This is a genomic window from Streptosporangium sp. NPDC002524, from assembly GCF_040295985.1.
In the GTDB taxonomy this organism is placed as follows: domain Bacteria; phylum Actinomycetota; class Actinomycetes; order Streptosporangiales; family Streptosporangiaceae; genus Streptosporangium.
This window is the reverse complement of record NZ_JBEOWK010000020.1, coordinates 112,264-165,061: the sequence shown is the minus strand read 5'-3', so window position 1 is coordinate 165,061 and position 52,798 is coordinate 112,264. Positions and strand designations below refer to the sequence as shown.

General features: G+C 72.1%; 43 protein-coding genes and 2 riboswitches (1 of these 45 cut by a window edge). Of the genes, 18 read left to right on the top strand and 25 right to left on the bottom strand.

Translation table 11 applies throughout. The features are described 5' to 3' along the window. Positions 1-65 precede the first annotated feature (65 nt). Complete coding sequence (locus tag ABT053_RS30825) at positions 66-512, top strand: hypothetical protein (protein ID WP_350973681.1); 447 nt, start codon at positions 66-68, stop codon at positions 510-512. A gap of 28 nt (positions 513-540) precedes the next feature. Beyond that, the gene (locus ABT053_RS30820; RefSeq protein WP_350973680.1) at positions 541-1,554 is read left to right on the top strand and encodes an SIS domain-containing protein; all 1,014 of its coding nucleotides are present in this window, start codon (positions 541-543) and stop codon (positions 1,552-1,554) included. Here ABT053_RS30820 and ABT053_RS30815 read toward each other — a convergent pair. Both ABT053_RS30815 and ABT053_RS30810 read right to left on the bottom strand, forming a co-directional pair. Next, entirely contained in the window at positions 1,544-2,146 is a 603-nt protein-coding gene (locus ABT053_RS30815; RefSeq protein WP_350973679.1) for a DUF742 domain-containing protein, read from the bottom strand. The two genes, ABT053_RS30820 and ABT053_RS30815, sit on opposite strands and share 11 nt — an antisense overlap. Before the next feature lies 1 nt (position 2,147). Next, complete coding sequence (locus ABT053_RS30810; protein WP_350973678.1) at positions 2,148-5,219, bottom strand: sensor histidine kinase; 3,072 nt, start codon at positions 5,217-5,219, stop codon at positions 2,148-2,150. Positions 5,220-5,727: 508 nt separating this feature from the next. On the opposite strand from ABT053_RS30810, the gene ABT053_RS30805 reads away from it, so the two are divergent. After that, positions 5,728-6,720 (top strand): ABC transporter substrate-binding protein, encoded by a 993-nt coding sequence (locus ABT053_RS30805; RefSeq protein ID WP_350973676.1) that lies wholly within the window; start codon positions 5,728-5,730, stop codon positions 6,718-6,720. Between the two features lie 217 nt (positions 6,721-6,937). Here ABT053_RS30805 and ABT053_RS30800 read toward each other — a convergent pair whose 3' ends face one another. From ABT053_RS30800 to ABT053_RS30765, 8 genes are all read right to left on the bottom strand, one after another. Further along, positions 6,938-7,525: a GTP-binding protein gene (locus ABT053_RS30800; RefSeq protein ID WP_350973675.1), complete on the bottom strand. Its 588-nt coding sequence runs from the start codon at positions 7,523-7,525 to the stop codon at positions 6,938-6,940. After that, positions 7,506-7,868, bottom strand: coding sequence for a DUF742 domain-containing protein (locus tag ABT053_RS30795; RefSeq protein ID WP_350973674.1), 363 nt, complete (start codon positions 7,866-7,868; stop codon positions 7,506-7,508). The genes ABT053_RS30800 and ABT053_RS30795 overlap by 20 nt, the downstream gene beginning before the upstream one ends. A gap of 39 nt (positions 7,869-7,907) precedes the next feature. Continuing rightward, entirely contained in the window at positions 7,908-8,330 is a 423-nt protein-coding gene (locus ABT053_RS30790) for a roadblock/LC7 domain-containing protein (RefSeq protein WP_386155655.1), read from the bottom strand. Next, positions 8,327-11,152 (bottom strand): nitrate- and nitrite sensing domain-containing protein, encoded by a 2,826-nt coding sequence (locus ABT053_RS30785; RefSeq protein WP_350973673.1) that lies wholly within the window; start codon positions 11,150-11,152, stop codon positions 8,327-8,329. Before ABT053_RS30785 ends, ABT053_RS30790 begins: the two co-directional genes overlap by 4 nt. 244 nt (positions 11,153-11,396) lie before the next feature. Further along, positions 11,397-13,673 carry a [protein-PII] uridylyltransferase gene (locus ABT053_RS30780; protein ID WP_350973672.1) on the bottom strand — a complete coding sequence of 759 codons (2,277 nt, stop codon included), beginning with the start codon at positions 13,671-13,673 and terminating at the stop codon, positions 11,397-11,399. A 3-nt stretch (positions 13,674-13,676) separates the two neighbouring features. Next, complete coding sequence (locus ABT053_RS30775; protein ID WP_329091194.1) at positions 13,677-14,015, bottom strand: P-II family nitrogen regulator; 339 nt, start codon at positions 14,013-14,015, stop codon at positions 13,677-13,679. Further along, entirely contained in the window at positions 14,012-15,325 is a 1,314-nt protein-coding gene (locus ABT053_RS30770) for an ammonium transporter (protein WP_350973670.1), read from the bottom strand. Before ABT053_RS30770 ends, ABT053_RS30775 begins: the two co-directional genes overlap by 4 nt. A gap of 776 nt (positions 15,326-16,101) precedes the next feature. Then, complete coding sequence (locus ABT053_RS30765) at positions 16,102-17,445, bottom strand: helix-turn-helix domain-containing protein (RefSeq protein ID WP_350973668.1); 1,344 nt, start codon at positions 17,443-17,445, stop codon at positions 16,102-16,104. A 240-nt stretch (positions 17,446-17,685) separates the two neighbouring features. Here ABT053_RS30765 and ABT053_RS30760 point away from each other — a divergent pair, with 240 nt between their 5' ends. Then, positions 17,686-18,177 (top strand): ATP-binding protein, encoded by a 492-nt coding sequence (locus ABT053_RS30760; protein WP_350973667.1) that lies wholly within the window; start codon positions 17,686-17,688, stop codon positions 18,175-18,177. A 541-nt stretch (positions 18,178-18,718) separates the two neighbouring features. Here ABT053_RS30760 and ABT053_RS30755 read toward each other — a convergent pair. The 5 genes from ABT053_RS30755 to ABT053_RS30735 form a co-directional block, all read right to left on the bottom strand. After that, positions 18,719-19,666, bottom strand: a complete 948-nt coding sequence (locus tag ABT053_RS30755) for a sigma-70 family RNA polymerase sigma factor (protein ID WP_350973665.1) — start codon at positions 19,664-19,666, stop codon at positions 18,719-18,721. 210 nt (positions 19,667-19,876) lie between these two features. Beyond that, entirely contained in the window at positions 19,877-21,049 is a 1,173-nt protein-coding gene (gene hutI / locus ABT053_RS30750; protein ID WP_350973663.1) for an imidazolonepropionase, read from the bottom strand. Positions 21,050-21,084: 35 nt separating this feature from the next. After that, positions 21,085-22,446, bottom strand: coding sequence for a formimidoylglutamate deiminase (locus tag ABT053_RS30745; protein ID WP_350973661.1), 1,362 nt, complete (start codon positions 22,444-22,446; stop codon positions 21,085-21,087). Further along, on the bottom strand, positions 22,434-23,729 hold the full coding sequence (locus ABT053_RS30740) for an allantoate amidohydrolase (RefSeq protein ID WP_350973695.1): 1,296 nt from the start codon (positions 23,727-23,729) through the stop codon (positions 22,434-22,436). Before ABT053_RS30740 ends, ABT053_RS30745 begins: the two co-directional genes overlap by 13 nt. A 216-nt stretch (positions 23,730-23,945) precedes the next feature. Beyond that, complete coding sequence (locus ABT053_RS30735; RefSeq protein ID WP_350973659.1) at positions 23,946-24,638, bottom strand: SDR family oxidoreductase; 693 nt, start codon at positions 24,636-24,638, stop codon at positions 23,946-23,948. 116 nt (positions 24,639-24,754) lie between these two features. Between ABT053_RS30735 and ABT053_RS30730 the strand changes: the two genes are divergently transcribed. From ABT053_RS30730 to ABT053_RS30720, 3 genes are all read left to right on the top strand, one after another. Continuing rightward, entirely contained in the window at positions 24,755-25,285 is a 531-nt protein-coding gene (locus tag ABT053_RS30730; RefSeq protein WP_350973657.1) for a PadR family transcriptional regulator, read from the top strand. 246 nt (positions 25,286-25,531) lie between these two features. Next, entirely contained in the window at positions 25,532-26,491 is a 960-nt protein-coding gene (locus ABT053_RS30725; RefSeq protein ID WP_350973655.1) for an ATP-binding cassette domain-containing protein, read from the top strand. Positions 26,492-26,539: 48 nt separating this feature from the next. Then, positions 26,540-27,289, top strand: coding sequence for an ABC transporter permease (locus ABT053_RS30720; protein WP_350973654.1), 750 nt, complete (start codon positions 26,540-26,542; stop codon positions 27,287-27,289). A 45-nt stretch (positions 27,290-27,334) separates the two neighbouring features. Here the strand turns inward: ABT053_RS30720 and ABT053_RS30715 are convergent, their stop codons facing one another. The 3 genes from ABT053_RS30715 to ABT053_RS30705 form a co-directional block, all read right to left on the bottom strand. Next, positions 27,335-28,159, bottom strand: a complete 825-nt coding sequence (locus ABT053_RS30715; protein WP_350973652.1) for a MurR/RpiR family transcriptional regulator — start codon at positions 28,157-28,159, stop codon at positions 27,335-27,337. A 370-nt stretch (positions 28,160-28,529) separates the two neighbouring features. Continuing rightward, positions 28,530-30,185, bottom strand: a complete 1,656-nt coding sequence (hutU, locus tag ABT053_RS30710) for a urocanate hydratase (protein WP_350973650.1) — start codon at positions 30,183-30,185, stop codon at positions 28,530-28,532. Positions 30,186-30,658: 473 nt separating this feature from the next. Further along, the gene (locus ABT053_RS30705; protein ID WP_350973648.1) at positions 30,659-32,470 is read right to left on the bottom strand and encodes an ABC transporter ATP-binding protein; all 1,812 of its coding nucleotides are present in this window, start codon (positions 32,468-32,470) and stop codon (positions 30,659-30,661) included. 363 nt (positions 32,471-32,833) lie between these two features. On the opposite strand from ABT053_RS30705, the gene ABT053_RS30700 reads away from it, so the two are divergent. The 3 genes from ABT053_RS30700 (at position 32,834) to ABT053_RS30690 (ending at position 37,459) form a co-directional block, all read left to right on the top strand. Continuing rightward, complete coding sequence (locus ABT053_RS30700) at positions 32,834-34,216, top strand: DUF4331 domain-containing protein (RefSeq protein ID WP_350973646.1); 1,383 nt, start codon at positions 32,834-32,836, stop codon at positions 34,214-34,216. 109 nt (positions 34,217-34,325) lie between these two features. Continuing rightward, positions 34,326-35,627, top strand: a complete 1,302-nt coding sequence (locus ABT053_RS30695; RefSeq protein WP_350973644.1) for a tetratricopeptide repeat protein — start codon at positions 34,326-34,328, stop codon at positions 35,625-35,627. A 92-nt stretch (positions 35,628-35,719) separates the two neighbouring features. Beyond that, the gene (locus ABT053_RS30690) at positions 35,720-37,459 is read left to right on the top strand and encodes a nickel/cobalt transporter (protein WP_350973643.1); all 1,740 of its coding nucleotides are present in this window, start codon (positions 35,720-35,722) and stop codon (positions 37,457-37,459) included. Between the two features lie 108 nt (positions 37,460-37,567). Here the strand turns inward: ABT053_RS30690 and ABT053_RS30685 are convergent, their stop codons facing one another. From ABT053_RS30685 to ABT053_RS30665, 5 genes are all read right to left on the bottom strand, one after another. Next, positions 37,568-37,756: a hypothetical protein gene (locus tag ABT053_RS30685; protein ID WP_350973641.1), complete on the bottom strand. Its 189-nt coding sequence runs from the start codon at positions 37,754-37,756 to the stop codon at positions 37,568-37,570. Positions 37,757-37,934: 178 nt separating this feature from the next. Beyond that, the gene (locus tag ABT053_RS30680) at positions 37,935-38,621 is read right to left on the bottom strand and encodes a nucleotidyl transferase AbiEii/AbiGii toxin family protein (RefSeq protein WP_350973639.1); all 687 of its coding nucleotides are present in this window, start codon (positions 38,619-38,621) and stop codon (positions 37,935-37,937) included. Next, a complete protein-coding gene (locus ABT053_RS30675; RefSeq protein ID WP_350973638.1) occupies positions 38,618-39,088 on the bottom strand; it encodes a hypothetical protein in 471 nt (156 codons plus the stop codon). Before ABT053_RS30675 ends, ABT053_RS30680 begins: the two co-directional genes overlap by 4 nt. 49 nt (positions 39,089-39,137) lie before the next feature. Continuing rightward, positions 39,138-39,890 (bottom strand): hypothetical protein, encoded by a 753-nt coding sequence (locus ABT053_RS30670; protein ID WP_350973636.1) that lies wholly within the window; start codon positions 39,888-39,890, stop codon positions 39,138-39,140. A 319-nt stretch (positions 39,891-40,209) separates the two neighbouring features. Then, a complete protein-coding gene (locus ABT053_RS30665) occupies positions 40,210-40,929 on the bottom strand; it encodes a FadR/GntR family transcriptional regulator (RefSeq protein WP_350973634.1) in 720 nt (239 codons plus the stop codon). A gap of 87 nt (positions 40,930-41,016) precedes the next feature. Here ABT053_RS30665 and ABT053_RS30660 point away from each other — a divergent pair, with 87 nt between their 5' ends. From ABT053_RS30660 to ABT053_RS30650, 3 genes are read left to right on the top strand one after another with little or no spacing between them, the layout of a single operon-like run. Beyond that, positions 41,017-42,360, top strand: coding sequence for a glutamine synthetase family protein (locus tag ABT053_RS30660; protein WP_350973632.1), 1,344 nt, complete (start codon positions 41,017-41,019; stop codon positions 42,358-42,360). A gap of 2 nt (positions 42,361-42,362) precedes the next feature. Continuing rightward, positions 42,363-43,709 (top strand): aldehyde dehydrogenase family protein, encoded by a 1,347-nt coding sequence (locus ABT053_RS30655; protein WP_350973631.1) that lies wholly within the window; start codon positions 42,363-42,365, stop codon positions 43,707-43,709. Positions 43,710-43,714: 5 nt separating this feature from the next. Then, positions 43,715-44,479, top strand: a complete 765-nt coding sequence (locus ABT053_RS30650) for a 3-oxoacyl-ACP reductase (protein ID WP_350973629.1) — start codon at positions 43,715-43,717, stop codon at positions 44,477-44,479. 166 nt (positions 44,480-44,645) lie between these two features. Here the strand turns inward: ABT053_RS30650 and ABT053_RS30645 are convergent, their stop codons facing one another. Further along, positions 44,646-45,662, bottom strand: coding sequence for a LacI family DNA-binding transcriptional regulator (locus tag ABT053_RS30645; protein WP_350973628.1), 1,017 nt, complete (start codon positions 45,660-45,662; stop codon positions 44,646-44,648). Between the two features lie 301 nt (positions 45,663-45,963). On the opposite strand from ABT053_RS30645, the gene ABT053_RS30640 reads away from it, so the two are divergent. The 5 genes from ABT053_RS30640 (at position 45,964) to ABT053_RS30620 (ending at position 52,386) form a co-directional block, all read left to right on the top strand. Then, entirely contained in the window at positions 45,964-46,791 is an 828-nt protein-coding gene (locus ABT053_RS30640) for a gamma-glutamyl-gamma-aminobutyrate hydrolase family protein (RefSeq protein WP_350973626.1), read from the top strand. 104 nt (positions 46,792-46,895) lie between these two features. After that, positions 46,896-46,994: riboswitch (glycine riboswitch) on the top strand. Beyond that, a riboswitch (glycine riboswitch) is annotated at positions 46,995-47,089 on the top strand. It abuts the riboswitch before it with no gap. 33 nt (positions 47,090-47,122) lie between these two features. Then, complete coding sequence (gene gcvT, locus ABT053_RS30635; RefSeq protein WP_350973624.1) at positions 47,123-48,214, top strand: glycine cleavage system aminomethyltransferase GcvT; 1,092 nt, start codon at positions 47,123-47,125, stop codon at positions 48,212-48,214. After that, positions 48,211-48,600: a glycine cleavage system protein GcvH gene (gene gcvH, locus ABT053_RS30630; RefSeq protein ID WP_350973622.1), complete on the top strand. Its 390-nt coding sequence runs from the start codon at positions 48,211-48,213 to the stop codon at positions 48,598-48,600. The genes gcvT and gcvH overlap by 4 nt, the downstream gene beginning before the upstream one ends. A gap of 72 nt (positions 48,601-48,672) precedes the next feature. Beyond that, entirely contained in the window at positions 48,673-50,049 is a 1,377-nt protein-coding gene (locus tag ABT053_RS30625; protein ID WP_350973621.1) for an L-serine ammonia-lyase, read from the top strand. Between the two features lie 240 nt (positions 50,050-50,289). Then, positions 50,290-52,386, top strand: a complete 2,097-nt coding sequence (locus ABT053_RS30620) for a hypothetical protein (protein WP_350973619.1) — start codon at positions 50,290-50,292, stop codon at positions 52,384-52,386. A 227-nt stretch (positions 52,387-52,613) separates the two neighbouring features. On the opposite strand, the gene ABT053_RS30615 is transcribed toward ABT053_RS30620, so the two are convergent. Then, positions 52,614-52,798 carry the 3' end of a DUF6286 domain-containing protein gene (locus ABT053_RS30615; RefSeq protein ID WP_350973618.1) on the bottom strand. The gene runs 475 nt beyond the window's last position, so only the last 185 of its 660 coding nucleotides appear in the window; its start codon lies off the right edge, out of view — the gene reads right to left on this strand; it ends in the stop codon at positions 52,614-52,616.

Genomic DNA, 52,798 nt, shown 5'->3' with positions numbered 1-52,798 from the left:
CCGGCTCGCCGAGGAGGCCATCTGGTCCCGGGTGCCGAAGGAGTCGTTCGACGAGGTCCACGTGGATGGCCCCCCTCGCCTCCGCGGGGGCCACCCCGCTGATCCGCATCCACGGCGACCTGCACGTCGGCCAGATCCTCCGCTGGCGGGACGGCTACGCGGTGATCGACTTCGACGGCAACCCGACCGTCGCGGGCGCCGACCCCTTCCAGCCCGCGGCCCGCGACCTCGCCCAGCTCACCACGAGCCTCGAACACGTCGCCCAGGTCGCGGTCAAACGCCGCGACGCGGACCCCGAGGTGATCGCCGGATGGTCCGCCACGGCTCGCGCCGCCCTGGAGTCGGCCTACCTCGGACGGCTGGCCGAGCTGGGCCACGCCGCGCTCCTGGACCGTTCCCTGCTGCGCCCGTTCGAGATCGAGCAGGAGTGCCGCGAGCTCGTCTACGCGGCCAGGCACCTGCCCCGCTGGCGCTACGCCCCGATGGGCGTGCTGCGCTCCCGATACCGCTGAACCCGACGCTTCCGACGAAGGAGAGACCGTGATCCCCGAGCTGTACCTCGCCGACCTGGAGGCCAAGCCCGCCGCGCTGGCCGCGCTGGCCGACGCCCTGGAGTCGGGCGACCCCTTCGCGGGCATCCCCCCGGGGATCCGGCGGGTGCTCCTCCTCGGCATGGGCAGCTCCCGGTACGCCGCCCGGGTGGCCGCGCTGCGCCTGCGGGCCGCCGGGGTGGACGCGGTGGCCGAGTACGCCTCCGCCGCCCTGTCCTACCCGCCGGCCCCGGACACCCTGGTGGTCGCCATCTCCGCCACCGGCGGCAGCCGGGAGACCCTGGACGCGGTCGCCCGCCACCGGGGCCGGTCCTTCGTCCTCGCGCTCACCAACGACCCGGACTCGGCCGTCACCGAGGGCGCCGACCTGGTGGTCCCGATGCTGGCGGGCGAGGAGCGCGGCGGCGTCTCCTGCCGGACCTTCCAGCACACCCTCGCCCTGCTCCTGGCACTCGGCGGCCATCTGACCGTCCCCGGCTGGGGCGGGCGCGTCCCGGCCCGCGACGAGCCCGGCGGTCTCGGCGGGGACGTGCCCGGGCTGCTCCGCCGTACGGCCGAGGCCACCGCCGACCTGCTCGACCGCCGCGACGAGTGGCTGGAACCGGCGGCGGCGCTGCTCGACGGCCCGCACGGCGTCTACACGATCGCCCCCGCCGAGCACCTGTCCTCGGCCGAGCAGTCGGCGCTGATGTTCCGGGAGGGCCCCCGCAGGGCGGCCGACGCGTGCGAGACCGGCGACTGGGCCCACGTCGACGTCTATCTCACCAAGACCCTCGACTACCGCGCCATCCTCTTCCCCGGCTCCCGCTACGACGAGCAGGCCATGGACTGGATCGGGCAACGCGGCTCCACCGTCCTGGCCGTCGGCGGCGACCTTCCCGGTGCCAGGGCCTCCGTCCGCTACCGCCACGACGACGACCCCGACGTGGCGCTCCTGACCGAGACCCTGGTGGCCGAGCTCGTCGCCGCCCGCTGGTGGCTCGCGGGAACCCCTACCCCCTGAGGTGGTTGAGGACGCGTTCGAGCAGGTCGGGCCCGGGACCGGCCGCGGTGACCCGGGGGTGGTGGATCCGCACCAGGCCCTCGGACTCCATGTCGGAGACCAGGACGCGGGTGACGCCGAGGGGGACGCTCAGGAGAGCGGATATCTCCGCGATCGAGCGGATGCTGCGGCACAGATCGCTGATGAAGCGGTACTCCCGGACGTAGGACAGGCCGAGCGGGGTCGTGGTCGTGGTCGAGACCAGCGCCTCCATGGCGAGCCTCGAACTCGGCACGACCCGTCCCCCGGTCACGGCGTACATCCGGACCAGCGCGCTCTCCTCCTCGGCCGGTTCGTCGTGCTCCGGTTCGTACCCGAGGCGCCCGTCCCGCCGCGCCCCGAACCCGGACGGCTCCTCCGGGGAGCCGTATCCCGGCGCCTCGGCCCCGGGAGCGCGCACGGGCGGCGCGGCCGGGGGCGGCGCCGCGGGCCAGCGGTGTCCCGCGGCCCCGGCCCGGAGGCCGTACCGGGGCGTGTCGTCCCACCCCTCCTCCCCGGGGGAGGCGTGATCGTCGCGAAACTCGCGCCCGTGGTCCCGGTTTCCGGCCCGCACGCTATCCCTCCCGCTTCGGGAGCTCGTTGCGCGCCTTGCGCACGCCCTCCTGGAAGCTCGTCATACGGCTGCGCACCCGCTCGGGCGAGAGGGCGGGCCTGCCCGGCACGGGGGCCGGGGACGACTCGGACGACTCAGACGGTACGGACGGCGTGACCGAGCCGGGAACCAGGTTGGCCCGGGGGGTACGCCTGGGCAGGCCGGCCTCGGTCGTACCGCCGAGCACGGGAGCGCTCGCCGCCTGCGCGGCCTGCCAGCCGAGGTCACCGGGCGAGGTCCACGCCTCCGGCTCGGGCCGGGCCTCCTCGGAAACGGGACCGCCTGAGGTGGAGCCCTCTGAAGTGGAGCCCTCGGAGCCCTCGGAAACGGAGGAGTCCTCGGAGGCGGGGTCACCGGTGACGGAACCGGAAACGGCATCCGCCTCGGGGCCGGTCGTCCGCGCGCCGGGGGCGCGGGAGAGGGCGGCGGTCCTGAACCAGGCGGACTCGACCGCGGCGAAGATCGGCAGGTAGTCGTCCTCCCGCTCCCCCGAGGTCCCCGCACCGGTCTCGTCCACCGGGGGAAGGCCGTCGAGGAAACCCGGCGAGCCGTCGAGCGGCCCCGGGGAACGGCCAAAGGAACCCGGCGAGCCGTCCAGCGGCCCTGGAAGACGATCGGGGAAACCCTGCGAGCCGTCGAACGGGCCGGGCGGGAACTCCCCCCGCTTCCCCGGCGGGCGGATCCGCTCCGCGGGCGGGCTCCACACGCTCCGCGCGGCCGCGTCCGTCCTGACCCGCGAGGGCAGCGGCGCCCGCGTCGCGGGAGGTGCCTGCGCGGCCGTGGGCGCGGCGAGCAGCGGGACCCGCGACGGCCGGCCCGCGACACCGGGAACCTCCGGGAACGGCACGGCCGGACCGTCCTCGCCCTCGGCCCCCTCCCCGTCCTCGGCTCCGTCCTCCTCCTCGTCGTCCACGGTGTGCGGGAACGGCGGGACGGGCGGGACGGGCGGACCACCCGCGTCACCGGGGAACGGGGAGTCGCCCGCCCCCGCGGGGAAGCCGACCACCCCCGCGGGAAGACCGGCCACGCCCGCCCGCGTACCCGGGAAGACGGGCTGCGGGTAGCCGGACGGACGGCCCACGATGGGCGGCAGGACGAGGAGCGACTCGGGAATCATGATCATCGCGGTCAGGCCGGAGTCCTGGGGGCGGAGCTGGACGCGAATGCCGTGCTTGAGCGCGAGGCGGCTGACGACGAACAGGCCCATGTGGCGGGCGATCGAGGCGTCGGCGGCCTGCGGGTTGGCCAGCCGCCAGTTGACCTGGGAGAGCTCGTCGAGCGTCATGCCGATGCCCTTGTCGGTCACCGAGACCATCACCCCGCCGTCGTCGACCCGGCTGCTGGACACCGTGACCCTGGTGTCCGGCTGGGAGAACGAGACGGCGTTCTCGACCAGCTCGGCGAGCAGGTGGACCACGTCGCTCACCGCGGGGCCCGCGACGGCGACCTCCGACTGGACCCGGTTCGTCACCCGCTCGTAGTTCTCCACCTCCGACAGCGCGGCCCTGACCACGTCCATCAGCTCGACCGGCTGCCTCCAGCGCCGCGCCACCTCCTGCCCGGCGAGGACGAGCAGGTTCTCGCTGTTGCGGCGCATGCGGGTGGCGAGGTGGTCGAGTTTGAACAGGTCCGCCAGCCGCTGGTCGTCGCGCTCGCCGCGCTCCAGCCGCTCGACCAGGGTGAGCTGGCGTTCCACCAGGCCCTGGCTCCGCCGCGAGAGGTTGACGAACATCGCGTTCACCGTGGCGCGCAGCCTGGCCTCCTCGCCCGCCAGCCGCACGGCCTCCCGGTGGACCTCGTCGAACGCCCTGGCGACCTCGCCGATCTCGTCGCGCGACAACACCCCGATCGGCGGCACGTCGGCGGCGATCTCCCCTTCGTGCGAGTCGCGGACCCGCTGGACGTACGCGGGCAGCCGTTCCCCCGCGACCTCCAGCGCCTCCCTGCGCAGCCGTCTCAGCGGCCTGACCAGCGAGCGCGCCACCCCGACGGTGATCGCCAGCACGAACGCCAGCAGGGCGGCGACGGCGACCGCGACCGTCAGGGCGCGGCTCTGCTCGGCGTCGCCGAGCTGCTGGCTGCGCGCGACGATGTCCTGGGCGTGCCGCTCCTCGACCTCGCGCATGTCGCCGATGATGACGGTGGCCGCGTCGTACCACTCCCCGGCGTCGTCCTTCCGTTCCAGGTCCAGGCCCCTCAGCGAGACGCCGGAGGCCGCGCGGAGCAGGACCAGCTCGCGGAGGAGTTCGGCGCGTTCGGCGGTGCGGCCGTTGACGGTCTCGTCGAAGAGGCGGCGCTCCCGGTTCCCGGCCTCGGCGGCGAAGGTCCTGCGCTCGTTGCGCTCGGTGGAGAGCGCGCCGAGGAACCGCTCCATCTGCCCCTGCTCGAACCGTCCCGCCACGAGCACCACCGTCAGCAGCGCCCGCTGGAAGGAGAGGGCCTCCTTGGCGCGGGCGAGCGCGTCCAGGGTGATCGCCTGGCCGAACAGGACGTCGTCGGCGCTGCCCTTGCCGAGCTCGTCGTACAGGGAGAGCAGGTCGGCGATGACGAGGGAGTAGGCGGCGATGGCCGCGTCGGGCAGCAGCGCCGACCTCAGGGCCTGCTCGCGCAGCGGGCGGAGGTCGTCCAGGCGGGTGATCGCGGTCTCGACCTCGTCCCGGGTGCGGCCGCTCACCTCCTCGCCGAGCAGGGAACCGCTCTCGCGGACGCGGGCCGCGAAGCCGTCGACCAGGTCCATCTGGGCCCGTACGTCCTTCACGCCGTTCTCCGGCCGGCCGAGGGCGATGAACCAGGCGGTGCGGTCGCGCTCCTCGGCCAGCTCGTGGGTGAGCGTGCCGATGCGGGCGGAGAGCCGGGCGAGGTCGTTGACCCGCTGGTAGTCTCCGGCGGCGCGCGTCGAGGCGAACACCTGGACACCGCCGAGCAGCACCGCGGCGATCGTGGGCACCAGGACGAGCGCGACAAGGCGCCGGCGTACTCGCCAGTTCCGCGGGCGCAGGCCGCTGCCCGCGTCGTGGATCTCCTGTGGACTCACCGAACGCTGCCCTCTCGGTGGATGAACCCTTCGGTCGAATTTCCCATGGTTCCTGGCAATTCGAGCACATATCAACCTGTGGGGCCAAGCGAACGCAGCTCGGTAAATGGGTATTCCTGGTGAGGCAGGGACTCGACCCGGGGCTCCAGCTATGACTGGAACCCCGGTTCCGGTCCGCTGAATACCCTTATTAGGGACTTTCCGACCTGTATGACCGTTTAAATCGTTACATTCCACGGTCGCGGAGGCCCGCGGCGGAAGCGGACCGGCCCCGGCGGATCACGAAATTGTGGTCCGCGATATGTACGCATATCTTGACCCCCTACATCCGTAGCCCGCACCGCGTCCCCGGCCCGCCGAATCCGGGCGGCGAACCCTGGAGGAGACCGTGGCCACACCCGGCGACGCCGCGAGCCCGGTTCGCGGCTCCCGCCCGCCCGTCCGCGCCCTCCGTCTCCGTCTCCGTGTCCGTCTCCGTCTGCTGACGCGTCTTCCGGTGGCCCGCGCGGTGACCGCGCCGCCCCTCCGGCCACGTCGCCCCCGGCGCCCCCGGCGACTCCTGGCGCTCGGCGCGGTCGCCGCGCTGCTCCTCCCCCTCGCCGCGTGCACCGGCCAGGACGCGCGGGAGACGTCCGCACCCGCTCCCCCGGCCTCCGGCGGGACGGTGCGGATCGCCCTCAACGAGTGGGCGGGCTACGAGGCCGGAGCCGCCGTCATCGGCCGCCTGCTGACCCAGGAGCTCGGCTACCGGGTGCAGACGGTGAGACTCACCCCGGCCGAGTCCTGGGAGGGCCTCGAGAAGGGCACGGTGGACGTGATCGTGGAGAACTGGGGGCGGGAGGCGCTGAAGCGGACCTACATCGAGGAGAAGAAGGTCGCGGTCTCCGCGGGAAAGAGCGGCACCAGGGGGGTCGTCGGCTGGTACGTCCCGCAGTGGATGGCGGACAAGTATCCAGGGATCACCGACTGGCGGCGGCTCAACACGTACGCCCGCCTCTTCAGAACGGATAAATCCGGAAACCTGGGTCAGCTTCTCAGCGGGGACTCCTCGCGTGTCACCAACGACGAGGCCCTGGTCCGCAATCTCGGCCTCGACTACCGGGTCGTCCGCGCGGGCGGCGAGCGGGCGCTGGTCGACGCCGCCAAACGGGCGACCCGCGACCGGACCCCGCTGCTGATGTACTTCTACGAACCGCAGTGGCTCTTCACCCGGCTCAAACTGGCGAAGGTGAACCTCCCGCCGTACGCGATCGGCTGCGACGCCGACCCCGCCAGGGTGAGGTGCGACTACCCGCCCTACCTGCCCGACAAGATCGTGAGCAGGCGGTTCGCCGACACCGGCGGCAGGGCCTACGAGCTGGTACGGAACTTCTCCTGGACGAACGAGCAGCAGAACGCGGTGGCGAGCGACATGGCCGACGGCGACCTCGACGCCGCCCAGGCGGCCCAGAAGTGGATCGACGCGAACAGGATCACCTGGAAGGAATGGATACCGGGCTGACGAGCTGACGGGTCCCCCGGCCACGCCCCGCCGGACGACACGGCACGACCGGAACCTCGTCCACCCCGGACGGCACAACCCGGAACCACGTCCCGCCCCGGACCGCACGGCCCCGGACCGCACACCCTCGACCGCACGTCCTGGACCGCCCGACCCCGGAACCACGTCCGGGGCCGGGCCCGTGAGAAACGGGCGCGGCCCCGGAGGGAGAGCGTGACTACACCGACGTGCCGTAGGCCGTGCGGACCCGCAGCACGTGCTCGACCAAGGTGATCAGCGTGCTCTTCACCGAGTCGCGGGAGCGGGCGTCGGTCCGCACCACCGGGACGTGCGGGGCCAGCGTCAGCGCCTCGCGCACCTCCTCCTCGTGGTGCGGGAACTCGCCGTTCCAGCCGTTGACGCCGACCACGAAGGGGAGCTTGGCCTCCTCGAAGTAGTCGATCGCCGGGAACCCGTCGGCGAGCCGCCGGGTGTCGATCAGGACCACCGCGCCGATCGCGCCGCGGACCAGGTCGTCCCACATGAACCAGAACCGGTGCTGACCCGGCGTACCGAACAGGTACAGGATCAGGTCGCGGTCCAGCGAGAGGCGGCCGAAGTCCATCGCGACCGTGGTGGTGCTCTTGTGGGGGGTGAGCCCCAGGTCGTCGATCCCGGCGCTGGCGTCGGTCATCACCGCCTCCGTGGTGAGCGGCACGATCTCCGACACCGCCCCCACGAACGTGGTCTTGCCGACGCCGAACCCGCCCGCGACAACGATCTTCGTTGACGTCAGGCCACCCTGGCTAGAGCCTGCGAAGTCCACTGAGAACCCTTTCGAGCATGTTGAGGTCCGGTTGTCCCTCGTTGAGGTGCGGCTGGTGGATGCGGACGAAGCCCTCGTCGACCATATCCGCCACCAGCACGCGGGCCACGCCGAGCGGCACCTTCAGCAGAGCCGAGATCTCGGCGACCGACCGGTACGAACGGCAGAGCCTGATGATCGCATCCTGCTCGGGGGTGAGCAGAGCCAGGTCCTCCTCCATGATGAAGGAGGAGGAGACCAGCGCCTCCAACGCCATGTGGAAACGGGGCTCCGACCTGCCGCCGGTGACGGCGTACGGACGGAACAGGGGTTCGTCGTCCCCGGTTCCGTCAATCCCGAGCACGAGCCTCTCCCGTGCGGGAACCGGTCGCGAACGCGGTCATCACCGGCCCCGGGAGGACTGCAGCTCGGCGCGGAGCGCCGGGGTGAGCACCTGTCCGGCCCTGTCGACGAGCATGGTCATCTGGTACGCCACCAGGCCCATGTCACAGTCGGGGGAGGCCAGCACCGCGAGCACGGAGCCGTCGCTGATCGCCATGACCAGCAGCAGGCCGCGCTCCATCTCGACCACCGTCTGGGTGACGGCGCCTCCCTCGAACACGCGGGAGGCGCCCACCGTCAGGCTGAGCAGGCCCGCCGCGACGGCGGCGAGCTGGTCGGCCCGGTCGGCGGGAAAACCCTCGGAACTGGCGATCCTCAGCCCGTCGGCGGAGACGCACACCGCGTGCGCGACACCTGGCGTGCCGCGGACGAACTCGGTGATCAGCCAGTCGAACCTGCGTGCCTCATGACTCAGGGTCGTCACGAGCCCTCCTCCTCGTCCACCAGGTTCCTGGTGGTGGTATCGACTACTTCGGCGCGGCCCCGCCGTACACCTTGCTGGAAGCTCGACAGACGGCTGCGCACCCTGTCCGGTGACATGGGCGGCACGGGGCTGGACGGCACGGCGGCGGCCGTACCGGGTACGAGATTCGCCTTGGGAGTGCGCTTGGGCAGGCCCGCGGCGGTCACCCCGCCGAGCGCGGGCTCGCTCGCCGCCTGGGCGGCCCGCCACCCGGCGTCGGCGGGGGTGTTCCAGCTGTCCTGTTCGGCCACCGCCCTCACCTGCTCTCTCTCCTGCGGCGTGTCGTGGGCCGGCATGCCGGTCGGGGGCGTCGGCCTCTCCCCCCACGCCGCGTCGGGGGACTCGCCCTCCGATCCCGAGGACGCCGCCCCTCCTGACAATCCGCCCGCGGCCGAGGCCTCGCCCGCCTCCCCCGCCCGGCGGAACCAGGCGGACTCGATCGAGGCGAAGATCGGCAGGTACTCCTCCTGCTCGGTCTCCAGCGGGGAGACCCCCACCGCGGGCATCGCCCCCACCGCGGTGTCCTCGTACGAGGACTGGCTCCAGGCGGAGAGCTCGGGGGCGGAGATGCCGCCGTTGCCGTTGCCGTTCACCTGCCGCTTGGGCAGCGGCGGGCCGCTCCCGGCCGGGGCGCCGGGAGCGCCCGCCGGGGCCTGCGGGGCGCCGAACGGCGGGGTGGATCCGAACGCGGGCGCCTCCACGGACGCCTGCCCGAACGAGCTCTGCCCGAACGAGGGCTGCCCGTACGACGCCTGCCCGAAGGGGTTCGACCCGAACGGGGACTGTCCCTGCTCGAACGAGGGGTGGGTGTGCCCGAACCCGGGCTGGGGCTGGCCGTACGAAGGCTGCTGAACGGACGGGCGACCAGCGGACGTCTGGGCGAAGAGGTCCTGCGAGGGAGCCTGCTCGGTTCCCCAGGAGGGCGTCTGCACCGGCTGGACCGCCTGGACGACGAGCTCCGGCGGGAACAGGACCATGGCGACGAGACCGCCGCCCTCCTGCGGGCGCAGCTGGACGCGGATGCCGTGGCGCAGCGCCAGGCGGCCGACCACGAACAGGCCCATGCGCCGCGACACCGAGACGTCGACGACGGGCGGGTCCGCCAGCCTGCGGTTCGTCTCGACGAGCTCCTCGTGGGTCATGCCGATGCCCGGGTCGCTCACCGCGAGCAGCGCGCCGCCGCCCTCGATCACGCTGCTGGAGACCACGACCTGGCTGGCCCGGGGCGAGAACTGGATGGCGTTCTCCACCAGCTCCGCGACGAGGTGCACGATGTCGTTGGCGGCGCTGCCCGCGACCGAGATGGTGCGGTGCACCTTGACCTGGACCCGCTCGTAGTCCTCGACCTCCGACAGGGAGGCGCGGACGACGTCGACGAGCTTGGCCGGCTGGCTCCGCCTGCGGGTCGGCTCGTGACCGGCGAGGACCAGGAGGTTCTCGGAGTTTCGGCGCATGCGGGTGGCCAGGTGGTCGAGCCTGAACAGGTCGGCCAGGCGGCCGCCGTCCTCCTCGCCCTTCTCCAGTCCGTCGATCAGCGAGATCTGCCGCTCGACCAGGGTCTGCGTGCGCCGCGACAGGTTGACGAACATCGCGCTGATGTTGGACCGGAGCTCGGACTCCTCGGAGGCGAGACGCACGGCCTGCCGGTGGACCTCGTCGAAGGCCTTGGCGACCTCCCCGATCTCGTCGCTGGTGTCGACCGAGATGGGATCGACGTCGGGCGCGCGGGTGTCGCCGGAGACCCGGAGGCGTCGCACGATCTCGGGGAGCCGGAAGCTCGCGACCTCCAGCGCCTCGGCGCGCAGGCGGCGCAGCGGCGACACCATCGAGCGGGCGATGACGACGGTGAGGCCGAGCACCAGCAGGAGCAGGAGCAGGATCAGCCCGGCGGTGACGATCGCGTTGCGCTGCTCGGCGTCCTCCAGGTCCCTGGCCCGGGTGACCACGTCACCGGCGACCTGGGTCTCGACCTTCCGCATCCGGTCGAGGACGACGGTGTTGTCCGAGAACCACTGCTTGACCTCGTTGAAGTCGGACAGCAGCCGCCCGGTGCGCGCGGGGTTGCTCGCGAGCACGATGACCCTGGCCTTGGTCAGCTCGGCCCGGTGGACCCTCTCGTCGATCAGGGAGGTGACGAGGAGCTGGGCGTTGTCCGGGCTCGACTCGACACCGAAGTCCGCCTCGTACTCGTCCATGCGGGAGCGGGAGGCGATGAACTTCTCGATCTCCTGCGGGTTGATCAGCGAGGGCGCGTAGTAGCCGGCCAGCAGCCGGGCGCGCTGCTTGGAGACCTCCTCCTTGGCGTACGCCAGGGCGCTGAGCGCGCGGGTGTTGCCGATGATCTCCGGGTCGTCGCTGACCAGCGTGAGCTCCTCGTGGAGCGTGAGCAGCGGGGCGATCATGGAACTGTACCGTTCCACACGGGCGATGCCCGGCAGTCCGCGCAGCTCGGGGAGGCCCTCCAGCTGGTAGCCCACGTTTCTCGCCGCCTCGACGACCCGGGCGCCGTAGGAGTCGTCGATCGCCTGGACTTCCAGCCGTACCTTCTTGACCAGCGCGTCCACGGTCTTCCGCTGCGCGTCGGAACTCTCCTTCAAGCCTTTGTTCGAAGGCTGGAACGACGACCACGCGCCTCGGTCACGTTCCAGGCCGAGCGCCTGGGCGAGGTCGCGGAGACCGCCCGAGTACTCCGCCGCGGCGGCGGTCCGCTGGTATCCGGCCACACTGTCCACGGAGGCCACCACGCGCGTGCCGGCGAGCACGACACCCACCGCCGTGGGCACCAGGATCAGGGCCGTCAGGCGCGAACGGACCCGCCAGTTTTTCAGGCCGAACCGGGCGGCAGGCCGCTTGCCACGGTCGGGTGCCGAAGCACCTCCGCTTTCGGATGTCGCCGTAGTCACCGCTCTCGCTACCCCTCAATCACGACACAAGTGGACAACATCAGACCACAAGGTCATGGAAAAGAATCAGCAAAACCGACATAGCGACTTTAATCGTTACGTAGGTGACGAGGGACCGCTACTGTTACCGGAGGGCAGCAAGCACCTGATCACGCACCTGCGCCCGCTGGACCTCGTCGGTCAGCGGGCGGCCGGCTCTGTCGACCACATAGAAGACGTCCACCGCCTCTGCGCCGAGAGTCTCCACACGGGCGGCCCGCACGTCAAGGCCACATTCACCAAATGCTCTACCAATCCGCCACAAAAGCCCCGGACGGTCGTGGGCGCGCACCTCGACGACGGTCGCGGTGTTGGACGCGTCGTCCACCAGGTTCACCCTCGGCGGCGCCACCGGCACCCGGGCCGGGCGCATCGACCTGGTCCTCCTGGCCAGGCGTTGCTCGATGTCGAGGCGGCCGGCCAGGACCAGGCGCAGGTCGGCCTCCAGGGTCGCGGGGTCGGGCGGCGAGCCGTACTCGGGCACGACCGAGAACTCGATGACGGCGGTCGCCCCCGCGGAGGCCGCCGACGCCGCGCGGACCACCATCCGGTGCGCGGCCAGCACCCCGGCCGCGCGCCAGAGCAGCCCGGCGCGGTCGGGCGCGACCACGGTGACCGCTCCCCCGTTGACGCGCACGGCGCCGCCGCCGTGCCGGGCCAGGGACGCCTGCTCCACCGAGAGCGAGGGCGCGGGGCGCAGCGGGGTCCCCGAGAGCGCCGAACGGACCCGGCGTACCAGGTCGGCGACGAGCGAGGCCTTCCACGAGTTCCAGGCGGCGGGCCCGGTGGCGTGGCCGTCGGCCACGGCGAGGGCCGCCAGCAGTTCGAGGACCTCGCGCGAGCCGACGGCCTCGGCCACCCGGGAGATCGTCACCGGGTCGTCCAGGTCGCGGCGGGTGGCCGTCTCGGGCAGCAGCAGGTGGTGGCGGACCACGGTCTCCAGGATGTCGACGTCGGCCGGGGGCAGGCCCATCCGGGCCCCGATGTCACGGGCGACGACGGCTCCGGTGGTGGAGTGGTCGCCGGGGTATCCCTTGCCGATGTCGTGCAGGAGCGCCGAGATGAGCAGCAGGTCGGGGCGCGAGACCTCGCGGGTGAACGAGGCGGCCCCCGCGGCGGCCTCGATCAGGTGCCGGTCGACGGTGTAGCGGTGCACCGGGTTGCGCTGCGGGCGGTGCCGCACCCGCTCCCAGTCGGGCAGCAGCCGGACCAGCACCCCCGCCTGGTCGAGCTCCTCCCAGACCGGCACGGCCGCGCGGCCGGCGCCCAGCAGCGCGACCAGCGCGTCACGCGCCTCGTCCGGCCAGGGCACGGGCAGCGGCGGCGACTGCGAGGCCAGCGCGGTGACCGTCGCGGGCGCCAGCGGCAGCCCCGCCTCGGCCGCGGCGGCGGCGGCGCGCAGCACCAGGACCGGGTCCTTGCGCGGGTTCACCCCGCGGGCGAGCACGACCTCCCCGCCGTGCTCGACGACGCCGTCGGCGAGCGGGCGGCGGCCACGGGGGGTGGGGCCGGTCAGCAGCCGGTCGACGGTGCGCCAGGTGGCGTCGAAGGCGTGCCCGATCGTCCTGGCGGCCTCGGCGAGCCTGCGCATCAGCGCCTCGGCGTCGAGCAGGCCGAGCATCCCGGCGACCGCGTCCTGCTCCTGGAGCACCAGCCTGTCGGCGCCGCGGGCGGTCACCAGGTGCAGGCCGTGCCGGATGTCGAGCAGCAGCTCGTACGCCTCGCGGACCCGGGGGCCGGGCGCCGAGGCGACCCAGGCCGCCGCCACGGCCTGCATCGCCTGCACGTCGCGGATGCCGCCGCGCGAGTCCTTGAGGTCGGGTTCGAGCAGGAACGCGAGCTCGCCGCTCGCCTCCGCCCGCTTGTCGGCGGCGTCGCGCAGCTCACCGAGGCGGCGCCGGGAGTCGGCGCGCCACTCGGCGAGCACGATCTCGCGCGCCGAGCGGGTGAGCTCCGGGTCTCCCGCCACGTGCCGCGCCTGGATCAGGCCGAGGACCGCCTTGAGGTCCTCCCTGGCGACCTTGGCCGCCTCGTCCACCGTCCGCACCGAGTGGTCGAGGCCGACCCCGGAGTCCCAGATCGGGTACCAGATGCGGTCGGCGACGCGCGCCACGTCCTCCCGCCCGTCGTGGAGCAGGACCAGGTCGAGGTCGCTGCCCGGCGCGAGCTCGGAGCGTCCAAGGCTCCCGACCGCGACGAGCGCGACTCCACTGAGGGCGCCGCGCTCGTCGTTTCTCGTCGTTCCCCCGTTGGTCCCGTACGGCGTACCGACCGCGGTGCGGACCAGGTCCGTCAGCCAGCGGTCGATGTCCGCGGCCCGTTCCTTACGGGCCGCGGCGTACGAGCGCGTGTCGCCTCTCACCGGTTAGAGCGCCTCAGGTCCGCGTTCTCCGGTGCGGACGCGGACGACCGTGTCCACCGGAACGGACCAGACCTTGCCGTCACCGATCTTGCCGGTCTGCGAGGCCTTGACGATGACGTCGATGACGTCCTCGGCGTCCTCCTCCTCGGCGAGCACTTCGAGGCGGACCTTGGGCACCAGGTCGACCTGGTACTCGGCGCCGCGGTAGACCTCGGTGTGACCGCGCTGGCGGCCGTAACCGCTGGCCTCGCTGACCGTCATTCCCTTGACCCCGAACTGCTCCAGGGCCGCCTTCACGTCATCGAGCTTGAACGGCTTGATGATCGCTGTGATGAGTCTCATGCGTCCACCTTCTTAGACGCCGGGGTGGGGGCCGGACCGTTGACGGCGGCCACACCCGAGGAGTGAATGGTGCCGAGGTCGTAACCGGTCTCGGCGTGGGAGGTGATGTCGACGCCCGTGACCTCTTCCTCGGCGCCGATCCGGAAGCCCATCGTCTTGTCGATGATCTTAGCGATGATCCACGTGACGATGAAGGAGTAGGCGCCGACCGCGACCGGGCCGAGAACCTGCAGACCCAGCTGCTTGAGCCCGCCGCCGTAGAAGAGGCCGGTGCTCTGCTGCTCCAGGAACGGGTAGGCGGAGATGAAGCCCAGGGAGACGGCGCCGATCACACCGCCGACCAGGTGCACGCCGACCACGTCGAGGGAGTCGTCGTAGTTGAGCTTGTACTTCAGGCCCACCGCGTAGGCGCAGACCGCACCGGCGACGAGGCCGAGGAGGAGAGCCGCCCAGGGGTCCACGAAACCACAGGCCGGGGTGATGGCGACCAGACCGGCGACGGCGCCGGAGGCGACACCGAGGCTGGTGGCGTGACCGTCGCGGAGCTTCTCGACCACGAGCCAGGCGCCCGCCGCGGCGGCGGTGGCGATCTGGGTGTTCATGAACGCCAGGCCGGCGGTGCCGTCCACCGCGAGCTCGGAGCCCGCGTTGAAGCCGAACCAGCCGAACCACAGGAGACCGGCGCCGAGCAGGACCAGGGTCAGGTTGTGCGGCCGCATCGGCTCCTTGCGCCAGCCGGCGCGCTTGCCGAGCACGATCGCCAGGGCCAGTGCCGCGGCTCCCGCGTTGATGTGGACCACGGTGCCACCGGCGAAGTCCTCGATGCCGAGGTTGAACAGCCAGCCGTTGCCCCAGACCCAGTGGGCCACGGGGAAGTAGACAACGGTCGCCCAGACGATGGTGAACAGCACCCAGGCGCCGAACTTGGCGCGGTCGGCGATGGCACCACTGATCAGCGCGACGGTGATGATCGCGAAAGTGAGCTGGAAGGCCGAGAACACCAGGCTCGGCATGCCCGTGCCATCGTCCTTGGTGGCGGTGTCGACCAGGCTCTGCAGCCCAAGGGCGTCGAAGCCGCCGATGAACTTGTTGACGAGCTCGCTGCCGTTGTCGGTGAAGGTCAGCGAGTGCCCGTAAAGCACCCATGCGATGGTGACGGTGATGATGCTGACGAACGACATCATCATCATGTTCAGGACACTCTTGGCCCTTGTCATTCCTCCGTAGAAGAACGCGAGGCCAGGAGTCATCAACAGCACCAAGGCGGTGGCTGTGAGCATCCAGGCAGTGGTGCCGCTATCGATCTTCATTCGACGCGACCCTCCCTTACAAATGGCGTGTGGCCGGTTTCACAGTCGCAGTGATCGCTTCCTGGGCTCCATCGACCGGCCGCGCACTGACGTTGCGCCACAGCGTGTTCTTCCACCGTTTCAAGGTGCGACCTTGCGTGTTTCACATCTGTGAATCTCGGCCGCATGGTGTTTCAGACGTGTTTCGGACGCGGTGTGCCATGACTTAGAGATGACCGCAAAAGAGCCCAGGTGGGCCGTGCTTGACCGTTCCCGGGGATATCGGTGCCCCTCCTCCCGGCCGCCGCCACGCCCACCATGTCCCCTCAATCCGGACAAAAAGGTGGGGCCGTAACCCCTGGCCACGGCCGCGCACGGCCTTGATCGACTTCGGCGCCGCTCGCGCCGCGGCGGGCGGGCATTCCGGACGGCCCTCTCAGTCGCGCTCCGGGGATCCAGGCCTCCGGCCTGCGCGGGCACGGTGGTTTCGGGCTCTCTTCCAAGCCGTCCGGAACACCCGCCCGCCTCCGCCGCGCACGCTCCCGCCACACGGCGCGCGACCGTGGCGGCTCACTCTCCGGCCGCCCTGTGAACGGCATGCGGCTGAAGCGATCCGTACGAGACCATTCGGAGCGAGCCGCCGTAACTGAAGCGTTACTTTCGAAAGGAGCGCACGGCGAGCGCCGTGAAAACACGAACCCCACCGTGCCGGCAGCTGGAACGATCCTTCTCATCGCACAATGCGGCCGTACGTCGCGTAACTCTTGAAAAGATCAGCCACAAAACAGCCACTCGGCCTAATTCATCCCATTACGGATGGCCAACGCGTGAAGCTCCGACGGGACCGGTCCCGCGCCGTACCGCATCCCCGAGATCAACGTGGCCACCGCCGGCCGTCGGATCTCCTGAGGAGCGGTCCGCTCGGCCGCGAGCAACGCGGTCACCGCCCGATCCTTGCGACCGAACTGCTCCCAGGCGCGAGCCGTGTCGACACACCAGCGAGCACGGCGCTCAGGGGTGGTGAGCAGGCGATGGTTCACCCCACGGGCGTGATCGAGGGCGACCCCCGGCTCACCGAGGGCGGTATGGATGCCGACCCGGTACACCGCGACGTTCGCGGGCGTCGGGAGCCTCCCCCGCGACGTGGCCTCGGGAAGACGGCCCGCCGCCTGCTCAGCTTCCCCGATCAGATCGAGTGACCGGCCCCTCAGGCCGTTCTGGGCACAGGAGTAGGCGGCGGTGCACAGCAGCGCGGCGTAGACCTGGAGCGTCCGCGGCTCCGGAGTCCCCCTGTCCGTCCCCAGGTCGAGCGCGGTGCGCGTGAGCATGCCGACCGCCCCCTCATGACGCCCCTGGCGCCGCATGGCGATCGCCACGGCCCGGGAGGCCCCGGCGATCGCGAACGGGTCACCCGAGGAGGTGGCCGTGGCGAGAGCCCTGTCGGCGGCCACCCAGGCCATGCCGTCCTGATTGAGCTTGACCGCGAGCTCGCTGGTCAGCATGTAGGCGTCCGCGAGACAAGCGTTCGCCTGTTCCCGCTCCCGCCCTCCCACCTGGGTGAGAGTGGCCTGAGCGGTGGCCGCGACCCGGGGAAGCATGATCGACAGGTCGCCGTACCGGCAGGCGTCGAATGTCGTACGCGCCACGTCGAGAGCCGCGCGCAACTCGGTCATGGTCGCCGGAGTTCCGGCGGTGTCCGTGGTGAGGAACCGTTCGAGACGCTGAGCCATCGTCGCGGCGTCGGCCGCCTCCTGGGGCCCCGCGAGGAGGGCTGCCCCGGTCAGACCGGTGAGCCCGGCGAGAAACCGGCGTCGCTTCACGGCGTCATCCTCCCCTGCCAGGTGAGGTTCAACACTAACGGGCACAGCCGTGGAGCGGGGGTGGACTCTCCGGCCCACAGGGGGATCCTCCAGGGCGGGCGGGGATGACAGCCCCAGCCACGACGGTGGGATGTCAAGCACGCGGGCCAGGATGCGAAGCGTGGTGATGTCGTCCAACGCCTGATGCCCGGTTTCCAGCCGCGAAATCGTCGCGGCCGAGTAACCCGCCAAAACGCCGAGTTCCTGTTGTGTCAAACCTTGGGCACGGCGGGCGAGCCGTACCACTTTCCCGTAGTCGTGCGCGGCGACCGCTTCGCGCATCTGAGGATCCGACACGTCATGCCTTCGCGTCTCCACCATGGGCCACCCGCATCCAGGGAGGGGATCCCATCGTAAGCGGACCGTCACCCTGAGAAGCAGCGCACGCATCTCTTTCCCGCCGATTTTGCAAGGTTCGCAAATGATCTTTCACAGTACGTACAGGCTCTGCCGTTCCGTCGTCACGTGGGATGTCGTAGGAGATGAGCGCCCGATCTCGTCGAGTCGAACGGAGAGCCCTCAATGGCTGACCTCGCTCACCGACCTCCCACGGCCAGCGAACCGGCCGTGCCCCGTCCCGAGCTGATCCATGCGATGGTGGCGATCCGCCCCGGCGGCCTGACCTGGCGCCGAACCTTCCTGGGGCGCCTCGATCAGGCCCCACGGGCCCGCCAGTTCGTCCGTTTCCTGTTGGACGACTCGCCCTGTCGCGAAGACGCCGAGCTGGCCGTCTCAGAACTCGTCAGCAACGCGCTGCGCCACACCGCCAGCGGTAAGGCTCACGGCTCCTTCATCGTCGAGGTCATCCGCAAGACCACGACCGTCCGCGTCGCCGTCTACGACTGCGGCTGGGGTGGAACGCCCAGAACCCGACGGCAACGATTTCCGGCCGGGGACGAGGAGAACGGCCGAGGTCTCATGACCGTGGCGGCCCTGGCCTCCAAAGTCGGGTACCGAGGCACCCAGGCCGTCGGCCACGTGGTGTGGGCGCAGTTCGACCTCACATCCCCGTGACACGGTACGGCGACCCGCCCTGCGCTCCTTTCCGAGGTGGAGCTTCAGCTATGGCGACCCGTACTGAACGGTCCCTTACGGATCGCTTCAGCCGCGCGGAGAACACCGGGCGGCCGGGAAGAAAGCCACTACGGTCCGCACACCACGCATAGGGAGTGAGGGCAGCGGAGGTGGGCGGGTGTTCCGGACGGCTTGAAAAGAGCCCGCGACCATCGCGCCCGCGCAGGCCGGAGGCCTGAATCACCGGAGAGCGACTGGGACGGCCGTCCGGAGCACCCGCCCACCGCAGCGTGAACGGCGCCGGAACCCACCACGATGCAACCGGCGACACGCCACAGCCTGAACACCCGACGCACCGCAGCCTGAACACCCACGGAACCGACCAAGCGTGAACAACGACGAAGCTCACTACAGCGATCGAATCACCACTGCCCGAACAACCATGCAGCCATGAAGCCACCGCAACGACAGGACTCACCAAAAGCCAAACGACCCCGTTGATCCGGCACGGTCCAAACGAAACCGTGCCGGATCACAGGGACTAAGCGGCCGTGGCCATCTTTCGCAGACGGGCCAGGGCGTCGCGCTCGATCCGGCGGGCGCGGTCGCGGCCGATGCCGTAGCGCTCGCCGACCTCGGTCAGCGTGTGCTCGCGGCCGTCCATCAGGCCGTAGCGCCAGCGGAGCATCTCGCGGGTCTGCCCTTCCAGCCCGGTCAGCCACACCTCCAGGCGCTCGCGCTCCAGGATGTCCATCGCCTGCTGCTCGGGATCGGCCCACGTGTCGTCGGCGATCATGTCGCCGAGCTCGGTCTCGTCCTCGTCACCCACGCCCAGCTGCAGGGAGACGGGGTCGGAGGCCCAGCGGCGGAGCTCGCGGACCCGCTCGATGGGGAGTTCGAGCACCGTCGCCAGGTCGGCGTCGGTCGGCTCCTGGTCGAACTCGGCCAGCATGTCGCGGCGGACCCGCATCAGCCTGGTCATCTGCTCGCCCGCGTGGGTGGGCAGGCGCACCGGCCGGGCCTGCTCGTGGATGGCGCGCCCCACCGACTGCCTGATCCACCACGTGGCGTACGTCGAGAACTTGTAACCGCGTTGGTAGTCGAACTTCTCGACCGCGCGGACCAGCCCCAGGTTCCCCTCCTGGACCAGATCGATCAGCGGCATTCCCCGTCCCGAATATTTGCGCGCGACGGCCACCACAAGACGTAGATTGGCCTGGATGAATTCATCCTTGGCCCTCCGTCCGGAAACGGCCAGTCGTTCGAGCTCCTCATCGGCCGCGTCCCCGATCCGCGGCTCCGCCAATCCACCCAGCCCGCCGTCCAGCAACTGCTCAGCGAAGAGACCCGCCTCGATCCGCTTGGCGAGTTCGACCTCTTCCTCCGCGGTGAGCAGGGGCACCCGCCCGATCTCTGCCAGGTAGGTCCCGAGCAGATCTCGATCAGAGACGTGCTGATCCTGCGTCCGATTCCCCGTCGGCCTTGCCATCCGATGGCACCTCGCTCCGCCTGCTTATGACGTGTCCACTCGCTCGCTTGACGCCCCGTGCGCGCAGACACATCGCTTGTCTTTTCAACGGACGTGCCAGGGCAAAGATTCCCTCAAAAAGTACGCCTGGAGAATGGTTTGGAATTCCTCCTCAAGGAGGAGGTTTCCCAGCGTGACACCAAGACTCGCAACCAACCCCCGCAAAGGCGCTCAAACCAGGCGGCGGCCCCGCTTCCACACCTGCGTCACCAGCGGCACCCCCGGCCGGTAGGCGAGATGGACGTACGTGGGTGTGTCCAGAATCACCAGATCACCACTGCTCCCCACCCTCAGCGTGCCCACGTCCCCGCGGCGCAGCGCCCTCGCCCCGCCGTACGTGGCGGCCCTGATCGCCTCCAGCGGCGTCATCCGCATCTCGCGGACCGCCAGCGCCACGCAGAACGGCATGGAGGAGGTGAAGGAGGAACCCGGGTTGCAGTCGGTGGCCAGCGCGACCGTCACCCCGGCGTCCAGCAGGCGGCGGGCGTCCGGGTAGGGCGAGCGGGTGGAGAACTCCGCGCCGGGCAGCAGGGTGGCCACCACGCCCGACGACGCCAGCGCCGAGACGTCGTCGTCGCTCAGGTGGGTGCAGTGGTCGGCGGAGGCCGCGCCCACCTCGGCGGCGATCCGCACCCCGGGCCCCTCGCCCAGCTGGTTGGCGTGGATCCGGGGCAGCAGCCCCGCCTTCACCCCGGCGAGGAGGATCTCCTTGCTCTGGTCGGCGTCGAAGGCCCCGCGCTCGCAGAACACGTCGACCCACCGGGCGTGCGGCGCGCAGGCCTCCAGCATCTCCCCGGTGACGGTGCGGACGTACTCGTCGGCCGAGGAGGCGTCGGGGGGTACGACGTGCGCGCCCAGGTAGGTGGTCTCCTCGGTGAACCCCCGCGCGATCTCCAGTGACCGGCGCTCGTCGCCGACCGTGAGGCCGTAGCCGCTCTTGATCTCGACCGTGGTCGTCCCCTGGGCGAGCATCTCGGCGACCAGCCCGGCGGTGCGCGTCACGAGCTCGGCGTCGGAGGCGGCGCGGGTGGCCGACACCGTCGTACGGATGCCCCCCGCCGTGTACGGGCGGCCCGCCATGCGGGCGGCGAACTCGGCCGTGCGGTCGCCCGCGAAGACGAGATGGGCGTGGCTGTCGACGAAGCCCGGGATCACGCAGCGCCCGTCCACGTCCACCCGCTCGTCGGCGGACGGGGCCGCGCCGGCGGGTCCCACCCACACCACCTCGCCGCCCTCGACGACGAGCGCCGCGTTCTCGATCTCCTCCCGCGCGCGGTCGCCCGTGTAGAGCAGGCCGATGCGATCGAAAAGGGTGCTCGTCACCGGCCGGACCTCGCTCGTCATACCGGCTTCTCCTCTCACCGGCCGGTCCCCGCCCTTCATACCGACTCCCCCTCTCGCGCCGAGGCGATCGCCTCGGCGAGCATGGTGCCCACGTCGCCGAGGGCGTGCCTGCCGCCGACGACCACGTGGCGCCCGCCGGACACCACGGAGTGCACGTCGGCGGCCGTGGCGGCGAAGACCACGGTCTCGGCCAGGTGCGCGGGCGCGGCTCCGGCCGTACGGACCGAGTCGAGGCGCACCGACACCAGGTCCGCCCACGCGCCCGGGACGAGCATGCCCGCGCCGGCGAAGCCGAGCGAGTCGTGCCCGGCTGCGGTCGCGGCGTTCAGGAGCTCGGCGGCCGACCAGTGGCCGCGCCGCTCGGTGGCGAGCCGCTCGTCCAGCTCGACCGCGCGGGCCTCCTCGAACAGGTCGACGACCGCGTGGCTGTCGGAGCCGAGCGTGATGGGCGCGCCCGCCTCGAACAGCCTCCTGGCGGGTCCGATGCCGTCGGCGAGGTCGCGTTCGGTCGTCGGGCACATGCACACGCGCGTGCCGGAGCTCCCGAGCAGCGCGACGTCCACGTCCGACAGGTGCGTGGCGTGCACGGCGGTCGAGCGGGGGCCGAGCGCGCCGTGCGCCTCCAGCAGCTGGACCGGGGTCGCGGCGTAGGCGTCCACGCAGGCGGCGTTCTCCGCGCGCTGCTCGGAGACGTGGGCGTGCAGCGGGACCCCGTGCCGCCGGGAGAACTCGGCGACCACCGGGATCTGCTCGGCCCTGACCGCGCGGACCGAGTGCACGGCCACGCCGATCTCCACGTCCCGCTCGCCCCGGTACCCGGCCGCGAGCGTCTCGGCACGCCCGGCCCACCCGTCGACGTCCCGGTCGCCGAACCGCCGCTGCACGCCGCTCAGCGGGGTGCCGACGCCGCCGGTCAGGTAGCAGGCGTCCAGCAGCGCGATGCGCAGCCCCGCCTCCCGCGCGGCCTGGACGAGCGCGTGCCCCATCGCGTTCGGGTCGTCGTACGGCCTGCCGTCCGGCCCGTGGTGCAGGTAGTGGAACTCCCCCACGCAGGTGATCCCGGCCAGCGCCATCTCGGCGAACGCGGCCCTGGCGAGCCCGAGGTAGGAGTCGGGGTCGAGCGTGCCCGCCACGCCGTACATCCGCTCGCGCCAGGTCCAGAAGCTGCCCTTCTCGCGCTGCGTCACCCCGCGCAGGGCCCGGTGGAAGGCGTGGGAGTGCGCGTTGGCCAGCCCGGGGAGGGTGAGCCCGGCGAGCCGGACGGCTCCGCCGGGCGGGGCCGCCACGCCGGTGACGATCTCGGTGATCAGGGTGTCGTCGACCTTGACGAGCACCCCCGCGACGACCTCGCCCGGTGGCAGCCAGGCCAGCTCGCACCAGTAGCTCAGCTCCCGCACAGGTCCTCCACAACGGCGGCGAGGGCGGTGACCCCGGCGTGGCAGTCGGCCCTGTCCGCGTGTTCCTCCGGAGAATGAGAGATGCCCGTCGGATTGCGGACGAACACCATCGCACTGGGCACACCCGCGGACGCGAGGATGCCCGCGTCGTGCCCGGCGCCGGTCGGCAGGACGGGCGCGCGCCCGGCCGCCGCCCCTGCCCCGTTCCCAGTCGCGTTCCCGGCCGTGTTCCCGGCCGCTTTCCCCGTGGCGGCAGCGTTCCCGGCCGTGTTCCCAGCCGTGTTCCCAGCCGTGTTCCCGACCGCGTTACCGACCGAGGCGGCGGCCGCGACCCGCTCCCGCAGGACCGCGTCGAAGTCGACGACCGGGGTCCACGACTCGACGGTCACCTCGGCGCCGGAGAAGTCGGTCAGCTCGCCGACCAGCGCCCTGACCGCGTCCTCGTCGCCGCCCCTGGCGTCCAGCCAGGCGCTGACCAGGCCGGGGACGGCGTTGGCGTTGTTGGGCGACACGCGTGTCTTGCCGAAGGTGGCGACCACGCCGTTGCGCTCGGCGGCCTGGCGGGCGTGCAGGACGGTACGGGCGAAGGGCAGCATCGGGTCGTCGCGGTCGGCCAGGCGGGTGGTGCCCGCGTGGTTGGCCTGGCCGTGGAAGTCGAACCGCCAGCGGCCGTGCGGCCAGATGGCCGAGGCGACGCCGACCCGGGCGTCCCGGTGGACCAGGTCCTGGCCCTGCTCGACGTGGAGCTCGACGAAGACGCCGATGTGCCGCAGGGTCTCCTCGTCCCGGCCGAGGCCGCCGGGGTCGCGCCCGGCCCCGCGCAGCACCTCGGCCAGCGAGTCGCCCTCGTCGTCCTTCAAAGCGCGTGCCCTGTCGGGGTCGAGGATCCCGGTCAGCAGGCGCGAGCCGACGCACGGGACGCCGAACCTGGCGCCCTCCTCGTCGGTGAAGCAGGCGATCCCCAGGGGACGCGCGGGCCGGAAGTCCCTGGCCCGCAGCAGGTCGAGGGCGGCGAAGGCCGACACGACGCCGAGCGGGCCGTCGAAGGCGCCGCCCTGCCGCACCGAGTCGAGGTGGCTGCCGGTGACCACGCCTGGCCTGGCGGACGGGTCGCCCCACCAGGCCCACAGGTTGCCGTTGCGGTCCTCCCTCAGGTCGAGGCCGCGTCTGGCGGCCTCCTGCCCGAACCACCGCCGGAGTTCCAGATCCGCGGGCGACCACGCGTCGCGCAGGTAGCCCCGGGTCCGGCCGTCACGTCCGAGGTGCTCTATGGCACCCCACATCTCGTCGAACACCCTCCCATTATGTGAATGACTCCATTCATTGGCGAGCCCGCCGCACCCTCGATCCTGCCGACCCCCTCAGGCGCCGCCGCACCCTCGGTCCCGTCCCGCTCAGGCGTCGTCCTCCCGGCCCACGGCCCACGGCCCACGGCCCACGGCCCCCTGGCCCCCTGGCCCCCGGCAAACGTGGACCCCGCCGGTCCGTCGTACCCGCTCTCAGTTCGGGGGGCCGGCGGCGGGACGTACGGTGATCTCGGTGATGTGGGCGTCGGGGGACGCGGTCAGGGCCGTCAGCGCCAGCCGGGCCACCGAGTCCGGGTCGAGATACCTCTCCGGCTGGTAGGGGCCGCCCTCGCGGTCCCGTACCCCGCGCTGCATGTCGGTGGCGACCCGTCCCGGGTAGAGCGTGGTGACCTGGAGCTCGGGCTCCTCCAGACGGAGCCCGTCGGCGAAGGCGCGCAGCGCGTGCTTGCTGGCCGCGTAGGAGACCCAGTTGGGGTTGGCCCGCTGTCCCGCCCCGGAGTTGATCAGCACCACGTGGCCGCGCGCCGCGCGGAGCGCGGGCAGCAGCAGCCGGGTCAGCTCGGCCACCGCGATCACGTTGACCTCCATCGTGCGCCGCCACACCTCGGCCGGGGTCTCCTCGATCCGTCCCAGGGTCACCACGCCCGCGCTGTGCACCAGTACGTCGAGCCGGTCGACGCCGGCGACGTCGGCCTCCGTGACGGCGGTGAGCTCCACCGGCCAGGGCCGCGCCGAGGCGCCGGGCAGGCCGGAGACCGTCGCGGCCAGCGCCTCGGTGTCGCGCCCGCCGAGCAGCAGGTCGTGCGTGGGAGCCAGGGCCCGGGCGATCGCGGCGCCGACCCCTCGGGAAGCGCCGGTGACCAGCGCGCTGGGGCGTACGGACATGACAATCACCTTACTCCGGGCGGAAATCCCTCACTCGGGGCGGAACGTCTCCGGCCCGGGACGCCCCATGATCTCGCACGCTTGACACGTACTCAAACTTGAATACAAACTTGAGTATGTCTTCCACCCGGACCCTGCTCCTCGGCGTGCTGCTCGACGGCCCGCTGCACGGCTACGAGGTACGGCGCCGCCTCGAACTGTGGGGCGCCGACAGCTGGGCCAACGTGGCCTACGGCTCGATCTACCACGGCCTGGCCAAGATGGCCGAGGAGGGACTGCTGGAGATCGTCGAGCAGGGCAGGGGCGGCAGGACGGTCTACGGCATCACCGAGGCGGGACGCGCCGACTTCGGCCGGCAGCTGACGAACAGCTGGTGGTTCGTGAAGCCGATCGTCGACCCCTTCCAGGTCGCGCTCACCTTCATGGACCGTCTTCCCCCGGCCGACCTGGTCAACGCCATGGAGGCGAGGGCCGAGCAGCTGCGGGCGTCCATCTCGATGATGCGGCGCGCGCTGGGCGGCAAGCAGGGCTACGGAGCACCCCGGCACATCGACGAGTGCCTCCAGCTCAACATCCGCCAGTTCCAGGCGCAGCTCGACTGGATCGAGGAGTCGGTCCCCGACGTCAGGGCCGGAAAACTGCCCTGAGCCCTGCCCCGGGCCGCATGCTCGGCAGGCCGCGGACGGGCCCGACCTCACCCGTCCACGGAAACTCGTTCACGGAAAAACCGTCTGAGGACCGCTTCGGGCCGCGTGCCGGAACACCGGCCGCTCCCTGAGCCTTCCGGGAATCGCCGGGCCGGAAAGAGGATCCCCGGCCCGGAAACCCGGTCGAGACTCCGCCACCGTTCCCCCGTTCCCCGAACCTTTCCGTACCCCCGACGACGGAGGATCATGATCATCGAAGCGCACGACCTGCGCAAGACCTTCACCACCAGGCGCGGCAGGGACAGCCCCCGGGAGGTCGAGGCCGTCAAGGGCGTCGACCTGTCCGTCGCCGAGGGCGAGATCTTCGCCTTCCTCGGCCCGAACGGCGCGGGAAAGACCACCACGATCCGGATGCTCGCCACCCTCGTCACCCCGACCTCCGGCACCGCCCGGGTGGCGGGCCACGACGTGGTCACCGAGGCCGCCCGGGTTCGGGAGAAGATCGGCTACGTCGGCCAGGGCGGCGGCGTGGACGAGAACTCCCCCGGCCGCGAGGGCCTCGTCCTCGCCGCCAGGATCGGCGGCATGTCCCGCGCGCGGGCGAGGGCGCGCAGCGAGGAGCTCCTGGCCGCGTTCGACCTGGCCGAGCTGGCCGACCGTCCCGTACGGACGCTGTCCGGCGGGCAGAAGCGCAGGTTCGCCCTCGCCGTCGGCCTGGTCAACCACCCGCCGCTGTTCTTCCTCGACGAGCCCACCACCGGCCTCGACCCGCAGAACCGCGCCAACCTGTGGGACGAGGTGCGCTCCCTGCGCGAGCGGGGCACCAGCGTGCTGCTGACCACCCACTACCTGGAGGAGGCCGACGCGCTCTGCGACCGGCTGGTCATCATCGACCACGGACGCGTCGTCGCGGAGGGCACCCCCGCCGAGCTCAAGAAGGAGGTCGCGGGCGACGTCGTCACGCTCCGCCTCGACCGGGCCGCCGAGGCGCGGGCGCTCCTCGGCGCCGAGCCGTACGTCAGGGAGGTCCGCGAGGAGGAGGACGTCCTGCGCGCCTACCTCGACGACGGGGAGCACAACCTGCCCGCCCTGCTCCGCGCCCTGGAGGCCGGAGGGCTGCCGATCCGGTCGATCTCCCTGGACCGGGCCACGCTCGACGACGTGTTCCTGCGCCACACCGGCCGTTCCCTGCGCGACGCGAACTGAACGCCCCGAACACCCCGAACCGGACGACCCGAACGACGAGGACCTCCCGTGCTCCGACACACGACGCTGTTCCTGGGCTACGAGCTCAGGGCCACCCTGCGCAACCCCGTCTGGCCGCTGTTCGGCCTGATGCAGCCCGTCCTGTACCTGCTCCTCTTCGCCCCGCTGGTGGCCAACACCACCGCGGGCGGCACCATGGGCGACACGCTGCGGATGTTCACGCCCGGCGTGATGATGATGATCGCCCTGTTCGGCTCGCTCTTCGTGGGCTTCGGCATGATCAACGAGATCCGCAACGGCTACCTGGAGCGGCTCGCGGTCAGTGCCGTCTGGCGCCCCGCGATCGTGCTGGGCCGCACCCTGCGCGACATGATCGTGCTGGTCGTCCAGGCCCTGCTGGTGATCGCGCTGGCCACGCTGATGGGCATGCGGGCCAGCCTGCCGGGGCTCGCGCTCATGCTGGTGCTGATGGCCGCGACCGGGCTGCTCGCCTCCGGCCTGTCGTACGGCATGGCGCTGGCGCTGCGCGACGAGAACGGCATGTCGCAGATCATGCAGTTCTTCGCGATGCCGCTGATCCTGCTCACCGGCATCATGCTGCCCATGTCGCTCGCCCCCGACTGGATGCGGGCGGTCGCGCAGTTCAACCCGCTCTACCACGCGGTCGAGGCGGGGCGGGCGCTGTTCGACGGCGACTTCTCCGACGGCTCGATCCCGCTGGCCTTCGGGCTCATCCTGGTCCTGTCCGCGATCAGCCTGCGCTGGTCGGTCAGCTCGATGAAACGGCTCGCCGGATAGGCCCCGTCCCATCCCGTGACGGCGCTTGGCGGGACTCCCGCGCCGTCAGTCGAGCTGCTCGGTGAAGATCCCGGCCTGGTCGGTCATCCGCTCGTACTCCTCCAGGCGGGCCTGGGTGCGCAGCGGCGCCGCGTCGGCCATCGCCTCCACCAGCACCATCGCCAGGGCGAGCGGCGCCGCGTGCGAGTCGAAGACCAGCCGCTCACCGACGGGGGCGGCCAGCACCACGTCGGCCGCGAAGGGCACGTCCCGCCGGTCGGTGATCACCGCCGTACGCAGGCCGAGGTCGCGTGCCCCGCGCAGGGCCTGCACGGCCTCGGCCGGGTAGCGGGGCAGGAGCACCGCGACCAGCCAGCCCGCCCCGGCCCGGCGCGCGGCGTACAGGCCGTCGGCCAGCTCCGAGCCGCCGTGGGTGAGCAGGCGGACGTCGGGGTGGATGCGGCGCGCGAAGTAGGCGAACGTGGTGGCCAGCCCGCTCGACACCCGCAGGCCCAGCACCGGCAGGGGCTCGGATCCCGCAAGGCCGGCGCCCAGCTCCGACAGGTCGGAGGGATCGCTCAGCGTGTCGCGCACGCTCCGCAGGTTGTCGATCTCCACGTCGATCGCGGTCTGCAGGTCGTTGGCCCGCGACGGTTTCCTGCCGCCCACGACGAGGGGCCGCAGCGCCTGCCTGAGCTCGGGGTATCCCGCGAAACCGAGCACCACCGCGAACCTCGTCACCGACGGCTGGCTCACCCCGGCCCGCTCTGCCAGCTCCACGCTGGACAGGAAGACGGCCTCGGACAGATGGTCGCCCAGGTAGCGCGCGATCCGCCGCTGCACGGGTGACAGCCGCCGCCCCTCCAACAGCCGATCGAGTCCGTCACCCACGCCCCCTCCAACCGCTCGAAGACCCACGAGCACTCCCCTCCCCCGTCCCGCCCCGTTGTCGTTCATACACCCGGACCGGAGGAAGCGAGCGGCGCCCAGCGGATTCGTCCCCCGGAATCGGGACACGGCACGCGAATCAGCACCCGTTCGAACCGGTGGAAAGGCGGGTGTCCCCGATCAGGACGCGCACCGGGCCGGAGCCCGCATGTCCCCGGCCGGGACGCGTGCCGCCCGGGACTCGCGTGCCCCCGGTCACCGTCGGGCCGGTGAGGACTCGCGAGCCCCGGTCACGGCACGCGTCCTGACGGGACGCGCATGCTCCGGTCACGGCACGCGTTTCGCCGAGATTCGCGAGCCCGGCCGCGGCGCGTCAGGACTCGCGCATCGGGATGCGCACGCCTCGTTCCTCGGCCACGGTGACGGCCTCGTCGTATCCGGCGTCGACGTGGCGGATGACACCCGTGCCCGGGTCGTTGGTGAGGACCCGGTTGAGCTTCTCGGCGCTGAGCCTGGTGCCGTCGGCCACGGTGACCTGCCCGGCGTGGATGGAGCGGCCGATGCCGACGCCGCCGCCGTGGTGGATGGAGACCCACGCGGCGCCGGAGGCGACGTTGAGCATCGCGTTCAGCAGCGGCCAGTCGGCGATCGCGTCGGAGCCGTCGGCCATGCCCTCGGTCTCCCGGTACGGGCTCGCGACGCTTCCGCAGTCGAGGTGGTCGCGGCCGATCACCAGCGGGGCCTCGATCTCTCCCGAGGCCACCATGTCGTTGAACCGCTCCCCGGCCAGGTGGCGCTCGCCGTACCCGAGCCAGCAGATGCGGGCGGGCAGTCCCTGGAAGTGGACCTTCTCCCCGGCCAGCCGGATCCACCGGGCGAGCGGCTCGTTGTCGGGGAACAGGTCCAGGATCGCGCGGTCGGTCTTGGCGATGTCGGAGGCGGCGCCGGAGAGCGCGGCCCAGCGGAACGGGCCCTTGCCCTCGGAGAACAGCGGCCGGATGTAGGCGGGCACGAAGCCGGGGAAGTCGAACGCGCGGGTGTAGCCCGCGAGCCGCGCCTCGCCCCGGATCGAGTTGCCGTAGTCGAAGACCTCGGCCCCGGCGTCCTGGAAGCCGACCATCGCCTCCACATGGGCGGCCATCGCCTCGCGGGCCCTGCGGGTGAAGCCCGCCGGGTCCTTCTCCCGCTCGCCGGCCATGTCCTCGAAGGCGACGCCGATCGGCAGGTACATCAGCGGGTCGTGGGCGGACGTCTGGTCGGTGACGACGTCGATCTCGGCGCCCCTGCGCAGCAGCTCGGGCACGACCTCGGCCGCGTTGCCCTCGACCCCGATGCTCAGCGGCCTGCGCTGGTCACGGGCCTCGTACGCCAGGCGCAGCGCCTCGTCGAGGTCGGCGGCGCGGACGTCCAGGTAGCGGTGCTCGATCCGCCGGTCGATCGACCTGGGGTCGCAGTCGACGCAGATCACCACGCCGCCGTTCATGGTCACGGCGAGCGGCTGGGCGCCGCCCATGCCGCCGAGCCCGGCGGTCAGCGTGATCGTCCCGGCGAGGCTCCCGCCGAACCTCTTGGCGGCCACGGCCCCGAAGGTCTCGTAGGTGCCCTGCAGGATGCCCTGGGTGCCGATGTAGATCCAGGAACCGGCCGTCATCTGCCCGTACATGGTCAGCCCGGCGGCCTCCAGGCGCCGGAACTCCTCCCAGTTGGCCCAGTCGGGCACCAGGTTGGAGTTGGCGATGAGCACCCGGGGGGCCCACTCGTGGGTGCGGAACACCCCGACGGGGCGGCCCGACTGCACCAGGAGCGTCTCGTCGCCCTCCAGGGTGGTCAGGGTACGGGTGATCGCGTCGAAGGAGCGCCAGTCGCGGGCGGCCTTGCCCGAGCCGCCGTAGACGACGAGCTGTTCCGGATGCTCGGCGACCTCGGGATCGAGATTGTTCTGGATCATGCGGAGTGCCGCCTCCTGCGGCCACCCCTTGGCGGTGAGCGTGGTACCGCGCGGCGCGCGCACGATCCGGCTGCCGGACATGCCCGACCTCCCCCTCAGGAATGAATGAACGTATTCATATTTGGTCACCCGGAGGCTACAGGTCAACCCGGGAAGGGGGGTGTCGCGGGCAGCGCGCCCACGACACCCCCGGTGGTGGCCGTAACGATCGTCACGCCCCGATCCTCGTCCCGCACGGACGGGACCGGGTGATCGAATGCGGCGAGCGCCCGAACGGCGCTCCGACGCGAAGGAGAGGCTTCGCACAGGCGGGGATGCCCGATTCACCGGACGGCGAATCAGCCCCCCGTCCCGGTGTCCGATTTATTCCTTTATGGACGATATGAATTTACCCAACCGAGCCAGTGACCGCAGGGTCGGCTGGGCAACGGGAACCGGGCGACGGCCCCGGCGGGTGCCGGAGCCCGTCCCCCTGCTCCCCTGCTCCCCGGCTCCCTCGGCTCCCTCGGCTCCGTCGGCTCCGTCCAGGCAGGCGACCGGAACCGCGTGAGGCTCTAGGTGGGCAGCAGGAACTGGGTCGTGGCCAGCTCCCGGTAGAGGGCGTCGTCGGCGAGCAGCTCGTCGTGGGTGCCCACGGCCCGTACCCGGCCAGCCTCCATCACCACGATCCGGTCGGCCCCCGCCACGGTGGAGAGGCGGTGGGCGATCACCAGCACGGTCGTCTCCGCCGCCACCTCCGCGATCACCTCGCGGAGCCGCAGCTCGTTGACCGCGTCGAGCTGGGAGGTCGCCTCGTCGAGCAGCAGGAGCCGGGGGCTGCGCAGCAGGGCGCGGGCGATGGCGACCCGCTGGCGCTCGCCGCCGGAGAGCATGATGCCCCGGTGGCCGACCCGGGTGTCCAGCCCCTCGGGGAGCCGGGAGACCAGGTCCTCCAGGCGGGTGCGGGCGAGCACCCGCCAGATGTCTGCCTCCGCCACGCCCGGCGCGGCGAAGACGAGGTTCTCCCTGAGTGTGCCGTCCAGCACCGGCGCGTCCTGCTCGACGTAGCCGAGGCAGGCGCGCAGCTCGGCGAGCGGCCAGTCCGCGATGTCGCGGCCGTCGATCGCGATCGTCCCGCCCTGCTGCTCGTAGAACCGCTCCAGCAGGGCGAAGACCGTGGACTTCCCCGCCCCCGAGGGACCCACCAGGGCGGTCAGCCCGCCCGCGAGCACCTCGAAGGAGACGCCGTCGTGGACGACCGGCCTGTCGTCGCCGTACCGGAAGGCGACGTCCTCGAAGACGACCCCGGCCGGGGCGCTGCCGACCTCGTACGCCACGCCGTCCGCCTCCTCGGCGGGCAGCTCCTCGATCTCGCGGATCCGCTTCACCGCGGCCAGGCCGTTCTGCACCTGGGTGAAGCCGTTGACCAGCTGGCCGATGGGGGCGACCAGGTAGAACAGGTACAGCAGGAAGGCGATCAGCGAGGAGACCTCCAGCGAGCCCGAGGAGACCCGCGCGCCGCCCACGCCGAGCACGGCCACGAAGGCCAGCTGCGCGGACACCCACGCCGAGACGCCGGCGATCGAGGTCAGCCACGCGACGGCGATCCCGCGGTCGCGCGCCTCGCGGGCCGCCTCGCCCACCGCGGCGATCTCCCGCTCCTCGGCACCGCTGGCCTTGACCGTGCGGAACGCCTGGAGCACCCGGTCGAGGACGGCGCCCATCTCACCGACCGCGACCTGCGCCTGCAGCGAGGCGCGCCGGATGCGGGGCATGATCAGGCTGACGAACCCGCCGACCACGACCAGCACTCCCAGCGTGATGAGCAGCAGCAGCCCGTCGATGACCGCCATCATCACCACGGCGCCCACGAGCATGAAGAGCGAGCTGACCGTCTCGACCACGCCGTTGGTGAACACCGCCCGCAGCAGCGTGGTGTCGGAGGTCACCCGGGACATCAGGTCGCCCGGCTTGAGCCGGTCGACCTCGGACACCCGCAGCCGCAGCATCCGGTCGACGAGGGTACGGCGGGCGGAGAAGACGATGCCCTCGCCCATCCGTTCCAGCACGTAACTGCCCAGCGCGCCGATCGCCGCGCCCAGGAGCACGGCGGCGGTCAGGCCGAGCACCGGGCCGAGCAGGGAGCGCTGCTCGCCGAAGGCGTCGATGACCGTCTTGGCCAGGAGCGGCATCGCCAGCCCGGCCAGCGAGCCGACGAGGCTGAGCGCCCCGCCCAGCAGCAGCGCCCTGCGGTGCGGCTTGATGTACGCGGCCAGCAACCGCCAGGACGCGGTTTCCCGCCCCGCTTTCCCCGGCCCCGTCTCCCCGGATCCCGTGTCGTCCGGGCTCCCCGGCACCGTGTCGTCCGGCACCGTGTCGTCCGGCAATGTGACCCCCGGCAATGTGACCCCCTCAGAAACGACGTGGCCGGCCTCCGGCCGCTTTTCCTGTCTACCGCGCATGCGTCCGTCTCGGGCGTCTCGCCCTGTTACGAAGCGGAACATCGGTGATGTCAACATAAGTTGACGCCACCGACACTGTCAACCCCGGTTGACCCGAAGGGGTCGTACCGGGCGTACCGAGGACGTGGAGAAGGCAGGGGAGAAGGCGGCCGGAAATCACCGCGTCCGGCGGCAATCCGGGGAGGGCACGGCGGCGAATGGGGAGACGAGGAACCCGGCCGGATCCTTCCGTACCCCCGTACCCACGGCCGGTCACACCGTGACCGGCGGCCGAAAGGACCAACTGACATGGAGCTCCGGATCAACCGGCGCGCCCTGGTCGGCATGGGCGTCATAGGGGCGTTGACCGCTTCCTCGTTCGTCCTGCTCAGAGCCGAGACCGGCACCGCCTCGTCGCACCGCGAGGCGCCGATGATCGCGGGTGACCCCCGCAACGACAACACGGACGTGTACGCGTTCGTCAGTCCCGACAAGCCCGACACCGTCACGCTGCTGGCCAACTTCATCCCGTTCGAGGAGCCGAACGGCGGCCCGAACTTCTATCGGTTCGACACCAACTCCCGCTACAACATCAAGATCGACAGCAATGGCGACGCCAGGCCCGACGTCGTCTACCAGTGGACGTTCCGCGACGAGGACCGGCGCGGCAACGGCACCTTCCTGTACAACAACGGCCCCATCACCTCGCTGAACGACAAGAACCTGCTGTTCAGGCAGCGCTACAAGCTCACCAGGAGCACCGCCCACGGCACCAGGACCCTCGTCGCGAACGGCGTCGTCGCGCCGAGCAACACCGGCCCGGCCTCCGTCCCCGACTACGGCAAGCTCCGTGCCCAGGCCGTCAAGAAGCTGCCCGGCGGGGGCAGCGTCTTCGCCGGGCAGTCGGACGAGGCGTTCTTCGCCGACCTGCGGGTCTTCGACCTGCTGTACGGCGGCGACCTGTCCGAGGTCGGCCAGGACACGCTCAAGGGCTACAACGTGCACAGCCTCGCCCTCCAGCTGCCCAAGGACGAGATCGCGCTGCGCGGCGACCCGAAGCGCAACCCCGTCGTCGGCGTCTGGTCCACCGTCGACAAGTGGAGCCCGAAGGGCTACGTCCAGGTCTCCCGCCTGGGCCAGCCGCTGGTCAACGAGGTCGTGGTCCCGGCCGGGCTGAAGGACGCCTTCAACGCCCTGCCGCCGGACCAGGACGCCGGGGTCCCCGCCGTCGTCAAGCGCGTCACCGAACCCGAGGTGCCCAAGCTCCTGGAGGCCATCTACGGTCTCAAGGCGCCGAAGACGCCCCGCAACGACCTGGTCGAGATCTTCCTCACCGGCATCGCCAAGGAGAACGGCCCGATCAAGGCCGACCTCAACTCGCAGAGCCTCAACAAGGACGCCGGGAAGCTGCGCCCGTCGGAGATGCTGCGGCTGAACATGGCGATCCCGCCCGCCGCGACCCCGAACAGGCTCGGCGTGCTCGCCGGAGACCTGCAGGGCTTCCCGAACGGCCGCCGCCTCGGCGACGACGTGATCGACATCGCCCTGCAGGCGATGGCGGGCGCCGCCCAGACGGGCAAGCTCGTCGACGCGCTGGCCGCGGGCGACAAGGTCGACGCCAACGACAAGCCGTTCGGCACGGTGTTCCCGTACATCCCGCTGCCGGGCAACACGTCGGTGAACGCGAGCTGACCGCGAGGGCGCGGCGCCCGGCTCTCCCGGGCGCCGCGCCCCCGGGCCCCCGGGCCCCCGGGCCCCCGGGCCCCCGCGCGCTCCCGCGTCGACCAGAGGGACGATGACCGTGAAGACTTCCGCGAAAGCCCGCACCGCCGCGGCCGTACTGGGCCTGGCCGCGGCGCTGACCCTCGGGGCGGCGCTGATCCCCGGCGACCGGCCCGCCCCCGCGCCCGCCACCGCCGCCCCGGCCCGGGTGGAGCTCGCCGGGACGCCCGCCTCCGCCCTCTCCCTCGACGGCGCGATCAGGGCGCTGACCGACCGGCTCCGGCGGCTGCCCGCCGACCACCTCGCCTGGGCGCGGCTCGGCGCGGCCTACGTCCAGCAGGCGCGCGTCACCGCCGACCCGTCCTCCTACCCGCGCGCCGAGGAGGCGCTGGCCAGGGCCTCCGCGCTGAGCCCCGGCGACCCGGAGGTGCTCGGCGGCCTGGCCGCGCTCGCCGCCGGACGCCACGAGTTCGCCGAGGCCGTACGGCTCGCCCGCTCCTCGGTCGCCGCCAACCCCTACGGCCTGGACGCCCACGCGGTGCTGGCCGACGCCTACACCCAGCTCGGCCGGTACGGGGAGGCCGGGCGGGCCGTCGACAGGATGATGGAGCTGCGCCCCGGTGTCGCGGCCTTCACCCGGGCCTCCTACGACGCCGAGCTGAGGGGCGACCGCGCGACGGCCCGCCGGATGCTGGAACACGCGCTCTCCGACGCCTTCTCCCCCGCCGACGTCGCCTACTGCCGCCACTACCTGGGCGAGCTGGCCCTGCACTCCGGCGACGCGCGCGGCGCCGCCGAGCAGTACCGGCTCGCGCTGGAGGCCGACCCCGGCTTCGTCCCCGCCCTCGCGGGAGCCGCCAGAGCCGCCGCGCTCGACGGGCGCACCGCCGAGGCGATCGACCGCTACGCCACCGTGGTCGCGCGGCTGCCCCTCGCCCAGTACGTGGTCGAGTACGCCGAGGTGCTCGGCGCCGCGGGCAGGGACCCCTCCGAGCAGTGGGCCCTGCTGCGAGCACAACGGGACCTGACGCGGGCGGCCGGGGTACGGGACGACCTGACCTGGGCCGAGTACGAGGCCGACCACGGCTCCCCGGCGCTGGCCGTCACGCACGCGCGGGCCGAGTACGCCCGCAACCCGAACGTGGTCGCCGCCGACGCCCTGGCCTGGGCCCTGCACCGCGACGGCCGCAGCCGCGAGGCCCTGCCGTACGCGAGGAAGGCCACCGCCACCGGCTGGCGCAACGCCCTGCTGCTGCACCACCGCGCGGAGATCGAACGCGCCCTGGGCATGACCGCGGAGGCCCGGCGTTCCACCGCCCGCGCCCGCGCGGCCAACCCCTCCTTCTCTCCCGGCCTGCCCGCCCTCGCGAGGTTGTCATGAAGCTCCCAGAGGTCCAGAAACCGCCGACACGCGGCCCCGCGAAAACATCGCGGCCGACGAAGCCGTCGAGGTCTCCACGGCCATCGAGGCTGGTGAAGCCGGTGAGGCTCGCCCGGCTGGCGCGGATGGCGCGTGCGGTGCTCGGCGCGGCCCTCCCTGCCGTGACGGTCACGGTGTGCGCGCTCACCGCCCTCGCACCCCCGGCCACCGCCGCCACCACGACCGGCACCGCGACCGGCACAGCCACCGTGACCGCGACCGGCACGGCGACCGTGACCGCGACCGGCGCGCGGTTCGCGCACCCGCTGGGCAACTTCACCGTCAACCACTACAACGGCCTGCGGGTCGGCCGGGACCTGGTGGAGAACCTGGCGGTGGTGGACAGCGCCGAGCTGCCCACCCTCCAGGCCCGTCCCTCGGTGGACACCGACCGCTCGGGCACGGTCTCGGACTCCGAACGGTCGGCGTACGGCACCGCCCGCTGCGCCGAGCTCGCCTCCGCGCAACGCCTGGCGGTGAACGGGACCGCGACGCCCTGGCGCGTCGCCGAGAGCGCCTTCACCTACGAGCCCGGCCAGAGCGGCCTGGAGACCACCCGCCTGACCTGCCGTCTCTCCGCCGTCGCCGCCCCTCTCCAGGGGAACGGGACGATCTCGTTCGGCGACGGGTACCTCGCCGACCGGATCGGCTGGCGGGAGATCACGGCCGTGACGTCGGGAGGGGTACGGCTGGCGCGCTCGTCCGTGCCCGGCACGAGCGCCAGCCGGGAACTGCGGGCCTACCCGGACGGCCTGCTGTCCAGCCCGCTCGACCAGCGCACCGCCGAGCTGGGCGTGGCCCCGGGGACCGGCTCCGTGGCGGTCACGCTCCCGTTCGTGCCCGAGGGGCCGATCGCCGACGCGCTGGCCGCGCTGGACCGTACCTTCGTCGGCCTGATCGGTACCGACTCGCCCACCCTGCCGCTGGGGCTGCTCGCCGTCCTGCTGGCCACGGTCCTGGGCGCCGGGCACGCGCTCATCCCCGGTCACGGCAAGACCGTCATGGCCGCCTACCTCGCGGGCAGGAGGGGCCGCCCCCGTGACGCGCTGGTCGTCGGCGCCACCGTGACCGCCACCCACACCCTGGGCGTCATCGTGGTCGGCCTCCTGCTGAGCGCCTTCTCCGCGCTCACCGGGGAGGGGGTCCTCGCCTGGCTCGGCCTCGCCAGCGGCCTGCTGATCTCCGCCGTGGGCGTCCGCCTGCTGCTGTCCGCCTGGCGCGCCTACCGCACCGGCGAGGCCCCGCCCCACGGCCACTTCGGCCACGGACATGGGCACGGGCACGGACACTTCGGTCACGGCCACGGCCACGGTCACGGTCACGGGCATCTCGACCACGGGCACGACCGGCTCGCCGAGGAGGGCCGTACCGTGGCGCTGCTAGAGCGGGACGGAACCGCTCCCGGCGAGGAGGCCGTACGGTCACGGGACGACGAAATCGCCCGCGTGGGTGGCGAGAAGGCGGCGCCCTCGAAGGGCGGGCTCGTGGGCATGGGGGTGGCCGGGGGGCTCGTGCCCAGCCCGTCGGCGCTCGTCGTCCTGCTCGGGGCGATCGCGCTCGGCCGCACCTGGTACGGGATCGCGCTGGTCCTCGCCTACGGCGTGGGGATGGCGGGCACGCTCACCGCCACCGGACTGCTCCTGGTCAAGCTCACCGGGCGGCTCGACCGCCTGGCCACGGCGGGCGGCGGCCTCGCGGCCCGCGTCTCGGCCTTCGCCCCGGTCGGCACCGCCGCCCTCGTCGTCCTGCTCGGCCTGGGACTGGCCCTGCGGGGCCTCACAGGCCCCCTCTAGGTAACCCGCCTCTAGATGTCCCGCCAGGCGCTACCACCGGTGTCCCGCCGACGCGGAGTCGGCTCCGAAAGGAGCCCGTCGGCGGGACACCGGTGGCCGGTGCGGGAGTCACCTCCGGCGGGCGCCGTACTCCTTGCGCATCTCCGCGACGGTGTCCAGGATCTCGTCCTGGGTCTTCAGAAGCTTCGCCTCGGCCTCCTCGGTTCTGGCCTCGGCCACCTTCCGGCGGTCACCCGTCCGGCTGGCCAGCTTCAGCTTCGCCTTGGCCTTCATTTCGCGCAGGTTGAGCTTCTCCATGAGACCCATGATCAGCACCCTTCAGCAGAGAGAACCCCCAACTGCCCTGCGGGCGGCCGACTATGCGTCCCAGAAGCTTTCTCGTCTCCCTCGGGTCCCCGGCCTCACCACCGGCCCGGCCTTCTCAGTCGGGGTCGGGGGCTCAGTCGGGGTCGGGGGCTCAGTCGGGGTCGGGGGCTCAGTCGGGGTCGGGGACGTCGTCGTAGTCGACGTCGCCCTCCTCGGCGCGGCGGAGGCCGATGTCCTCCACCCAGGCGCAGGCGAACCTGCGGATCTCCATGATCTGCTCGCCGTCCACGCCGTACGCCTCGAAGTCCTCGTCGGCGATCAGGTCGACGAACTCCAGCCGCATCACCAGCTCGGCGAGCGAGAACTCCTCGTTGTGCAGGCGGGCGAGGTGTTCGAGATCGCGGAAGCCGTACAGGTGGGAGACGGAGGCGATGTCGATCACGTCGCGGGCGAGGCTGCGCTCGTGCAAGGCTCGCATCTTCAGGCCGACCGCGTCGTCCAGGGAGACGACGGAGACGTCGCCGACGATCACGGGCTGCTGCTGGAACGCCTCCCTGAGCAGGTCGAACTCGCAGCTCTGCTCGGTCACCGGGTCGCTGACCACGAGGCGGCCCATCCGGGGCGTCACCTCCGTCAGGGTGACCTCCAGCCCGGCCTCCCTGAACGCCTCGGCCATCCCCTCGGCGACCTCGGGCAGCGGCGTCTCGGCGGCGGTGGCGAAGTCGAGGTCGTTGCTCGGGCGTTCGGTGAAGCCGTGGGCGTTCATCGCGTAACCGCCCGCGAGGACCAGCCCGAACCGGGTGCAGGCGGGCAGCGCGGCCTCCAGCATCCGCTGCTGGAAGGGCGGCAGGATCACCGCTCCCACCCCGGCGTCACGGCGCCCACCCCGGCGTCACGTCCCGTCGCGGCGTCACGTCCGTCCCGGAATCCCGTCCCGGCGTCACGGACGCCCCCGGGGCCCGTCTCGGCGGCACGCCCGATCCCGGCTCCCGGCACGGGGTCGTGCCGCCACCCCAGGGCGGCGATCTTGGTTTCCCAGGCCCTCCGGTAGCTCGGCCCGATGCCCCGGCGCAGGGTCGGCCAGTCGGCCACGAGGAGCTCGGCGTTCAGGTAGGACTCGGCGTCGGAGCGGCCGCCGCCGGTGATGACCGTGCGGTAGAGGCTCATCCGCAGCAGCGGGTTCACCAGGTCGTACTCGGTGAGCCCGGACCAGCCGAGGTGCACGGGCAGGGCGACCGTCCCCGTCGCCGGGCCGCGCAGGTCGGCCAGCGATTCGGGGACGCGCTGCTCCACGCCGTCCCAGCGGGAAGGAAGCGTACTCACGCCCTCCAGTATGCCCGCCGTTCGCCCGAGGTCCACGGGGCGCGCGGGCTCAGCGACGGGAACGGCGGCGGGTGGAGGGGAGATCGTGGCGGCCGGAGAGGAACTCCTGGAAGGCGATCTTGCCGCGGATCACCGGGCGGCGCCAGCGCTCCTCGCGCCCCTCGGCCCTCGCCATCTTGCGGGGCTGCGGGCGCCGGGAGTCCGGCGCGAAGAACCAGTGCGCCCAGGGCGATCCCGGGCGGGCCAGCCGTACCGCGCCGGGCACCAGGAGGATCGGGACGAAGAGCCCGGCGAGACCCGTCCAGATCTTGCCCTTGAGCAGCGTGATCACGGCGAGCACGAGGTTGGTCACGATGAAGCCGACCGTGAGCCACGTGCCGCGGGGCTCGCCGTCGTAGTCCTCCCAGCCGAGGGGGCGCAGGCCGAGCAGGAGGAGGGCGGTGATCGCGACGGCGATGAACACCGCGTCGACCGACGCCCGGCCCTCCTCCTCCCAGTAGACGTCGTGCAGGTGCAGGATCAGCGCGAACTCGTCCAGGATCAGGGCGGCCCCGGCGCCGAAGACGGCCGCCGTCACGGCGTACCAGCCGTCGGAGACCCCCGAGACGATGAGGCCGGACACCCCGCCGAGCAGGGTCAGCACCACCCCGAACACCACGTGGTGGATGTGCATCTCGCCGACGTTGACGTTGCCGAACCAGCCGATCTTGGCGCGGATGAGGCGGACGTTGATCCTGGTGAACAGGAAGACGGCGATCAGCGCGACGAAGAAACAGAACAGCGGCAGCCGTCCTGTGTCCATGATTCGCTCTCGGAACAAATCCCCCACCATTCCCCAGGCTATGTGAGGGGAGGCCCCCGGCAGGCGCGGGAGTCCCGGCGGCACGGCGGTTTTCCGGCCTGCTCGGACAAACTTCCCGGGTGCCCGTACGGGTTTCCCGGGCGCCCGTACGAGGCCCGGACGCCCGCCCGAGGTCCGTACGAGATCCGCCCGAGGTCCGTACGAGATCCACGCGAGGTCCGTACGAGACCCGTGCGAGGTCCACACGAGATCCCGTACAAGATCCGTACGAGATCTCGTACAAGATCCGCGGCAGGCCCGGCGAGGCGCGCGCCGCGTGTCAGGTGAGGAATCCGCGCAGCAGTGCCGCCGTCCCCTCCAGGTGTTCGGCCACGGCGCGGCGCGCGGCCTCCGGGTCCCCGGCGAGGATCGCCGTCACGATCGCCTGGTGCTGGACCGCGGCGTGCTCGATGTTGCGCTGGAGCACCGGGATGGCGTTGAGCAGGTCGGCGACCCGGAGCCTGGCGTCGGCGCAGGTTCCGGCGAGCAGGGTGGAGCCGGTCAGCTCGGCGATGGCCAGGTGGAAGGCCGTGTCGAGACGGCGGTAGTCGTCGGGCCCGGCCGCGTTGACCTCGCGCAGCCTCTCCCGCAGGGCCTCGCGCCGCTCCTCGGTGAGCGGGGCGGTGGCGAGCACCTGGGCCGCGCCGCACTCGACCGCCATCCTGAAGGTGAGCGCGTCGGACAGGTCGTCGGTGCCCATGTCGACCACGGCCCTGCGCAGGTCGTCCCGGTGCGGGCGGGGCGGGGCGTAGGTGAGGAAGGCGCCGCCGTACCGGCCGCGGCGGACCTCCAGGTAGCCCGCGTCCTGCAGCTCGCGGATGGCCTCGCGCAGGGTGACCCTGCTGATCCCGAGCTGGGCGGCGAGCTCCCGCTCCGGCGGGAGTTTCTCGGCCACCAGTCCCAGTTTGATGACCTGGAGCAGGCGCTCCACGGTCTCCTCGAACGCGTTGCCCGCGCGCACCGGCCGCAGCACGGCGGTCAACCGCGACACCTCGTCCAATTATCCCCTCCGGCCCTTGACAAGGCTCCCCCCGCTACACGTCAATGGTCTGACACTAGCCCAATAGAACCCCGACGAGGAGGGCATGTGGACGTCACCGAGCTCCACGACGAGGTGCGGGCAGGGCGGATCGACACCGTGCTGCTGGCGGTCGTCGACATGCAGGGCCGCCTCCAGGGGAAACGCCTGTCGGGACGCTACTTCGTGGAGGAGGTGCTGCGGCACGCCTCCGAGGGCTGCAACTACCTGCTCGCGGTCGACGTCGACATGAACACGGTCGACGGGTACGCCATGTCGTCGTGGGAGCGCGGATACGGCGACTTCGTCATGAAGCCCGATATGTCCACCCTGCGCCGCGTGCCGTGGCAGGAGGGGACGGCCCTGGTGATGGCCGACCTGGTCTGGGAGGACGGCTCCGACGTGACCGCCTCGCCGCGCCAGATCCTGCGCCGCCAGCTCGCCCGGCTCGACGAGCGGGGCTGGGGCGCCTTCGTCGGGACCGAGCTGGAGTTCGTCGTCTTCAACGACACCTACGAGGACGCCTGGCGCCGCGGCTACCGCGACCTGACCCCTTCCAACCTCTACAACGTCGACTACTCCCTCCTCGGCACCGCCAGGGTCGAGCCGCTGCTGCGCAGGATCAGGCTCGGCATGGAGGGCGCGGGCATGTACGTCGAGTCGGCCAAGGGCGAGTGCAACCTCGGCCAGCACGAGATCGCCTTCCGCTTCGGCGAGGCCCTGTCCAGCTGCGACAACCACTCGATCTACAAGAACGGCGCCAAGGAGATCGCCTCCCAGGAGGGCATGGCGATCACCTTCATGGCCAAGCCGAACCAGCGCGAGGGCAACTCCTGCCACATCCACATCTCGCTCAGGGACGCGGACGGCGAGCCGGTCATGTCCGGCTCCGGGCCGCACGGCCTGTCGGCGACGGGACAGCACTTCATCGCCGGCCAGATCGCGCTGATGCGCGAGCTCACCCTGCTGTACGCCCCGAACATCAACTCCTACAAGCGGTACGTGCCGGGCAGCTTCGCCCCCACCGCGGTCAAGTGGGGCGTGGACAACAGGACGTGCGCGCTGCGCCTGGTCGGCCACGGCCCCTCGCTGCGGATCGAGAACCGGGTGCCCGGCGGCGACGTCAACCCCTACCTCGCGGTCTCGGCGCTCGTCGCGGCCGGGCTGCACGGCATCGAGAACGAGCTGCCGCTTGAGGACGCGTTCGCGGGGAACGCCTACTCGTCGGGCGCGGAGACCGTGCCGAGCACGCTGCGGGGCGCGCTGGAGCTCTGGGAGGGCTCCGCGTTCGCGACGGCCGCCTTCGGTGAGGACGTCGTGGCGCACTACGCGAACAACGCCCGGGTCGAGCTGGCCGCCTTCGACGCGGCGGTGACCGACTGGGAGCTTTTCCGGGGATTCGAACGGATGTGAATGTGAAGATCATCAACCCGGCCACGGAAGAGGTCGTCGCCGAGGTCGAGATGGCGGACGCCGCCGAGACCGACCGGGCCGTGGAGCGCGCGAGGCGGGCCTTCGCGACCTGGCGCGACGTCGGCCCGGGAGACCGGGCCCGGCTGCTGCGCCGTTTCGCCTCGCTGGTGCGCGAGCACGCCGAGGAGCTGGCCCTGCTGGAGGTCGCCAACTCCGGGCACACGATCGGCAACGCCCGCTGGGAGGCGGGCAACGTCGCCGACGTGCTCGACTTCTACGCGGGGGCGCCCGAACGCAACCACGGCCTGCAGATCCCGGTGCCCGGCGGGCTGGATGTCACCTTCCGGGAGCCGCTGGGCGTCGTCGGCGTGATCGTGCCGTGGAACTTCCCGATGGTCATCATGACCTGGGGGCTCGCCCCGGCGCTGGCCGCGGGCAACACCGTGATCGTCAAGCCCGCCGAGTGGACGCCGCTCACCGCCCTGCGGGTGGCCGAGCTCGCCCTGGCCGCCGGCCTGCCCGAGGGGGTTTTCCAGGTGCTGCCGGGGGCCGGGGAGGTGGCGGGCACCCGGCTGGTCGGGCACCCCGGGGTGGCGAAGATCGTGTTCACCGGCTCGACCGAGGTCGGCAAGGAGATCGCCGCCACCTGCGCCGGGCAGGTCAAGCGGCTCACCCTGGAGCTGGGCGGCAAGAGCGCCAACGTGGTCTTCGCCGACGCCGACCTGGAGAGGGCGGCGGCGACCGCGCCGTACGCGGTGTTCGACAACGCGGGCCAGGACTGCTGCGCGCGCTCCCGGATCCTGGTCGAGCGCCCGGTCCACGACGAGTTCCTCGCGCGGTTCGGGGAGGCGGTGCTGGGCGTCAGGGTCGGCGACCCCCGCGACGAGGCCACCGAGATGGGCCCGCTGATCAGCGCCGAGCACCGGGAGCGGGTCGCCTCCTTCGTCACCGAGCCGCCCCACCTGCGGGGCACCTGCCCCTCCGGGCCGGGGTTCTGGTTCCCGCCGACGGTCCTGACGCCCGGCTCGGCGGACGACCGGGCGTTCACCGAGGAGATCTTCGGGCCCGTGGCGTCGGTGGTGCCGTTCGACGACGAGGCCGACGCCGTGCGGATCGCCAACGACACCCCGTACGGCCTGAGCGGGTCCATCTGGACCCGTGACGTCGGCCGGGCGCTCCGGGTGGCGAGGGCGGTCGAGGCGGGCAACCTCAGCGTCAACTCGCATTCGAGCGTCCGCTACTGGACCCCGTTCGGCGGTTTCAAGCAGTCGGGACTCGGCCGCGAGCTGGGGCCCGACGCCCTGTCAGCGTTCACCGAGATCAAGAACGTCTTCATTTCCGAGGAGTAGTAGCGATGCTGCGTTTGCAGGACCGGGTCGCCGTCATCACCGGCGCCGGAAGCGGGATCGGCCTGGCCACCGCGCGCCGGTTCGCCGAGGAGGGCGCCCGCGTCGTGTGCGTGGACCTGGACGAGACGACCGGTTCCAAGGCCGCCGACGAGGTCGGCGGGCTGTTCGTGCGGGCCGACGTGACCAGCGAGGACGACGTCGCCCGCACGTTCCAGACCGCTTTCGACACCTACGGCAGCGTGGACATCGCGTTCAACAACGCGGGCATCTCGCCGCCGGACGACGACTCGATCCTGGAGACAGGCATCGACGCCTGGCGCCGGGTCCAGGAGGTCAACCTCACCTCGGTCTACCTGTGCTGCAAGCACGTCATCCCGTACATGCGGCGGCAGGGCAAGGGGTCGATCATCAACACCGCGTCGTTCGTGGCCGTGATGGGGTCGGCGACCAGCCAGATCTCCTACACCGCGTCCAAGGGCGGGGTGCTGGCCATGTCGCGCGAGCTGGGCGTGCAGTTCGCCCGCGAGGGCATCCGGGTGAACGCGCTGTGCCCGGGACCGGTGAACACGCCGCTGCTGCGGGAGCTGTTCGCCAAGGACCCCGAGCGGGCGCAGCGCCGCCTGGTGCACATCCCGGTGGGCCGCTTCGCCGAGGCGTCCGAGATCGCCGCCGCGGTGGCGTTCCTCGCCTCGGACGACGCGAGCTTCATCACCGGCTCGGAGTTCCTGGTGGACGGCGGCATCTCCGGCGCGTACGTCACCCCGTTCTGAACACCGGCGTCACCCTGTTCCGAACACCGGCGTCATCCCGTTCCGCACACCGGCGACGGACGTCCCGGCACGGGCGCGCGGCGCGTCACCCCGCTCCGAGCCCCACCGGCGTCCGTCACCGCGCCCGGGACACCCGTGCCGTACGGCCACCCCGTGACGGCGTCCGTCACCGGTGTCCCGGCGCGCCCGTGCTGCCGCGCGGGGTGAGCCTGGCCGTCTCGGTCTGGACGCCGGCGACGTGCTCGCCCGCGATCAGCGCCAGCAGGCTCCGCGCGGCCTGGGCCCCGTAGTGGGGGATGTCCCGGCCGAGGGCGGTCAGGGCCGGTCGCACCACCTGGGAGAGGGGCGAGTCGTCCCAGGCCACGAGGGACAGGTCCGCGGGCACCTCCAGGCGCATCTCCTGCGCGACCGAGAGTCCGGCGACGGCCATGATGTCGTTGTCGTAGACGATCGCCGTCGGCCGGTTCGCGCCGCTGACCAGCCGCCGGGTGGCCCGCGCGCCCTCCTCCCCGGTGTAGTCCGTGTGCGCGACGGAGTGGGTGAGGCCGAGCTCGTCGCACGCGGCGGCGAAGGCCCGGTCGCGCAGGACGGTGTGCACCAGCGCGGGCAGCCCGGCGACCCTGGCGACCCGGCGGTGGCCGAGCGCGGCGAGATACTCCACCGTCTCCCTCATGGCCGCGCCGTCGTCGGACCAGACGGGGGCGAGCGAGCCGGTCTCCGACGGGTGGCCGATCACCACGGCCGGCAGGGCCATGTCCTCGATCTCGGGGACGCGCGGGTCGTCGAAGTGCAGGTCGACCAGGATGACGCCGTCGACGCGGCCCTCCCCCCACCACCTGCGGTAGACCTCCGTCTCCTGCGCGTGGCCGGTCACCATCTGCAGGAGCAGGGCGTAGGAGCGGGCCGACAGCTCGCTCTCGATGCCGCTGATCAGCTCCATGAAGAACGGTTCCATCCCCAGGACCCGCGCGGGGCGGCACACGGTCAGGCCGACGGCGCGGGCCCGTGCCCCGTTGAGGGCGCGCGCGGCGCTGTTGGGCTGCCAGCCGATCTCTCTCGCGATGGCCTTGATGGTGTTCCTTCTCGCCTCCGACACGCCCGGACGGTCGTTCAGCGCGTAGGAGACCGCGACCTTGGACACCCCCGCGCGACGAGCGATGTCGGCGATCGTCGGTCGCTTCACGAGCCCTCCCCTGAACCGGTTATCCGACGCGTTTCCGCTGCGCACTTTACTATGCGTGCCCCGGCTCCCGGCGATCCCCCCGACGGCCGACGACCCCCCGTGACCCCTGTGACCCCTCGTGATCAGCCGTCACGGTCGGACGCCCGCGCCCGCGGCAAGACCGGGGGCGGTGACTCCCGAGCCGTCTCCCCGGCGGCCGGTCCGCTTAACCACTTAACTCTCGCCGCGCGCCCCGCCGCCGCCCGCGACCCCCGCTCACGGCGGGTCCCCGGCGGCACGCCGTCCCGCCCCGGCCGGTAACGTGCGGGAAGGCACCGGGATCGGCACCACGGGCACGAGGGGCACCACGGGCACGATGGGCACCACGGGCACGATGGGCACGATGGGCACACGGCGCCAGGACCTCGGTGGAAGCACGGCGAAACAGGAGACCATGTCCCGTCCCGTCATCGGCATCACCTGTTACGTCGAGCCCGCGCGCTTCACCGTCTGGGAGACCACGACCGCGCTCCTGCCGTACGACTACGTCGACCACGTGGCCCGCGCGGGCGGGCAGCCGGTGATCCTGCCCCCGGCGGGCGACCCCGCGACGCTGGCGGAGCGCCTGGACGGGCTGATCCTGGCCGGTGGCGGGGACGTCGGCCCCGAGCGGTACGGGCAGGAGCCGCACGAGCGGACCGGCTACGTCCGGCCGTTCCGCGACGACGCGGAGCTGGGGCTGGTCCGGGCGGCGCTGGAGCGCGGCCTGCCCTTCCTGGGGGTCTGCCGGGGCATGCAGGTCCTGAACGTCTCGCTGGGCGGCACCCTCCACCAGCACCTGCCCGACGTGGTCGGCCACCCGGGGCACGCCCCGGCCCCCGGCCACTACGGCAGGATGCCGGTGTGGCTCGCCCCCGGCAGCCGGACCTCGAAGATCTTCGGGGCCGAGACCGTGGACGTGGCCCACTACCACCACCAGGCCCTCGACCGGCCAGCCCCGGGCCTCACGGTGACCGCCCACGCCGAGGACGGCACGATCGAGGCCGTGGAGGTGGACGACCACCCCTTCGCCGTCGCCGTCCAGTGGCATCCCGAGACCGACGACGAGTCGGCCCTGTTCGAGGCGCTCGTCCGGCACGCCACCCCCTGACCGGCGCGGATGAGGGCGGAGCAGGGTGGATCGGGGCGGATCCGGGGCGGCGAGGGGATTTCGCTCGGCCGGTGCGGGCGGTTAGGCTGGCCGCTGACACCGATGAATCCCGTGCGGGAGAGCGTCCTGACACCCAGGCCAGGACCCCTGAAGGAGCAAGCCCTCCCCGCGAACCTCTCAAGGCAAAGGACCGTGCGGGTAGGTGCCCTCTGGAAAGCAGGTCCCACGACCTCGCCGAAGGTGAAAATCCGGTAAAACCCGGATGAAACTCTCAGGCACCCACGACAGAGGGGGAGGATGCTCTCATCTGTCCCCTGTCTGAGGTGCGCACATGTCCCGACCTACGCCGCTGCGCGGCGTGCACGAGTCCCTCGGCGCGACGCTGACCGACTTCGCGGGCTGGCTGATGCCGCTCCGCTACGGCAGCGAGTCGGCCGAGCACAACGCGGTCCGCCAGGCGGCCGGCCTGTTCGACCTCTCCCACATGGGTGAGATCTTCGTGACCGGGCCGCAGGCCGCCGAGGCCCTCGACCACTCCCTGGTCGGCCACCTCTCCGCGCTGGAGCCCGGCCGCGCCCGCTACACGATGATCGTCGACGCCGAGGGCGGCGTGCTGGACGACCTGATCGTCTACCGGCTCGCCCCCGCCGAGTTCATGGTCGTCGCCAACGCCTCCAACTACCCGCGGGTGGCCGCCGAGCTGACCGGCCGCGCCAAGGGCTTCGACGCCGTGGTGGACGACCGCTCCGAGCGGTACGCGCTGGTCGCGATCCAGGGCCCGCGCTCCGCGGAGATCCTGGGCACGCTCACCGACGCCGACCTCGACGGGCTCAGGTACTACGCCGGCCTGCCCGCCGTCGTCGCGGGCCGCGAGGCCCTCATCGCCCGTACCGGCTACACCGGCGAGGACGGCTTCGAGCTGTTCGTCGCGGCCGGGGACGCGGAGCCGGTCTGGGCCGCCCTCACCGAGGCGGGCGCGCCGCACGGCCTCATCCCCGCGGGCCTGTCCGCCCGCGACACCCTCCGGCTGGAGGCCGGGATGCCGCTGTACGGCAACGAGCTGTCGGCCTCGCTCACCCCGTTCGACGCCGGGCTGGGCCGTGTGGTGAGGTTTGACAAGCCGGGCGACTTCGTCGGCCGGGCCGCCCTCGAAGCACGCAAGGACGTCCCGCCGTCGCGCCGCCTGGTCGGCCTGGTCGCGACCGGCCGCAGGGTGCCCCGGCACGGGTACCCGGTGGTGGTCGCCGGAGACGGCACGGTCGTCGGCGAGGTCACCAGCGGGGCGCCCTCCCAGTCACTGGGCAGGCCCATCGCGATGGCCTACGTGGACAACGGCCTGTCGTCAGGACTGGCCGTCGACATCAGGGGCAGCCACGAGCCGGTCGAGGTCGTCGCACTGCCCTTCTACAGGAGGAAAAAATGAGCAGCATTCCCGAGGAACTGCACTACACCAAGGAACACGAGTGGATCTCCGGCATCGATGACGGCCTGACCCTCACCGTCGGCATCACCGCCTACGCCGCCGAGGCGCTGGGCGACGTGGTCTACGTGCAGGTCCCCGAGGTCGGCTCGGCCGTCGCCTCCGGTGACGCCGTCGGCGAGGTCGAGTCGACCAAGTCGGTGAGCGACATCTTCGCGCCGGTCTCCGGCGAGGTCGTCGAGGTCAACCAGGCCGTCGTGGACGACCCCTCGCTGGTCAACAGCGACTCCTACGGCGACGGCTGGCTGTTCCGCGTACGCCTCGAGGGCTCCGCCGACGACCTGCTGTCGCCGGAGGAGTACGCCGCGCTCACCTCGGGTGAGTCCTAAGCCTCTCCCCCCTCGCGTCACGGCCACGCGCGTCCCCGGGCGCGCGTGGCCGTCCACGCTGGAAGGATTCAGATGACGATCAGCGTCTTCGATCTCTTCAAGATCGGAATCGGCCCGTCCAGCTCGCACACCGGCGGCCCGATGGCCGCCGCCCACAAGTTCGCCCGCGGCCTCGACCGGGACGGGCTCCTGGAGAAGACCGCCCGGGTGAGCGCCATCCTGTACGGCTCGCTGGGCCTGACCGGCAAGGGCCACGGCAGCGACAAGGCCGTGCTGCTCGGCCTGTCGGGCGAGAAGCCCGAGCTGGTCGACGTCGACACGGTCGACGAGCGCCTCGCCGCCATGCGCGAGTCCGGCACCCTCTCCCTGTACGGCTCCCGTGAGATCCCCTTCGTCATCGGCGAGGACCTCGTCTTCGAACGCAAGATCTCGCTCCCCGGCCACCCCAACGGCATGCGCTTCACCGCGCTGTCCGAGTCCGGCGAGACGGTCCGCGAGAAGGTCTACTACTCGGTGGGCGGCGGCTTCGTCGTCGACGAGAACGCCACCGGCGCCGACCGGATCAAGCCCGACGACACCGTCCTGCCGTACCCCTTCACCACGGCCGCGGAATTGCTCGCCCAGTGCGCGGAGACCGGGCTGTCGATCTCCGGGCTGATGCTGGAGAACGAGCAGGCGTTCGGCCGCACCGAGGCCGAGATCCGCGACCAGCTGCTCGTCCTGTGGCGGGTCATGAGCGAGTGCGTGCAGCGCGGCATCGGCAAGGAGGGCGTGCTGCCCGGCGGCCTGAAGGTCCGCCGCCGCGCCCACCAGCTCCACCGGCAGCTGCGCAGCGAGTCGGCGGAGAAGGACTCGCTGCAGACGATGGACTGGGTCTCGCTGTTCGCCCTCGCGGTCAACGAGGAGAACGCCGCCGGGGGCCGCATCGTCACCGCGCCCACCAACGGCGCCGCGGGCATCATCCCGGCCGTGCTCACCTACTACGACCGCTTCACCAAGGACTCCGACGACGAGGGCGTGATCCGCTTCCTGCTGACCGCGGGGGCGATCGGCGTGCTGTTCAAGGAGAACGCCTCCATCTCCGGCGCCGAGGTCGGCTGCCAGGGCGAGGTCGGCTCGGCCTGCTCGATGGCCGCCGCCGGGCTCACCGAGGTGATGGGCGGGACCCCGGAGCAGGTCGAGAACGCCGCCGAGATCGGCATCGAGCACAACCTGGGGCTGACCTGCGACCCGATCGGCGGCCTGGTGCAGATCCCGTGCATCGAGCGCAACGCGGTCGCCTCGATCAAGGCCATCGCCGCCGCCAGGATCGCGATGCGCGGCGACGGCCGCCACTTCGTCTCGCTGGACAAGGCCATCAAGACGATGCGCGACACCGGCCGCGACATGCTCGACAAGTACAAGGAGACCAGCCGGGGAGGGCTCGCGGTCAACGTCATCGAGTGCTGAGCGGGCACGGGACGGGCCTGGGACCTCCGGTGGCCGGGGGTTCCCGGCGCGCGGGGAGCCACGGGTCTCGGGCCGACGCGCGGGGAAGGGTCACGGGTCCCCGGACCGGCGCTCGGGAGGAGAGTCACGGGTCCCTGGGAACATACAACCCGATCACCAACAAATTTCGCATCACGTGCAAGACCCTCCGATCCCGCGCCTATGCTGGGTGGCCATGTGAGCGGGACTCGGGAGGTCGCGGTGGTAACGGGAACGCACCCGGCGGGCCGTTCCCGTCGCTCCCAGCGCCCCGCGAAACCCTCCCGCCCCCTGCGGACGCTCCGCTTCGTCCGGTCGCACTGGCTCTTCGTCACCGCCCTGCTGGCGGGTGGCGGCCTGCGGGTCCTCGCCATGCTCGGCTACCGGCCCGCCCTGTGGTTCTGGGCCGACTCCTTCGTCTACCTGAACGCGGGGCTCGACCCCCGCCCCCTGGAGTCCCGCCCGGCGGGCTACGCGCTGTTCCTGTGGATCCTCAAGCCGCTGTCCAGCATCCCCGCGGTGGTCGCGGTGCAGCACCTGCTCGGGCTGGTCGTGGCCGTCTGCGTCTACCTGCTGCTGCGCAGGCTGGGCGGGCTGCCCGGGTGGGGCGCGACGCTCGCCTCACTGCCGGTGCTGCTGGACGCCTACCAGCTCCAGCTCGAACACCTCGTCATGGCGGACCTGCTCTTCCAGTTCCTGGCGGTGCTCGCGGTCACGCTGCTGCTGTGGCGGCGGCGCCCCGCGGTGTGGGTCGCGGCGCTGGCCGGAGCGCTGCTCGCCGCGGCGACCGTCACCCGCACGATCGGGCTGCCGCTGATCGCCGTGGCGCTGGCCTGCATGCTGCTCCGCCGGGCCGGGTGGCGGGCGGTCGTCGCCGCGACGCTGGCCGCCGCGATCGGCCTGGGCTCGTACGCGGCCTGGTTCAGGACCGAGCACGGCAACTTCGGGCTGACCAGGGGAAACGCCTTCCTCTGGGCGCGGACGATGACCTTCGCCGACTGCGACAGGATCCACCCGGCCGGTCCCGAGGCGGCCCTGTGCCCCGTCGAGCCGCTCGGGCGGCGCCCGGCGCCGCCGGTCTACATCTGGGACGGCGACTCGCCGCTGAACAAGGTCAAGGGCAGCTGGGCGGAGCGCGACGCGCTCGCGGGCGCCTTCGCCACCCAGGCGATCATGGCCCAGCCGTTCGACTTCCTGCGGGCGGGCCTGAGCGACGCGGCCCACATCTTCGACTGGAACCGGCGCGTCTACCCGGCCCCCGGGCCGCAGAGCGCCTACGTCTTCCCCGACACCGTGCGCCCCTTCTCCCCGGGGGCCGCCTCGCAGGGCAGGACCGCCGAACAGCTGACCGTGGCCTACCAGGGCTCGTCGGGGGCGCCGGTGATGGCCGAGCCGTACGCGGGCTGGCTGCGCGGCTACCAGGAGTACGCCTTCGTGCGGGGCCCGTACCTCGGGGTGATCCTGCTGGTCGGCCTGGTCGGCGTGCTGATGCGGCTGCGGCGGCTCGGCGGCGCGGTGCTGCTGCCCTGGGCGGCGGGGACGATGCTGCTGATCCTGCCGCCCTTCATCGCGGCCTTCGACCACCGCTACGTCATCCCCGCCCTCCCGCTGGCCTGCCTCGCCGCCGGGCTCGCCTTCGGGTCCAGGCACGAGGAGAACGCCCCCGAGCCCGCGGCCGTCGTGCCGGACGAGGATCCGCCGTACGAGGGCCCCGGCGACGAGGACCCGTCGTACGACACGACGAGCGACCGGCCGGTGTACGCGAGTCCCGTCGGGGAGGCGGGGTACGGGTCGTACGAGGGACAGGGCTACCGGGGTACCGCGGCGCACGGAGGCGCCGGGTACGGAGACACCGGGTACAGGGGCACCGCGTACGGGACCTCCTCGTACGGGGACACCGCCTACGGGAACACGACGGAACGGCCCGTGTACGGCGCGACCGGCGAACGGTCCGCGTACGGGGGAACGGCCGAACGGTCCGCGTACGGCCCCACGGGTGAGCGATCCGCGTACGGGGGGACGGGTGAGCGGCCGGTGCCCGGGGGGTCAGCGGCGGCGGACGTGCAGGCGAACCACCACGCCGAGTTCTACCTCCCCGAGCGCCCGTCGGACCTTCCCCACCGCGTCCCGGTTCAGCCGGGCCACGAGTTTGCCGACGTCGGCCGCGGGCGCGCAGGCGACCCCGATGCGCAGCCGCTCGTGCCTTATGTACCTGACGCGAACACGAGTGAGCCCTTCGACTTCTTTAAGAGCAACCCCGAGCATGGCGGTCCCCGTCCCGGTCCGCCTGCCCCACCGCCCCCATCCCAGGGCGTGTAGCAGCCACCGCACCGCCAGGAGGGCCAGCGCCACCAGCAGCAGCGCGACCAGCCAGCCCAGCCACGGATGCGCGGCCAGCCAGCCGGGGAACCCCTTGCGCACGAGCCTGGCTCCGGGCGACTGCCCGGGGAGGTCGCCGCGTCCCCGCAGGAAGGCGTAGAGCCCCGCGCACGCCAGTGCCGTCCCGGTGACGGCGAGGCCGATCCGGTTGCCCAGATAGGGCCTCATCACGCCTTCTTCCTGCGCAACCGTACGACGACGTCACCCGCGCACATCGCGCCCAGCCCGGACAGCCGGTCCCCCACCGCCGCGCCCACCCGGCGCAGCACGGGACCGGTGCGCTCGGCGTCGGTGAACACGGTGACCTCGACGATCCGCGACGTGAGCCGGACCCGGGCCCCGTTCACCTCGT

Bases quoted from the DNA above. Each gene is read 5' to 3' on its own strand.
- hutI (WP_350973663.1), bottom strand. From the start codon at position 21,049: ATGACGAGCGAGGTCCGGCCGGTGACGAGCACCCTTTTCGATCGCATC.
- ABT053_RS30760 (WP_350973667.1), top strand. From the start codon at position 17,686: ATGGCTGACCTCGCTCACCGACCTCCCACGGCCAGCGAACCGGCCGTG.
- gcvH (WP_350973622.1), top strand. From the start codon at position 48,211: ATGAGCAGCATTCCCGAGGAACTGCACTACACCAAGGAACACGAGTGG.
- gcvT (WP_350973624.1), top strand. From the start codon at position 47,123: ATGTCCCGACCTACGCCGCTGCGCGGCGTGCACGAGTCCCTCGGCGCG.
- ABT053_RS30730 (WP_350973657.1), top strand. From the start codon at position 24,755: ATGTCTTCCACCCGGACCCTGCTCCTCGGCGTGCTGCTCGACGGCCCG.
- ABT053_RS30775 (WP_329091194.1), bottom strand. From the start codon at position 14,015: ATGAGACTCATCACAGCGATCATCAAGCCGTTCAAGCTCGATGACGTG.
- ABT053_RS30685 (WP_350973641.1), bottom strand. From the start codon at position 37,756: ATGGAGAAGCTCAACCTGCGCGAAATGAAGGCCAAGGCGAAGCTGAAG.
- hutU (WP_350973650.1), bottom strand. From the start codon at position 30,185: ATGTCCGGCAGCCGGATCGTGCGCGCGCCGCGCGGTACCACGCTCACC.
- ABT053_RS30700 (WP_350973646.1), top strand. From the start codon at position 32,834: ATGGAGCTCCGGATCAACCGGCGCGCCCTGGTCGGCATGGGCGTCATA.
- ABT053_RS30670 (WP_350973636.1), bottom strand. From the start codon at position 39,890: ATGGACACAGGACGGCTGCCGCTGTTCTGTTTCTTCGTCGCGCTGATC.
- ABT053_RS30740 (WP_350973695.1), bottom strand. From the start codon at position 23,729: ATGTGGGGTGCCATAGAGCACCTCGGACGTGACGGCCGGACCCGGGGC.
- ABT053_RS30650 (WP_350973629.1), top strand. From the start codon at position 43,715: ATGCTGCGTTTGCAGGACCGGGTCGCCGTCATCACCGGCGCCGGAAGC.
- ABT053_RS30735 (WP_350973659.1), bottom strand. From the start codon at position 24,638: ATGTCCGTACGCCCCAGCGCGCTGGTCACCGGCGCTTCCCGAGGGGTC.
- ABT053_RS30770 (WP_350973670.1), bottom strand. From the start codon at position 15,325: ATGAAGATCGATAGCGGCACCACTGCCTGGATGCTCACAGCCACCGCC.
- ABT053_RS30755 (WP_350973665.1), bottom strand. From the start codon at position 19,666: ATGGCAAGGCCGACGGGGAATCGGACGCAGGATCAGCACGTCTCTGAT.
- ABT053_RS30625 (WP_350973621.1), top strand. From the start codon at position 48,673: ATGACGATCAGCGTCTTCGATCTCTTCAAGATCGGAATCGGCCCGTCC.
- ABT053_RS30825 (WP_350973681.1), top strand. From the start codon at position 66: ATGGCCCCCCTCGCCTCCGCGGGGGCCACCCCGCTGATCCGCATCCAC.
- ABT053_RS30765 (WP_350973668.1), bottom strand. From the start codon at position 17,445: ATGCGCGAAGCGGTCGCCGCGCACGACTACGGGAAAGTGGTACGGCTC.
- ABT053_RS30725 (WP_350973655.1), top strand. From the start codon at position 25,532: ATGATCATCGAAGCGCACGACCTGCGCAAGACCTTCACCACCAGGCGC.